Source organism: Pseudomonas sp. PA-1-3F (assembly GCF_021609665.1).
In the GTDB taxonomy this organism is placed as follows: domain Bacteria; phylum Pseudomonadota; class Gammaproteobacteria; order Pseudomonadales; family Pseudomonadaceae; genus Aquipseudomonas; species Aquipseudomonas paracarnis.
The window spans coordinates 56,699-114,369 of the sequence record NZ_WJZD01000012.1 but is presented as its reverse complement, the minus strand read 5'-3'; the positions used below and the strand labels follow the sequence as shown (position 1 = coordinate 114,369).

Genomic DNA, 57,671 nt, shown 5'->3' with positions numbered 1-57,671 from the left:
AAACGTCGGGACGGTTGGTTGCGGCGATGACGATAATGCCGTCATTCATCTCGAAACCATCCATTTCTACCAGCAATTGGTTGAGGGTCTGCTCACGCTCATCGTGACCGCCACCCATGCCAGCGCCACGATGGCGACCAACGGCATCGATTTCGTCGATGAAGATGATGCATGGCGCGTGCTTCTTGGCCTGCTCGAACATATCGCGAACACGGCTGGCGCCAACGCCGACAAACATTTCGACAAAGTCAGAACCGGAAATCGTGAAGAAAGGCACCTTGGCTTCGCCGGCAATCGCCTTGGCCAGCAAGGTTTTACCGGTACCCGGTGGGCCCACCATCAGCACACCGCGAGGAATACGGCCACCCAGGCGCTGGAACTTGCCCGGATCACGCAGAAACTCGACCAACTCACCGACTTCTTCCTTGGCTTCGTCGCAACCCGCAACGTCAGCCAGGGTGGTCTTCACCTGGTCTTCAGAGAGCAGGCGCGCCTTGCTCTTGCCGAAGCTCATCGGCCCGCCCTTGCCTCCCGCACCACCTTGCATCTGGCGCATGAAGAACATGAACACGGCGATAATCACCAGGATCGGGAAGCTGGCCACCAGGAGCTGGGTCCAGATGCTTTGCTGTTCAGGCTGCTTGCCTTCAACAATGACTTTGTTATCCACCAGGTCACCGATGAGACCGTTGTCCTGAATGGCAGGACGAATGGTCTTGAAGCTGTCGCCATCGTTGCGCTTACCGGTAATCACGTAGCCATCAACCGCTACGCGCTCGACCTTGCCATCCTTAACTTGCTGGATGAAGTCGGAATAGTTGAGGGTCTGCGGCTCGTTAGGGCTGGAGAAGTTGTTCATCACCGTCACCAGGACAGCCGCGATGATCAACCACAGGATCAGATTCTTTGCCATATCGTTCAATTAACTACCCTCTGAAGCAAGCTCCGCTACTGGCGCGCGCTTCGCATGATATTCACCGGCCTAACTTACTACATTACCTACAACTCTGGCAGGCGCCGTCTGTAACCCTTTGTGAAACTTTGACTACACAATATTCGTAAAGCTTCGTGACGAAAGCGATATAAAAAAACCTATCGCCCCCCTCGAATTTCTCAAAAACGCTCTTCACTTGCCGCGCCTTCGACGCCGCGGTAGCCACGGCACAGCAGATACTGCTCCCTGGACCGGTCACGGGATGAGTCCGGCTTGCGGGTTTGTACCTTGTCGAACAACTTGCGAATGTTCTTGTGGTACTCGTCGAAACCTTCGCCCTGGAAGACCTTCACCAGGAAATCGCCACCCGGACGCAACACCCGACCCGCCAAATCCAGCGCCAGTTCACACAGGAACATGGCACGCGGCATATCAACAGCCGGTAATCCACTCATATTGGGGGCCATGTCGGAAATCACAAGGTCTACCTGCGAATTTCCCACAGCCTCCAGGATCTCGGCCAATACTTTGTCTTCGGTGAAGTCGCCGTGAACAAAGGTCACGTCCGGGATGCTGTCCATCTCGAGGATGTCCGAAGCGATCAATCGGCCTTGCCCACCAATCAGACGACTGGTCACCTGGGACCAGCCACCGGGGGCCGCGCCGAGATCAATAACGCTCATGCCTGGACGAATCAATTTGTCCTTATCCTGGATCTCCAGCAGCTTGTAGCTGGCCCGGGAACGATAGCCGTCCTTTTGCGCCTTTTTGACGTAAGGATCATTGAAATGTTCTTGTAGCCACTTAAGGCTGGTTTTGGAACGGGCCACGGGCCACCTCGAAAAAATAAAACGGGTCGTGATTAACTGGGCGGTCCCGGACTCGCTCGGGTAAACTGGCCGCCGTTTTTTACAAGATCAGACGCAGGGGTCAGATTATGCCGCTCACTCAAGAGCAGAAGAAACAGTACAAATCCATTGGCCACCATCTGAAACCAGTTCTGATTGTGGCAGACAACGGTTTGACTGAGGGTGTGCTAGCCGAATTCGAGCGCGCACTGAACGATCACGAACTGATCAAGATCAAGGTCAACATCCTTGATCGCGAAGCGCGCCTGGCCGCCGTTGCAGAACTGTGCAAGGTCGGCAAAGCGGACCTGGTTCAGGTCATCGGCAAGATGGCGCTGCTGTATCGCAAGAACTTCAGCGTCAACAAGCAACTGTCGAACGTTCATCGCTTCAAATGATGAAAAGGGTCAAGGGCGTGCTTCGCGCGCCCCGCCACTCCATCCCGGCGCAGGCTGCGTAACCAGCACCAAGCCAGAGAACCCTAGCACAAGATAGCTGAACAACTGCCAGCGCAACGCTTGCGGCAGCCACACATGCACCATACAAAACATTGCGCATGCATACAGCGCCATCAACAGCAGTTGCCCGCGAATATCCCGCCACAAACTCTTCAAGCCTTCGGCCGTGATCAGCACCAACGCTTGAAGCATCACGCACGCCGCCGCAAAACCCACCAGCAGCGCACTCAGCAATCCGTCGATCTCATCGATCAGCAGCGGCGCCAAGCCAATCAGGCCCAACGCCGGCAACACGCCAATATGTAACAGCCATAGGCCGCCCACCCAAAGCATCTGAGAGAGCTGCCAAAGCATGGCGCCCGCACGCAGCGGGCGCCGTCTTTCAGATGTGACGAACTTCGACAATCTCGTACTCAATGACGCCGCTCGGCGTTTTCACGGCAACCACGTCGCCTTCTTCCTTGGCAATCAAGGCGCGAGCAATCGGCGAGCCGACAGAGATCTTGCCTTGCTTGAAGTCAGCCTCATCCTCACCCACGATCTGGTAAGTCACGCTTTCGTCGGTCTCGACGTTGGCGATTTCCACGGTCGTGCCGAAAATTACCTTGCCGGTATGCGGGATGGTGGTGACATCGATGATCACCGCATTCTGCATACGGCCTTCGATGTCACGAATCCGCGCCTCGACCATACCCTGCTGCTCGCGAGCAGCGTGGTATTCGGCGTTTTCCTTCAAGTCACCCAGCTCGCGGGCCGTACCGATGTCCTGGCTCAGCTTTGGACGTACGACCTTGGTCAGATGGGCGTGCTCCTCTTCCAGGGCGCGAGCGCCCTGAACGGTCATCGGGTATTTGGTTATGCTCATGCCTTCAATCCTGCGTGTAGATCCTGCAAGCGACGCACGGTCTTTTCCGGACCGAACTTCAGCGCTTCACAGATAGCTTCGCCAGCAGCAATGGTAGTGGTGCAGTAAATCTTGTGCTGCAAGGCATTACGACGAATGGAGTAGGAGTCCGCGATCGACTGGCGACCTTCGGTGGTGTTGATGATCAGAGTGACTTCGTCATTCTTGATCATGTCGACCACATGCGGACGGCCTTCCGTCACCTTGTTCACGCGACGTACTTTCAGGCCGGCAGCTTCGATCAGCTTGGCGGTCCCGGCGGTAGCCACGACTTCAAAGCCCAAGTTGATCAGATCGCGGGCGACCCCTGCAACCAGTGGCTTGTCGTCATCACGTACGCTGATAAACGCAGTACCGCCGGTCGGCAGCACTTCGCTGGCACCCATCTGGGCCTTGGCGAACGCTTCACCGAAGGTATCGCCCACACCCATCACTTCACCGGTGGACTTCATCTCTGGGCCCAGGATCGGGTCCACACCAGGGAATTTGGCGAACGGGAACACCGCCTCTTTCACACTGTAGAAGTTCGGAATGATTTCCTTGGTAAAGCCGATTTCCTTCAGGGTCTTACCAGCCATCACACGCGCAGCGATCATGGCCAGGGACACACCGATGCACTTGGACACGAACGGTACGGTACGCGAAGCACGCGGGTTGACTTCAATGACGTAGATGTCTTCGCCTTGCAGCGCCAACTGTACGTTCATCAGGCCGACCACACCCAGTTCCAGGGCCATCTTCTTGACCTGTTCGCGCATCTCGTCCTGGATGTGCGCCGGCAGCGAGTACGGCGGCAGGGAGCACGCGGAGTCACCGGAGTGAACGCCGGCCTGCTCGATGTGCTGCATGATGGCGCCGATCACTACGTCAGTACCGTCGCAGACCGCGTCCACGTCCATTTCGATGGCGCAGTTGAGGAAGTGGTCCAGCAGCACCGGGCTGTCGTTGGAGACTTTCACTGCATCACGCAGGTAGCGCTTGAGTTCTTCTTCTTCGTAGACAATTTCCATCGCCCGGCCGCCCAGTACGTAGGACGGACGCACCACCAGCGGGTAGCCGATCTTGCTGGCCGCGCGGATGGCTTCGTCTTCGCTGCGCACGGTGGCGTTCGGCGGCTGACGCAGGTTCAGGCGCTCAACCATCTGCTGGAAGCGCTCACGGTCTTCGGCACGGTCGATAGCGTCCGGGCTGGTACCGATGATCGGCACGCCGGCAGCTTCCAGGGCACGCGCCAGTTTCAACGGGGTCTGGCCGCCGTACTGGACGATCACGCCTTTAGGCTTCTCGACGCGGCAGATTTCCAATACGTCTTCCAGCGTTACCGGCTCGAAGTACAAGCGGTCGGAAGTGTCGTAGTCAGTGGAAACCGTTTCCGGGTTGCAGTTGACCATAATGGTCTCGTACCCGTCTTCGCGCAGGGCGAGGGCGGCGTGTACGCAGCAGTAGTCGAACTCGATGCCCTGGCCGATACGGTTCGGACCGCCACCCAGGATGATGATCTTGTCGCGGCCTGTCGGCGCGGCTTCGCACTCTTCCTCGTAGGTGGAGTACATGTAGGCAGTGTCGGTGGCGAATTCTGCGGCGCAGGTATCAACGCGCTTGTAGACCGGGAAGATATCCAGCTTGTGGCGATGAGTGCGCAGGTTCTTCTCGGTCACACCCAGCAGCTTGGCCAGACGCTGGTCGGAGAAACCTTTGCGCTTGAGGCGGAACATCAGGTCGCGGTCGATAGACGACAGACCCAGCGTCTTGACCTTCTCTTCTTCCTTGATCAGATCTTCGATCTGCACCAGGAACCACGGGTCGATCATGTTCATGCCGAAGATATCTTCGACGCTCAGGCCGGCACGGAAGGCGTCAGCCACGTACCAGATACGCTCGGCGCCCGGCACGGTCAGCTCGCGCTTGAGGATGCTCATGCTTTCCGGGTTGCTCAGGTCGAGCTTCTCGTCCAGGCCGCAAACACCAACCTCCAGACCGCGCAGAGCTTTCTGCAGGGATTCCTGGAACGTGCGACCGATGGCCATGACTTCACCGACAGACTTCATCTGGGTAGTCAGGCGCGCATCCGCCTTGGCGAACTTCTCGAAGGCAAAGCGCGGCAGCTTGGTCACAACGTAGTCGATAGACGGCTCGAAAGACGCCGGCATAGCGCCGCCGGTGATTTCGTTTTGCAGCTCGTCCAAGGTGTAGCCGATAGCCAGCTTGGCGGCGATACGCGCAATCGGGAAGCCGGTCGCTTTCGAGGCCAGCGCCGAAGAACGCGATACACGTGGGTTCATCTCGATCACGACCATGCGGCCGGTGTCCGGGCAGATGCCGAACTGGACGTTGGAACCGCCGGTTTCAACGCCGATCTCGCGCAATACCGCCAGGGAGGCGTTACGCAGGATCTGGTATTCCTTGTCGGTCAGGGTCTGTGCTGGCGCCACGGTGATCGAGTCACCAGTGTGCACGCCCATCGGGTCGAAGTTTTCGATGGAGCAGACGATGATGCAGTTGTCCTTCTTATCGCGGACAACCTCCATCTCATATTCTTTCCAGCCGATCAGCGATTCGTCGATCAGCAGCTCTTTGGTCGGCGACAGGTCGAGGCCACGGGCGCAGATTTCTTCGAACTCTTCACGGTTGTAAGCAATACCACCGCCGGTGCCGCCCATGGTGAAGGACGGACGGATAATGCACGGGAAGCCCAGGGTCTCGAGGACCGCATTGGCTTCTTCCATGCTGTGGGCGATACCGGAACGTGGGCACGCCAGGCCGATGGACTTCATGGCCTTGTCGAAACGCGAACGGTCTTCAGCCTTGTCGATGGTGTCGGCATTGGCACCGATCATCTCTACGCCGAACTTTTCCAGGACGCCTTCGCGCTCCAGGTCCAGGGCGCAGTTCAGAGCGGTCTGGCCACCCATGGTTGGCAGCAGCGCGTCCGGGCGCTCTTTTTCGATGATCTTGGCAACGGTCTGCCACTTGATCGGCTCGATGTAGGTGGCGTCGGCCATGGCCGGGTCGGTCATGATGGTGGCCGGGTTGGAGTTCACCAGGATGACGCGGTAGCCCTCCTCGCGCAGGGCTTTACAGGCCTGGGCGCCGGAGTAGTCGAATTCGCAGGCCTGGCCGATCACGATCGGGCCAGCGCCGAGAATCAGGATGCTTTTTATGTCTGTACGTTTTGGCATGGGTTTGTCACTCAAATCCGCAGGTCAGTCGGCAAGCCGTCTTGAACAATCTTTGAAGAGCCTGCGGGGGCCACCGCAATCCGGGGCCGCCCGCAGGCCACTCAGTCAGCGTCGCTTGGCCATCTCATTGATGAAACGGTCGAACAGCGGCGCTACGTCGTTCGGGCCCGGGCTGGCTTCAGGGTGGCCCTGGAAGCTGAACGCGCTCTTGTCGGTGCGCTCGATGCCTTGCAGGGAACCGTCGAACAGCGACTTGTGAATGGCGCGCACATTGCTCGGCAGGGAGGCTTCATCCACCGCAAAACCGTGGTTCTGGCTGGTGATCATCACAACGCCAGTGTCCAGGTCTTGTACCGGGTGGTTGGCACCGTGGTGGCCGTGGCCCATTTTCAGGGTCTTGGCGCCGGAGGCCAAAGCCAGCAACTGGTGGCCAAGGCAGATGCCGAACACCGGAATCTCGGTCTCCAGCACGTCCTTGATGGCCTGGATAGCGTAGTCGCATGGCTCAGGGTCACCCGGGCCGTTGGACAAGAACACACCGTCCGGCTGCATCGCGAGCACATCGCTGGCAGGGGTTTGCGCGGGCACCACGGTCACACGGCAACCGCGCTCGACCAGCATGCGCAGGATGTTGTACTTGACGCCGTAGTCATAGGCGACCACGTGGTAAGGCAGATCGGCAGCCTCGATAGTCGCGTGGCTGTCGGTCTTCAGATCCCACACAGTGGAACGCCACTCGTACTTCTCTTTGACGCTGACGACTTTCGCCAGGTCCATGCCCTTCAGGCCAGGGAAACCTTGCGCCGCGGCAATCGCCGCCTCTTCGGAGATATTGTCACCGACCATGATGCAGCCGTTCTGCGAGCCTTTTTCACGCAGGATGCGCGTGAGGCGGCGCGTATCGATACCGGCGATCGCCACAACGTTGTTGGCTTTCAGGTAATCGGACAGCGACATCGTGTTACGCCAGTTGCTCGCAACCAGTGGCAGGTCACGAATCACCAGGCCCGCCGACCAGACACGATCAGACTCGACATCTTCCGGCGTAGTGCCGGTGTTGCCGATGTGCGGATAGGTCAGGGTAACGATCTGTTGGGCGTAGGAAGGATCGGTAAGGATTTCCTGATAGCCGGTCATGGCAGTGTTAAACACCACCTCTCCAACGGTCTGACCGTCGGCTCCAATGGCTTCGCCGCGAAAAATGCTGCCATCAGCAAGGGCGAGTATGGCTGGCTTAGTCAAGAAGACCTCCCGTAAATAAAGCCTGAAAGGGCGATCGCAGGTTGTAAAAAAGCGGAGTGACGTATGGACACGTCACCCCGCTTCTTCACTGAATTATTCTGCGCGCTTTTAGTGGACACACTAAAGCTGTAGCTTACAGAAAAAGGCTTTTTTGGTCCACCGCTAATGAGCCTTAAAGGCAGGGGAATGCGACAGGACGTCGCCTAGCGGGTAAAAACGGGGCCACAGGATAATCCTGAGCCCCCGTTTTAGCTACTGGTTAGTGCAAATCCAGCACGTCACGCATGTCGTACAGGCCCGGCTCGCGGCCGTCCAACCAAAGCGCAGCACGCACCGCGCCCTTGGCGAAAGTCATGCGGCTGGAGGCTTTGTGCGTGATCTCCAGGCGCTCGCCTTCGGTGGCGAACAGCACGGTGTGATCGCCAACCACATCACCACCGCGCACGGTTGCAAAACCGATGGTGTCGCGTGCGCGCTCACCGGTGTGGCCTTCACGCCCGTATACCGCCACTTTCGACAAATCGCGGCCCAGCGCATCGGCAATAGCTTCACCCATGCGCAACGCAGTGCCCGACGGAGCGTCGATCTTGTGACGGTGATGAGTCTCGATAATCTCGATATCAGCCTCGTCACCTAGCACGCGCGCCGCCAGGTCCAACAACTTCAGCGACAGGTTCACGCCCACACTGAAGTTGGCGGCGAAGACGATCGGAATATCCTTGCCCGCCTCCACTAGCAACTGTTTCTGCTCGGCACTCAAACCGGTGGTACCAATCACCATGGCCTTGCCCGCCTTACGGCAGAAGGCCAGATTTTTCAGCATCACTTCCGGCAAGGTGAAGTCGATCAGCACGTCGAATTCGTCCGCCACCTGCTCGAGGTTGCCAGACAACGAAACACCGATGCGACCCAACGAGGCCAACTCACCTGCGTCCGCGCCGATCAACGTACTGCCTGGGCGAACAATCGCCGCCGTCAGCCCGGAGGCCGGCGAGCGTTGCTGCACCGCCTCGACCAGCGTCTTGCCCATGCGCCCGGCAGCGCCCATTACGGCTATACGTCGCATATTCAGATCCTTACAGGTCGCCGAAGAAGCGTTTTACACCGTCGAAGAAGCCCGTAGTCTTCGGCGAGTGCGAGTCATCGCCTTCCAGCGAGCTGCGGAACTCTTCCAGCAGTTCACGCTGACGACGATTCAGGTTCACCGGGGTTTCAACCGCCACACGGCACATCAGGTCGCCAGCACCGCCACCGCGCACGGGCGCAACGCCCTTGCCACGAATGCGGAACTGCTTGCCGGTCTGAGTCCCCTCGGGAATCTTGAGCTTGACCCGACCATCCAGCGTCGGAATCTCCAGCTCGCCACCCAGGGCCGCATCAACAAAGCTGATCGGCACTTCGCAGAACAAGTGCTTGCCGTCACGCTGGAAGATCGAGTGCTCGCGCACATTGATCACCACGTACAGGTCGCCCGTAGGGCCGCCCTGGGCACCCGCCTCGCCTTCGCCCGACAGGCGAATACGATCACCGGTATCCACACCCGCCGGTACCTTCACCGACAGCGTCTTGTACTCTTCGACGCGGCCTTCGCCGTGGCAGGAATCGCACGGATCGGAAATGATCTTGCCCTGGCCATGGCAACGCGGGCAGGTTTGCTGCACCGAGAAGAAGCCCTGCTGCATGCGCACCTGCCCGATACCGCCGCAGGTCGGGCAAGTGATCGGCGAGGAGCCTTTCTTCGCACCCGAGCCGTCGCACGGCTTGCAGTTGACCAGCGTCGGCACACGGATATTGACGCTGGTGCCGCGCACGGCTTCTTCCAGGTTCAGCTCCAGGGTGTAACGCAAGTCACTGCCGCGCTGAGGGCCGCCACGCTGGCCGCCCCGGCCGCCGCCGAAGAAGTCGCTGAATACGTCGCCGAAAATATCGGAGAAGTTCTGGCCACCAAAACCGGCACCGCCGCCGCCCATGCTCGGGTCGACGCCAGCATGGCCATATTGGTCGTAAGCCGCACGCTTATTGGGATCACACAGGCATTCGTAGGCCTCGTTGGCCTCTTTGAACATCTCTTCGGATTCTTTGTTATCCGGATTACGGTCCGGGTGGTGTTTCATCGCCAGGCGACGGTAGGCCTTCTTCAGGTCCGCCTCGCTGGCGCCACGCTCCACACCCAATACTTCGTAATAGTCACGCTTTGCCATAAGTCTTTGCACTCTTAAGGACGTTCGACCTGGCCCTCCTGAACCCTGCCAAACTCGTTGAGCCCCAATACAGGCCCGGACCCAACTCACGTCAATTCAACGATCCTGGTCATTACTGCTTTTAGCCAGGGAGCCGGCCAAAAACGCGGTGACTGTCATTCGGAAAGCAGGAGCATTCCCGTTCACACCGCCAGCATCCGAGCGTTGTCGCATGCTGTAAAAATTCGCATACCCCAGACACGCCAACGCGGGAGCAAGCTCCCGCGCGGCGACATCCTACCAGTCACCGCTTGTGCGCGGTCAACCGGGCGACAACTTACTTGTTGTCTTTAACTTCTTCGAACTCGGCATCGACAACATCGTCGTGCTTGGCTTCAGGCTCTGCTTGTTGCGCAGCGCCGTCAGCCGGCTGGCCTTGCTCGGCGTACATTTTCTGAGCAACTGGCGCGGAGACTTTCGACAGTTCCTCAACCTTGGCTTCGATGGCAGCCTTGTCGTCGCCTTTAATAGCGGCTTCCAGGGCAACCACTGCTGCTTCGATTGCAGTTTTCTCTTCGTCGGTCACTTTGTCGCCAGCATCAGCGATCATTTTGCGAGTCGAGTGAACCAGCGCGTCACCCTGGTTACGGGCGCCTGCCAACTCTTCGAACTTCTTGTCGGCTTCAGCATTGGTTTCAGCATCACGGATCATCTGTTGAATTTCTTCATCAGACAGGCCGGAGTTGGCCTTGATGGTGATCTTCTGCTCTTTGCCGGTGGCCTTGTCTTTCGCGCCGACGTGCAGGATGCCGTTGGCGTCGATGTCGAAGGTCACTTCGATTTGTGGCACGCCACGTGGTGCTGGTGGGATCTCAGCCAGGTCGAACTTGCCCAGGGACTTGTTCTGTGCGGCTTGCTTACGCTCGCCCTGCAGCACGTGGATAGTCACGGCGCCCTGGTTGTCATCGGCAGTCGAGAACACCTGGGATTTCTTGGTAGGAATCGTGGTGTTTTTCTCGATCAGCGCAGTCATCACGCCACCCATGGTTTCGATACCCAGAGTCAGCGGGCTTACGTCCAGCAGCAGCACATCTTTCACGTCACCGGCCAGTACGGCACCCTGGATGGCAGCACCCATGGCAACGGCTTCGTCCGGGTTCACGTCTTTACGGGCTTCTTTGCCGAAGAACTCGGTGACCAGCTTCTGAACCAGTGGCATACGGGTCTGACCGCCCACCAGGATCACGTCGTTGATCGAGCCAACGTCGATACCGGAGTCTTTCAACGCGATGCGGCAAGGCTCGATGGTGCGCTGAACCAGGTCTTCAACCAGTGCTTCGAGCTTGGAACGCGAGATCTTCACGTTCAAGTGCTTAGGACCGGTAGCGTCTGCAGTGATGTACGGCAGGTTCACGTCAGTCGACTGAGCGGAAGACAGTTCGATCTTGGCTTTTTCAGCGGCTTCTTTCAGGCGCTGCATGGCCAGCGGGTCGCCCTTGAGGTTCATGCCGCTTTCTTTCTTGAATTCGTCAACGAGGTAGTCGATCAGACGAATGTCAAAGTCTTCACCACCCAGGAAGGTGTCACCGTTGGTGGCCAACACTTCGAACTGGTGCTCGCCGTCAACTTCTGCGATCTCGATCACGGAGACGTCGAACGTACCGCCACCCAGGTCGTAAACGATCACGGTGTGGTCGCCCTTGGCCTTGTCCATACCGTAAGCCAGCGCGGCTGCGGTTGGTTCGTTGATGATACGTTTTACATCCAGGCCCGCGATGCGGCCGGCGTCTTTGGTGGCCTGACGCTGGCTGTCGTTGAAGTAGGCAGGAACGGTGATCACCGCTTCAGTCACTGCTTCACCGAGGTAGTCTTCGGCGGTCTTCTTCATCTTTTTCAAGATTTCAGCCGAGATTTGCGGCGGCGACATTTTCTGGCCGTTCACTTCAACCCAGGCGTCACCGTTGTCGGCCTTGGCGATTTTGTAAGGCACCATCTTGATGTCTTTCTGTACGACTTCTTCGTCGAACTTACGACCGATCAGACGCTTTACCGCGTACAGGGTGTTATGCGGGTTGGTCACCGCCTGACGCTTGGCCGATTGACCGACGAGGATTTCACCGTCGTTGGCGTAAGCGATGATCGACGGAGTGGTACGTGCGCCTTCGGCGTTTTCAATAACTTTTGCAACGCCGTTTTCCAGCACGGAGACGCAGGAGTTGGTGGTCCCCAGGTCGATACCGATAATTTTGCCCATGATTTACTCTCCCGAAACTTGAATTTGGTTGCCGCAGCAGTTTTGGCTAACTGCGGTAGCACTTAAACGCTTGACTTATAGATGGGGGCCTTGCGGCGGATTTCAAGCCTGCTCATCAATAGAAGGTGCAACGGGTGAAGGAGCCTTGCTCACCACCACCATTGCCGGACGCATCAGGCGACCGTTGAGCTGGTAGCCCTTCTGGAACACCTTGATGACGCTATTGGGTTCCAGGTCATGGCTTTCCTGCATGGCCATGGCTTGGTGATGTTCAGCATTGAACGGCTCGCCGGCTTGCGGATCGATCGCTTCCAACTGATAACGCTTCAGGGTGTCCTGGAACATTTTCAGGGTCAGCTCGATGCCTTCGCGCATTGGGCGGATGTTTTCATCGTCCGGGTTGGACAACTCAAGACCACGCTCCAGGCTGTCGATGATCGGCAGCAGGTCACCGGCGAATTTTTCCAGCGCGAACTTGTGAGCCTTCTCTACATCCTGCTCGGCACGGCGGCGGACGTTCTGCAGATCGGCGGCAACACGCAACGATTGATCCTGCGCAGCGGCCAATTGCTCTTCGAGCACTTGCACACGAGTCGCCAGTTCATCACCGGCAGCCGAATTGGCGTCTGGAGTTTGCGTATCCTGCGTCTGTTCGTCAGCCATAGATTTCTCCTTTCAAAATCATGCGCGAACTCAACTCGCGCTTCTGCTCCGGTATATGGGGCCACAATTTTCAGGTTCAAGGGCGCAGGCGTTACCAAAAGTCTTTCGATTGACCTGGATCATTTCCTTCTCCCTCATTCCACATCGCGCTAAAAAAATACGAGACTCAAGCAAATCGAGCTAAGCGTCAGGATTGTCAGGCCTGAACAAAACACTGTATAAATAACCAGACCTAAAGCCTGGGAGCGGCCGTCATGCTCGTGCACCTGTCTGTACATAACTACGCCATCGTTGAACATCTGGATCTTGAACTGGATCGCGGGATGAGCGTAATCACAGGCGAAACCGGCGCCGGCAAGTCGATCATGCTCGACGCCCTCGGCCTGACGCTTGGCGACCGCGCCGACAGTGGCGTGGTACGCCCTGGCTCCGACAAGGCCGACATCCTGGCCACCTTCGACCTGGCGGACATCCCCGAAGCCGAAGCATGGCTGGCCGAGCGCGACCTTAATAATGAAGGCCCCTGCATTCTGCGCCGGGTGATCACCGCCGAGGGGCGCTCCCGCGGCTATATCAACGGCACGCCTTGCCCACTGGGCGACCTGAAAGCCCTGGGCGAATTGCTGATCGATATCCACAGCCAGCACGAACACCAATCCCTGCTGAAAACCGATACCCACCGTCGCCTGCTCGATGAGTACGCCGGCGCCACCGATCTTTCCCGGCAAGTTCAATTGGCCGCCCAACGCTGGCGCCAGACACGCCAGGAACTGGAACGCCTCTCCAACTCCGGCGACGAACAACGCGCCCGCCACCAGCTGCTCAGCTACCAATTGGAAGAGCTCGAAAGCCTTGGCCTGGGTGAGACAGAGCTGGAGCAACTTGAGCAGGAACACAAGAACCTGACCAACGCCGAAACCCTGCTGGGGATCTGCCGCCAAGTGGTCGAGCAATGCAGCGAGAGCGACTCCGGCAATGTGCTCAACGCACTGACCGCCAGCCTCAACCGCCTGTCCAGTGTGAACAATGCTTCCGGCTCACTGAGCGAAGCGACCACCCTGCTGACCAGCGCACAGATCCAGGTCGAGGAAGCCGTGGGCGAACTCAATCGTTTCCTGGACCATTTCGACGCCGACCCGGCTCGCCTGCAGGAAATAGAAGAACGCCTGGATACTATTTATACCCTGGCTCGCAAGCATCGAATCCAGCCGACCGAAGTCGCAACCATGCAGCAGAAACTGCTGGATGAAATCGAAACACTCAACGCGAACGACGAATCCATCGAACGACTGGGCGAGGAGCTCGCATCGTTTGCCCGTCATTACCAGGAAAAGGCCCGGGAGCTGAGCGCACTGCGCCAGCAGGCAGCTACTAGCCTGGCAAGCGCCGTTGAGCTGGAAATCCAACGCCTGGGCATGCCAGGCGGGCGCTTCACCATCGAGTTGCACCCCAACGCCACTCAAGAATTGCAGCCCCATGGGCTGGAGCACGTCGAACTGCTGGTGAGTGCCAACCCCGGGCAACCGCTCAAGGCCCTGGCCAAAGTGGCCTCCGGCGGCGAACTCTCGCGCATCAGCCTGGCGATCCAAGTGATTACCGCCCAGACCTCACGCGTACCCACCCTGGTATTCGATGAAGTGGATGTGGGCATTGGCGGGCCAACCGCAGAAATTGTTGGCCAATTGCTGCGTCGCCTGGGGGATCGCGGCCAGGTGCTTACGGTGACCCACTTGCCGCAAGTGGCAGCCCAAGGGCATCAGCACCTGTTTGTGCATAAGGTTCGAGGTAGCGACGCGACACACACCGCCGTCTCCAAGCTGAACAAGTCGGAACGGGTGGAAGAAGTGGCGCGAATGCTCGGCGGTATCGACTTGACCAAGGAGTCCTTGGCTCACGCGAAAAAAATGGTGGTGGCCGCGAAGGCTTGAAGCGACATTTTCCACTCTATAGAAAGCACGAAGGCGACCCGAGGGTCGCCTTCAATCGTTTCGCAAAGCAAAACTGCGTCGATTTTTACTTTTTCTTACGGATGTACAGCACGAGATTATGGTCGACCAAATCGAACCCGTGCTCCTCAGCAATCTTGTGCTGCAGCGCTTCGATTTCAGGGCTGGTGAACTCGATAACCTCATTGGTATCCAGGTCAACCATGTGGTCATGGTGACCACCGTCAGCCAATTCAAACACCGCATGACCGCCGTCGAAATTATGACGAACCACCAGCCCTGCGGCTTCAAACTGGGTCAGTACACGGTAGACCGTGGCCAGACCGACGTCCTCGTTAGACTCCATCAGCGCCTTGTAAACATCTTCGGCACTCATGTGGCGCTGCTCAGCAGAATCGAGCATTTGTAGAATCTTGACTCGTGGCAGAGTCACTTTGAGACCGGCTTTGCGTAGTTCGCTATTTTCAACCATGGTTAGCTTTCTCGCGGATGCTGCTTCGCAGCTTCTCTTAATACGGGTATGATCGGCGTTTACGTTGTCCCAGCCAAGATAGTGGAAGTCGCCCACCGATGCAAAACACCAAGCTCTTGCTAACCAGTTTCACCTTTGTGGGACTGCTCGCACTCGCCGGTTGTTCATTCCCCGGGGTTTACAAAATCGACATCCAGCAGGGCAATGTCGTCACGCAGGACATGATAGACCAGTTACGCCCGGGAATGACCCGACGGCAAGTACGGTTTATCATGGGTAATCCCCTGCTGACCGACACTTTCCATGCCGATCGCTGGGATTATCTCTACAGCCTGCAGCCGGGTGGCGGTGAACGCCAGCAGGAGCGCGTCAGTGTCATCTTCAATGGCAATGACCAGCTCGTGAGCCTGTCCGGTGACTTCATGCCCGGCGTAAGCCGCGATGAAGCCTTGCTGGGCAAGGACAGCGGCACCAACGTGACCGCACCTGCGCAAGAAGCCGAAAAACCGAAATCCGAGGTACCGGCCAAGCCAGGTTCGTTGCTGGACACCATCCAGAAAGACATCGACAACGTGGAAACCGTGCCCGTCCCGACGCCTCAGCCTCTGGACACCAGCCCGCAATAATTTTGCGCTCGACAAAAAGCCCGGCATGCCGGGCTTTTTGTTGCCTGCCATTTACATAGGCATCTACATAACCTTGGTGCGACGTGAACCTGTGGGAGCTGGCTTGCCTGCGAGCGATCTGACAGTCGACCAGGATCCTGGATCAGATCGAGTACATATCCGTTATCGGGACCGCCCCCTTCCACATTTGGATCGTGGGCATCAGGTAGATATGCGCCGGCTATCAGGGCGTCATCGCAGGCAAGCCAGCTCCCACAGTTGGATCGCGGCGATAGCTAGACTGCCATTTGGCAAGCTCAAGAATTCGTTTGCCTGGCCAATGCCGCCTTGGCCGCGCGCAACCTGCGCACCTCTTTAGGGTCGGCCAGCAAAGGCCGGTAGATCTCAATACGGTCGCCCGCTTGTACGCAACGCGCCCTGGTATCCACGACAACCTTGCCAAATATACCCAGCGGGCAATCAGCCAGATCAACGTCAGGAAAATGCGCCGCTATTCCCGACGCCCGCACCGCCTCGCGCAAACTAGTGCCTTCAGCCACCTTTACCCCCAGCAACACCTGGCGATCCTCAGCGGCGAACACCACCTCAATCTCAACCATGCAGTTGCTTGGCGCGCTGACAGAACGCGTCCACCAGGGTATTGGCTGCCTGATTGAACAAAGGCCCTAACGTCGCACGAACAATCGGCCCGGCATAATCAAACGAAAGATCCAGGCTGATCTTGCAGGCCTTGTCCGTCAGCGCCTTGAACACCCACACACCGTGCAGTTGGGTGAACGGCCCTTCCTGCAGGTTCATTTCGATGGATTGGCCCGGCACCAGCACATTGCGCGTCACAAAATGCTGGCTGAGGCCGCCTTTGGCCACCCCCACACTGGCAACCATGTGCTCGTCACTGCTCTCCAGAACCTCGGCCGTCGAGCACCAAGGCAGAAACTCCGGGTAACGCGCCACGTCGTTGACCAGGTCATAGAGCGCCTGCGCCGGATAGGGCAACAGGGCCGAACGTTGAATATGCGTCGTCATGTGAGCGTTACTTCCACTGCTTAAGGCAAACATCGCGAAAGAACAGCCCAATCCGCGAGAGAAAAAAACCAAAGAACTGCCCGCATTGTCCGGGATTCGTCCAACTCGCTCAAGCACACAGGTTGACCGTAGCCGACACGCTCGCAACTCCCTATAATGCCGCCCCTATGGCTAAACAAAAGAAACACCCCACAGGGACCATCGCGCAAAATAAAAAAGCGCGACACGATTACTTCATCGAACATCGGTTCGAGGCTGGTCTGGTCCTGGCCGGCTGGGAAGTAAAAAGTCTGCGTGCCAGCAAACTGCAGCTGGTCGACAGTTATGTGCTGCTCAAGGATGGCGAGGCATGGCTGCTTGGCAGTCATATCACTCCGCTGACCACCGCGAGCACCCACGTGATTGCCGACCCAGTGCGTACGCGCAAGTTGTTGCTCAATGCCCGCGAGCTCGAAAAACTCGCCGCAGCCGTGCAGCAAAAAGGCTACGCGTGCGTCTGCTTGTCCTGGTACTGGAGCAAGCACCTGGTCAAATGCGAGATCGCATTGGGCAAGGGCAAGAAGGAATACGACAAGCGCGACACCGAACGCGAGCGCGATTCCAATCGCGAGCTGCATCGCGCCGTGCGCAACAAAGGCAAGGAAGAGTAATCCTTGCGACGGTGTAGCCCAGGCGGGCTACATCCCTTTGCGTCGCTCGGCCCGAGCCACCCGCTGAACCTCCTGACGCACCTCCTCCAACACCTCCTGCACATACAGCAAATGCCGTGTCGAGACCTCACGCGCCTGCTCGGCCCGACCCTCGATGATGGCCAGGTACAAGTCCCGATGCTGATTGATCAGCATGTCGCGGGTCTCGGTACGCTGCTGGTACATGCCACCAATATTCGTCACCACGTTACGCTTTAGTAGGTCGAACAGCCCGCGAATGGTGTGCAGCAACACGGCGTTATGACTGGCCTCGGCAATCGCCAAGTGAAACCTTGCATCCGCAGCACCTTCCTCCACTCGGCTCACCTCGTCGGCGCGCGCGTAGCAATCCTGCAACGCTTCAAACGCTGCGGTCAGCCGTTCACGGTCAACCTCCGTGGCGCGTAACGCCGCGTAGTAGGCACACGAAGCCTCAAGGGTCTGGCGAAACTCCAGCAGATCGCGCTGCGCTTCGGGATTGCTTTCCAACAAGTGCAGCAGCGGATCGCTGAAGGTCGAACCCAGGGAGTCCACCACATAGTTGCCACCTCCCTGACGACTGACCAGCAACCCCTTGGCCGCCAGTTTCTGAATCGCCTCACGCAACGACGGGCGCGACACACCAAAGCGCTCAGCCAACGCGCGCTCGGCCGGCAAGCGTTCGCCCGACTTCAGCGTGCCCTCGAGAATCATCCCCTCAAGCTGCTCGACAATATCGTCAGACAAACGGCGCTGACGCACCTGATCAAACCCCATAACTCACTCTCCGCCATCCCGACCACTCGCCGGGGCCCCTATTCTGGCCTATCGACGTGCCGGCAGCACCTATCAGAACACCTTCAATTTCGCCGATCAGAACACCCCGCCTCCCGACCTACGACCAAAGTTTCGCAGGCGGCAAATTGACACACCCCTGCCCAGGCTCTTAATCTAGCCCACAGCGATTGTAAATTGGTATTACCAATTACCCAAGCTCACCAAACAACAACAATCAGGGGCCACCCCATATGCAAACCTGGCAACAGCTTTACAGCCCACTCGGCAGCCTCGGCCTGTCCGCACTGGCCGCCGTCATTCCCATCGTATTCTTCTTCCTGGCGCTGGCCGTGTTCCGCCTCAAAGGCCATGTGGCCGGCAGCATCACCTTGGCCCTGTCGATCCTGGTCGCCATTTTCGCCTTCCAGATGCCGGTAGACATGGCGCTGGCTGCGGCCGGTTACGGTTTTGCCTACGGCCTGTGGCCCATCGCCTGGATCATCGTCGCGGCGGTATTCCTGTACAAATTGACGGTCAAGAGCGGCCAGTTCGAAATCATCCGCAGCTCCGTTCTGTCGATCACCGACGACCAGCGCTTGCAGGTGTTGTTGATCGGTTTTTGCTTTGGCGCCTTCCTCGAAGGCGCGGCCGGTTTCGGCGCGCCCGTGGCAATCACCGCCGCGCTGCTGGTGGGCCTGGGCTTCAACCCGCTGTACGCCGCCGGCCTGTGCCTGATCGCCAATACCGCGCCTGTGGCCTTCGGCGCATTGGGCATTCCGATCATCGTCGCCGGCCAGGTCACCGGTATTGACGCGTTCAAGATTGGCGCCATGACCGGCCGCCAACTGCCGCTGCTGTCGCTCTTCGTGCCGTTCTGGCTGGTGTTCATGATGGACGGCCTGCGCGGCGTTCGCGAAACCTGGCCGGCAGCCTTGGTGGCGGGCTTGAGCTTTGCCGTCACCCAATATTTCACCTCGAACTTCATTGGCCCAGAGCTGCCGGACATCACCTCGGCACTCGCCAGCCTGATTGCCCTGACGCTGTTCCTGAAAGTCTGGCAACCCAAGCGCACCGCAGGCGCACAAATTGCCGGCGCCACCTCCAGCGTAGCGGTCACTTACAGCGCCGGCGGCTTCGGCTTGCCACGCAACACCGTGGTTTCGCCCTACAGCCTGGGGCAAATTTTCAAGGCGTGGTCGCCGTTCCTGATCCTCACCGTACTGGTGACCATCTGGACTCTCAAACCCTTCAAGGCCCTGTTCGCCGCGGGCGGCTCGATGTACGGCTGGGTGTTCAATTTCGCGATCCCGCACCTGGATCAACTGGTGGTTAAAGTCGCGCCCATCGTGACCAACCCCACCGCCATCCCGGCCGTCTTCAAGCTGGACCCGATATCAGCCACCGGCACTGCAATCTTCTTCTCGGCACTGGTCTCCATGCTGGTGTTGAAAATCGACGTCAAAACTGGTCTTACTACTTTAAAGGAGACCTTCTTTGAGCTGCGCTGGCCTATCCTGTCCATCGGCATGGTGCTGGCGTTCGCCTTCGTCACCAACTACTCCGGCATGTCCTCGACCATGGCCCTGGTTCTGGCCGGCACCGGCGCCGCCTTCCCGTTCTTCTCGCCATTCCTCGGCTGGCTGGGAGTTTTCCTGACAGGCTCCGATACCTCCTCCAACGCCCTGTTCAGCTCACTGCAAGCCACTACCGCGCACCAGATCGGCGTCAACGACACCCTACTGGTCGCCGCGAACACCAGCGGTGGCGTGACCGGCAAAATGATCTCGCCGCAATCGATCGCCGTGGCCTGCGCCGCCACCGGCCTGGTGGGCAAGGAATCCGACCTGTTCCGCTTTACCCTCAAGCACAGCCTGTTTTTTGCCACCATCGTCGGGCTGATCACCTTGGCGCAGGCGTACTGGTTCACCGGTATGCTGGTGCACTGAGACCTGCACGTAATAGGGTAAGAATCGACGCCGGGGCACCCTTCCGGCGTCTGCTATTTCTGGAGGACCGATGAGCCTGCCTGCTGCTTTCCTGAGCGACGTCGCACAACTGATCCCGCAAGATCGCCGCTTCGACGATCCACTTTCCACCCTCGCCTTCGGCACCGACGCCAGCTTCTACCGACTGATCCCACAGCTGGTGATCCGCGTGGAGTCAGAAGACGAAGTGGTAACTCTGCTGCAACTGGCCCAGCGCGACCGCGTGCCGGTGACCTTCCGTGCCGCAGGCACCAGCCTCTCGGGCCAGGCCATCAGCGACTCGGTGCTGATCGTGCTGGGTGATAACTGGAACCACCGCGAAATTCGCGGGCAAGGCACCCAAATACGCCTGCAACCCGGCGTCATCGGCGCCCAGGCCAACGCCTGGCTCGCACCGTTCGGGCGCAAGATCGGCCCGGACCCTGCCTCCATCAATGCTTGCAAGATCGGCGGTATCGTCGCCAACAACGCCAGTGGCATGTGCTGCGGCACGGCGCAAAACACCTACCACACCCTGGCGGGCATCCGTCTGGTGCTGGCCGATGGCAGCCGCCTGGACACCGAAGATGCCGCCAGCGTGCAAGCCTTCCGCCAGTCACATAGCGCACTGCTTGAACGCCTGGCCCTGTTGGGTCGCGAAACACGGGCAAATACTGAGCTGGCGGCAAAGATCCGCCACAAATACCGCCTGAAAAATACCACCGGCCTGTCACTCAATGCCTTGGTGGATTTCGATGACCCGCTGGACATCCTCAGCCACCTGCTGGTCGGCTCCGAGGGCACCCTGGGATTTATCAGTGCGGTCACCTACGACACCGTGATCGATCACCCAAACAAAGCCTCGGCGCTGATCGTCTTCCCGGACGTCGAAACCTGCTGCAACGCAGTCACCGTGCTGAAAACCCAGCCAGTCTCCGCCGTTGAACTGCTGGACCGACGCAGCATGCGCTCGGTGCAGGACAAACCAGGCATGCCTGCTTTCGTACAGCACCTATCGGAAAACGCCTGCGCACTATTGATCGAATCCCGCGCCGCTTCGCCATCGCTGCTGCACGAACAACTGACGCGCATCATGGCGTCCCTGGCGGCGTTGCCCGTGGAGCAACAAGTCGACTTCACCGAAGACCCACTGGAAAACGCACGCCTGTGGGCCATCCGCAAGGACACCTTCCCGGCCGTGGGTGCGGTGCGCAAAACCGGCACCACCGTGATCATCGAAGACGTGACCTTCCCGGTCGAACAACTGGCGATTGGCGTGAATCGCTTGATCGCACTGTTCGACAAACATCACTACGACGAAGCCATCCTTTTCGGACATGCCCTGGAAGGCAATCTGCACTTTGTGTTCACCCAAGGCTTCAACAGCAGCGAAGAAGTCGCACGCTATCAAGCGTTCATGGACGACGTCGCGCAACTGGTGGCCGTGGAGTTCGGTGGCTCGCTGAAGGCCGAACACGGCACCGGCCGCAATATGGCGCCGTTCGTTGAACTGGAATGGGGCAGCGACGCCTATCAATTGATGTGGCAACTCAAGCGCCTGCTCGACCCTAACGGCATCCTCAACCCGGATGTGGTGCTCAGCGAAGACCCGCAAATCCACCTCAAACACCTCAAGCCCCTGCCCGCCGCCGATGAGCTTGTGGATAAGTGCATCGAATGCGGGTTCTGCGAACCGGTGTGCCCTTCAAAAGGCCTGACCCTGAGCCCGCGCCAGCGCATCGTGATCTGGCGCGACATCCAGGCCAAAAAACGCGCAGGCGTGGACACCACCGAACTGGAAGCGGCCTACCACTACCAGGGCATCGACACCTGCGCCGCCACCGGCTTATGCGCGCAACGTTGCCCTGTAGGCATCAATACCGGCGACCTGGTGAAAAAACTGCGCAGCCGCGAAGCCGACCGTACGAAAACCGCCGACTGGCTCGCCAGCCATTTCGCCACCGCGCTGCAAGGTGCGCGCTTCACCCTGCACGTCGCCAACGGTGCGCGCATGCTGCTGGGGGCTCCACGGCTGGCCAAGCTCTCGAGCACACTGACCAAGCTGTCCAAGGGGCAAATTCCGCAGTGGACCAACGCCATGCCACAGCCCGAAAAGGCCATCCGCTTCAGCCCCGCGGTGACGGACGTGCGCCCGCGCGTGGTCTACCTGGCCGCCTGTGTCTCCCGCGCCATGGGCCCGGCAGCCGGTGATAAAGAGCAAATGTCGCTGTACGACAAAACCCGCCAACTGCTGGAAAAAGCCGGTTACCAGGTGGTCTTCCCCGACAACCAGGACAGCCTCTGCTGCGGCCAACCCTTCGCCTCCAAAGGCTACGCCGAGCAGGCCGAACACAAGCGCCAGGAACTGATCGGCGCCCTGCTCCACGCCAGCCGCGGCGGCCTCGACCCCATCTACTGCGACACCAGCCCCTGCACCCTGCGCCTAGTGCAAGAATTGGGAGAAACGCGCCTGGACCTCTACGACCCCGTCCGCTTTATCCGCACCCACCTGATGGACCGCCTCGACTTCACACCCCAGGAAGCGCCCATCGCCGTGCACGTCACCTGCAGCACCCAGCACCTGGGCGAAAGCCAGGCACTGATCGAACTGGCGCGACGCTGCGCAAAAACCGTGGTGATCCCCGAAGGCATTCATTGCTGCGGCTTTGCCGGCGACAAAGGCTTCACCACCCCGGAACTCAACGCCCACTCCCTGCGCTCACTCAAGGACGCCGTGCAACATTGCAGCGAAGGCATCTCCACCAGCCGCACCTGCGAGATCGGCCTGAGCCAGCATGGCGGCATCGACTACCACGGCCTGGTCTACCTGGTAGACCGCGTCACCCGCGCCCGCGCCCACTGACCCGGCAAAAAAACCGAACCCTGGCGCACCGGCGCAGTCATCTGCATAGGCCTCGACAAACGAGGCCCATCAGTGATGTCGCTGGCAGCGGTTGCACGCCAGCAGCGTCGAGCCCTTTTGCGCAAGGAGACACCCTATGAAGCGTTCCGCTCTTGCTGGCTTGTTCATGACCGCTGCGATGCTCGCCTCCCCCGCTTTCGCCGCCAGTGACAAAGACCTGTGCCAGATCAACCTGGACAAAATCAACAACGGCAAAGCCCTGCTCGCCACCGACACCAGCGGTAAAAGTGGCGAAATAGACACCGCCGTCTTCCAGGCCAAGGCCGCCCACGCCGCAGGTGACGAGAAGAAGTGCATCGAAATCACCTCCAAGGCCCTGCAAGACCTGCAGAACAGCGAGAAAGGCGGCCAGTAAGCGAGAGGGCCAACCTTCGGGTTGGCCTTCGCTGACGTTTTGGCGTACACTGCACAGGCTTGTCACTCACTAAGAAACAACGAGTTACAAGCACGGGGCCGTTTAGGATTCGACGCCGGTCGCGAAACTTTAGGTGCATGCCGAGTTGGTAACAGAACTCGTAAATCCACTGTTGCAACTTCTTATAGTTGCCAATGACGAAAACTACGGCCAGGAATTCGCTCTCGCTGCGTAAGCAGCCTTAGCCCTGAGCTTCTGGTACCTTCGGGTCCAGCAATCACCAGGGGATGTCTGTAAACCCAAAGTGATTGTCATATAGAACAGAATCGCCGTGCAGTACGTTGTGGACGAAGCGGCTAAAACTTACACAACTCGCCCAAAGCACCCTGCCCTTCGGGTCGCTGAGGGTTAACTTAATAGAAACGGCTACGCATGTAGTACCGACAGCGGAGTACTGGCGGACGGGGGTTCAAATCCCCCCGGCTCCACCATTTCGTCATCTAAAGACGTCCTAGGGCGTCTTTTTTTGTGCCCGAAACCCAGAAAATACGGGGCTTTTTTGGTTCAATGGGGTCCGAGGGCATCTGAGCTCATTCTAAAAATCGCGTATTCCACGTGTTACTCCGAGCCCACGGCTTGGAGTAACACGCAGTATCGGAGATCACTATAGGTGCTCAAGCCACGCAGCGTTCAGACGTCAAAGTCAAAGCCGCCTTCGGCGGCAGCCAAAGAAATATGGGTGTGACATATCGTGCTCGATCTTTACAAAGGTTCCAGCTAGAATACCTGCTGCTAAGAGGACCTCCCCCCAATGATTGATGCAGTTGACCTTTTCTGTGGTGCTGGTGGCCTCACCGCTGGCATGCGTAATACCGGCATTACAGTGCATGCTGGATACGACATCGAAGGCCAATGTGCGTACGCCTACCAGGAGAACAACCAGGCTGCCTTCGTCAAAAAAGACGTGACGGAAGTGACAGCCGAAGAGTTGCTGGCCTGGTATCGCCCTGGTCAATACAGGTTGCTTGCCGGTTGCGCCCCTTGCCAGCCGTTCTCAACCTACAATCAAGGCAAAGACACCCGCAACGATCGCAAGTGGCCGCTGCTCTATCACTTCAGCCGCCTCATCAAGGAAACTGAGCCTCACTTGGTAACCATGGAAAACGTTCCTGACGTCACCAAGCACGAGGTATACCACGACTTCGTACAAAGCCTCAGGGACCAGGGTTACGAGATCTGGGACGGACGCGTGGCTTGCGTCGAATACGGCTTGCCACAGCAGCGACGCCGCCATGTTCTGCTCGCCTCTAAACTGGGAATGCCCATAAGCATCATCCCTCCCACGCATCTGAACACCCCGATCAATGTCGAGGACGTAATCGGCGCACTGCCTCGTCTAGCGGCCGGAGAATGTGACCCGAACGACCCACTTCACCGGGCAGCAACACTCACCCCGATCAACATGCGACGCATCATTCACTCCAGGCCGGGCGGAACCTGGAAGGATTGGCCGCCAGAGCTAGTCGCTGAATGCCATCGCAAAGCGAGCGGAAAAACCTATCCGAGCGTGTACGGGCGTATGCGAGCAGATCGCCCAAGCCCGACAATGACCACCCTCTGCTACGGCTTCGGGAACGGCCGTTTCGGTCACCCTGATCAGGCTCGCGCTCTATCACTGCGTGAAGCAGCTATCCTACAGTCCTTTCCAAGAAACTACGTGTTCATGGAGCCAGAGCGGATCACCTTCAAAGCCGTCGGCCGTATGATCGGCAACGCAGTTCCGGTGCGATTGGGAGAAGTGATCGGAGAAAGCCTGATGCAACACATCAGGGACTACGAATCGATTCGCCAAGCGGAAGGTCGAATTCAAGCCTGAGGCGAGCCTCCAGTGCCTCAAAACTCTTCGTTTCACACTCCCACATCACCACTACACGCCAGCCCAGGTCTCGCAACTGAGCTTCCTTCCGCGCATCACGCCCTACATTCGCTTCGAACTTTGGTAGCCAATACTCTTGTCTACTCTTAGGAGTAGTCGCGTAGCGGCAGTCGGGATGGCGGTGCCAGAAACATCCATGCACGAAAACCACCGTTCGGAATTTCGGCAGGACTATGTCCGGCGAACCGGGGAGATCTCGGCGATGCAGACGAAACCTGAGCCCTAAAGCATGCAGTGCTTGGCGAACGACAATTTCTGGCGCTGTATGAGCGCGTTTCACCGCTCGCATGATGTCACTTCGCGACATTCACCCCTCTCCCACAAGAACATCACGCGACAGGCACGATCACCCCAGTTACCGCCAACGCCTCAAGGTGCCGATGAAGCTGATCGGGCAATGGAGCTCCAGAGATCAAGACTCCGGCCTCCATGTTCTGATCCATTGCGTACCCGGTGAGGTTGGCACTAGTTATGAAACAGTGCGAGCCATCGGCCACCGCGACCTTCGCATGCACGCTGCCATTCGAGAAGATCGCACCCTTGTCCTTCCAGATGTAGAACCGCGCGCTAGGAACGACTTTGCGCAGGTTATCGATAGGGTCGATGCTGACCTTGCCACCGCTGGCTGTCGAAAGCTCCATCAGGAAGTTGATCGCCACACCGCGCTCTGCCGCTGACCTCAGAGCCTTAGTGATCGACTCAATGTCGTAAGCAACGTAACTCGTTATGAACAACCTCTGCTTTGCAGCATCAATTACCTGGATCAGAGCCTGCTCGGTTCGACGCGCCGGAACAATGTCCGTAGTGGGGCCGGTCCACACCAAATCGACTACCTGCTTTGCCTCTGCCTGACGATAAGCATGGTCAGCGGCCAGCAGCATGGCTGCTAAGGTTTCACCTGTGACAGGGTTAGACTTCCATGCCGCGACCATAGCCTTGAATGAGTCACCAGCTTTGGCAGACAACACGGAAGCATTATTCAATTTCCCCGCATTCTCAGCACCAATGAACCTGACCGCTGCCGCCAAAGCGGCGGTACGGTCAGGAGAAACAATAGCCACCAATGCCGACACTGCCTCCAGCAGAACTTTCATCTCAAACGTCCTTGAAGAATGCGGCCTTGTCGTTCTCAAACGTGGGAACCACCATCGCACGATCGAGATAGCGGTTACCGCGCTCGCAAGAGGTCTCAGCGACGAATGAACATGCATGGCAAGCGGCCGCATGCAGACTTCGATCCTTCTGCGGGTCATGCTCGGCGCAAAGCGGATCAGACGAGCATATGCGAGAACGCCGCAAAGCCTGCACAAGCAAACGCTCAAGGTTCTCTGGCTTACCCAGCTCGACCAAACCACCCAGGGTCCCATCGGAATCGGCAGCCGCCGTGTAAATAATAAAGCCCGCTTGGCAGCCCTCTGCATTCACGTCCGCATAAATACGCTCGCGGATGCTGGCCGCGTTGTACCCGCACTCCAACGCCAGCTCACGAATTAACATATGCGCCAAGGTATGAAGCAGCACATAGCGAGCGCCTGGATAGCCTTCTTCCGGAGGACTTAAATGCCGAGAGTTTCGCCAGCCCTTATGACCGCCACGTAAGCGCTCATCAACGCTTTGGACGTCTTCAAGTTGCTCCCACTCAGCGATAGCCTGCTCATCGAATTGGATGAAAATGCCTTCGCCATGCACCTGATTCGCAGGAACCCAATCGGGTTTACCCCGTGACAGCGGAGCCTTAGTAGGACCGGCTGCCATCTCAGCTGAATCGTCAGGAGCTTCCACTCGTGTAAAGCCGAGCAGCGCATTAACCTCACGCAAGCGCTTCAATAACAGCACCCTCGAGATCTTGCTCTTGAAACGCCCAGGAACATTGACTATTTCTGAGGTGAAATGTGGATAGTCATTCACTGGTGACGGATCAATCAGCACGCGCCACTCAGGCCCCTTGATGTCCGACTCAGTGACATTCGCATCACCACCACTACGACGTTGCTCGATTGCAGCCCAGATCAGCTCGGCGGAATATTGGTCAATCCCCGGTAACGCACCGGTTTTTTTTAACATTTTTACCGTCAACGGCACCTCTTCTACGCCATCAAGATCGTGGAAGAAATCCCAACCATCGTCGATAAGTTGACCCAGCGAATCTTTAGCCTGTGGAATGGCCAACGCAGAAATAGAGATAGGAAACCAACTATTGGTCGCCCCCAGCAGAACCACGCGCGGCTCCGCATCACAATCAGGCTCGAAGTGATCCAGATGAGGGTGCCGACCGCGGCACCCCGGAAGGTTTTCTTTACCTAGCTGCCCGAAAGCATGAGCCATATTACGGGCCACACCACAGGAGTCACACTTCACCCAAAGGTTCTCGGTTTGCAGAGACGCGCCGCTTTCAAAGAATCGCAGCGTACCCTTGCAACCACTAAGACCACTGTGGACGTACCAGTTCCACGGAAAGTCATCCAGATGCCCATTCTTGCAAGCCAGCAAGAAACGCGCAGGCACAGCATCGGCATCCTTCGCAGGCTGATCTCCTTTTGACCCCGTGCAACCCTTATGAACGAAGCAAGTCGCCTCCGGCCGAAAACGATTTTCCTTCAGATCGAACAACCCACTGTCATAAGGCGAAAGCATTCCGCACTTAACGCAACGCAACCAGCGAGGAAAGGGCCGCACAGGAACCCCTACATAAGCTTCAGCCGAGTACGGATCAACCGCGTCGCTAGTCGTGAACGGAGGCATACGTAGCGATTCAACCTGCGGCCCGAGTACTTTTTGCACGGCAGCCAGCAGGCGACTTTCTACCACCGGCCGACAGCGATCCTTCTCCCAAAAGTTTATCCCTAGCGTCACGACCGACAGGTTTGGCAAATCAATCAGCGCACCAGGACCATAGGTCCAGAGCAGCTGGCTCGGCCGGACTGAACCAACGGGAGTTTTTTCGTTAGCCATTTTCATTCGTCCTTATCAGCCGTTGCAGGGCGAGGCTTCCATTGAATATCGTCATTTATACGCGCTGAGTTCATCACTAAACGCACACCCGGCTCGACCTCTCGCATCGACATTGGCACTGTCCAGTTGTTCCAAGTTTGCGGACCAGGCGCATTAATCAATGCAGCGGTTCTGTCCTTATCCGGTCCTCGTTTCTCGTAAGCCAAGAGACGGTTACCCTGCATCACTTCCTTCACCCACTCATCCGCGCGCTGCTTGAGCATGCTTCCAGCGAGCTTCTGCGCCGGCTCTTCCGCAACGTTATCGGCGCGAGCTTCGAGCACCTTCATGGCATCCAACATCTCAGGCTGGTTCGGCTGCTTGAGACTCTCCGCCCCATTGTTCGCAGCAAAGTCCGCATGTTTTGCCCGCAGTAATGACAGCATCGCGCCAGTCAGCCCTCGATCCATCGCCCGCGGTGAAAATGGCGTGACCGACTGAGCCTCGACATGTTTGTAAAAGGTGGCGTGATAATGCTCAAAGGTCTCGTAATGCGAGAGGTCGCGAGGCCTTGCCCAAGTCAGAACGGTGCAGACCAGACCTGGCGACTGGCGCCCTACCCGGCTAGTCGCCTGAATGTATTCCGCGGTCCCTTTAGGCTGACCATTGACAGCCATGATTCCCAGACGACTCACATCGACCCCGACCGACAACATATTGGTCGCCAACACAACGTCGATGGCCCGCGAGTCCCCATCAACCCAGCGAGTCACGTGCTTGAGCTTTTCAGGGTCCCATTCGGACTTGAACATTACCTCAAGCTGATCTAGGTACTTAGGGATGTCTTGGTTGGACACTCGCGAGGTCAACTCACGAATATTCATGACACTGCGCTGAGCCAACCCAGGGCGCTGGACCATGCTCATTTGCACGCGATAAGCACGAGTCTGCACATCGTCCTCAGCCAAACGCTTCATGCCCCCCAGCTCACGTAGCGAGTTGAAGTACCCCACCATGGTCATGTACGGATCAGCGACCTTACCGAAGCGGTCGAATAACGCCTGCGCACCCGTCAACGCCGCGGTGTAGACCCGAATCAGCATCGCCGGACGCGAACTACCAGGCGAGCAAATGCCCAAATAACGTCGCCCCGGCTTCTGCTCAATCGGCCGCTGTACCGAGAAGAAGTTGTCCTCAACATCCAGACCATGCGGCGGAAACACTGCTACCTGGCGCATAAACACGTTGTTGACCTGCTGCTGCGCCTTGCGCACGGTAGCCGTGGAGGCAATCACCTTTGGACGAATTGAGTGATCACCCAAACGCCAACTACACAGCTCATCGACGGCGCTTTCATAGAGGCCCACCATAGTTCCCAGCGGGCCACTGATCAGGTGAAATTCGTCCTGAATAATCAGGTCTGGCGGTCGAATTGGACGAATTGCCTTGACGGTCGCGGCAGGTTTGCCAGCAGCTGCCCTATGCCCGGTATTACATTTAGAGCCAGGCCAAAGGAGACCATGACGGGTGCATTCCTGAGAAACGTTACCAAACAAATTTCGCACTTGTCCGCGCCAGGCCATCATCGCGAATTTGTCGACGGTGGCGATCATCATCGTTGGTGGCCGGTGATACATCTCCTCATCCACCACCATCACTGGTAGGCCAGGATGATCTTGTTTACTTGAGCGGCCACGCGAGAAATCGCACTCACTCTTCTTGTCGCCACAGTAGATCGACGTACGCCCTGCAACTTTGTCGACGACAATATCTTGGCCGGGAAGAATTTCTGAGCCACACCAAGGACAGCCCGTCAGCTGCGCCGGTGAGGCCATACCAGCAGTATTCTTCCCTGGGGTACGAACGGCTTCAATAAACTTGTGACTATCCTCAGTTTTACCTGGTGTCACGGTGTTGCCGACCCACAGGCCAATGGTGAAGGCATTCTCACCCAGGGACTTGTCCCCCGCAGCCAGTGCCTCGCGCCGTATATGCTCCATTGCGCAGATCAATGCGGTGGCCCGCTGAAACTGTTGCAATGTCAGCAGACGCAAGGTGTAGCGCATGATGACGGCCAGGCCACGTGATGAGTCGTAGTCGCCCAAATTTCCTTGTGAGCGACGAATCGCCATGGTGAACGCCGCAACTCCCAAGTACGCCTCAGTCTTGCCACCACCCGTGGGAAACCAAATTAGATCGGCATAAGCCTGCAATGGCTGGGTTCGGTCGGTATGGGCCGGATTGGCCAGCGCCGGCACGGACAACAACAGAAAGGCAAGCTGGAAGGGTCGCCAAGTACGGTTCTTAGTCACTGCGAAGTCAGCCACTTCAACTTCCTGCTTACGCCGCCGCGCTAGTGCATACGCGCTACGCACACGTTGAATGGCCATTGCGCGGTTAGCGAAGCGAAACGCAGCCAGCGCTTTGTCATCGACAGCCAACAAATCGACGCCAGCAAGGAGTCGCGCTTGAATCAATTCGCAGCGCTCCAGCGCTTCTTTGGCCTGCTGGTCGTAACCAATTACATCGCTACCGACCCGGCCACGCTGATCCTCAATCCACGCGGCATAGTCTTGCGTCAACACACCGAGTGCCGCGATGAGCGCATCTTTATCAAGGTCTGCCAGCGTCTGCATGTCCAGCAAGCCATCGGCAGTCATTTTGCGCATCGCGGGCCGATCTTGCGGATCTAAGCCTGGCGTTTCAGTGACAGCGACTTCGTATTGCGGCATGACCACCGTACGCAGCTCAAGTGCCCTAACTGGAACGCTGCCAGTTGTTGCATGCACCGCAACACCATGGCCCACGGAAAACTCAACGCGATCGCGGTAAATCATCTCTAGCGCCAAGCGCTCTCGCAGATCCTCATCGTCTTCAGCGCCAGCATCCGCATCCAGTGCCGGACGGCGTCGGAAAATATCGGCTACTTCGCTGCCAGCTTTCGCTCGCACAATGATTTCAGGCTGAAACACCCACGCGGTATCGCGATTCTCATCTGGCTCCACTTGCCCGTTAACCAGAAACAGAGTGACCAAGCGATCGCCCTTGTCATTGGGCAATCTGACAGTGCCCTGAATGCGCACCTCAGGGCTGCTTGCATCTGGCGCGATAGGAGAAACAACTCCCGGTGTCATCGCAAGCGCAAACACCCCGCCAGAAGGAGCTCGTTTCCAAACTTTAGCCTTAACGAGCTTGTCCTTTATAAGCTTGGTATGGTCGTGATCGTCGCTGGCTACACGTTCATAGCGCCCCCAACTCACCACTACTTCAAGACATTCAATGTTGCCATCGACACAAAAGGTGAAGCCCAAACTAGAGGGTGCGAGCGATTGATTCGACGCGGCATCCACCTCTTCATCTGCATCGAAGTCACCGCTGCCATAGATCAAGGGCGAGTCAACTTTTTTACGTTGCGCCTTTGGCTCTAAATCGGAAGGCTCATCTTCATCACCTTTTTCAGCAGGCACCCAGTCTTCGCCACGCTCAGCGTTGTCCATCGGCGCCAACTTGCCTACTAGATAACGATCTCGCACGCTCATATCGACGATGAACTCTTCAGGGCCACCGGCAGGCCCTAACAGATCATCCATGATGGCGAACTGCAGCAACTCGCGTACGTAAGCCTCATTCTTGATCAAAGAAACGTCGGCAACCGTCAGATCAAGCGCTTTGGGCAGCGCCTCAGCGAACTCGGTCCACTGCACGCGAGAAATACGACCAGTTGGCGGAACGAGCCCCGTTTTTGCAAACGGCACTGGCGATTCAACAGCCAATACTTTGTCGAAGAATAGCGACGTAGTCTCGCTGTCGGAGCGAAGGCGCATGACACGTCCCACTCGAGTGATGTCACCAGAGGTGTTCAAGATCAGAACCCAGTCATCTTCAGCGATGGCGTGATAAAGCGCGCGCTCGCCTTTCAAGACCAGTATGTAAGGTATCAGCGCTGGATCAGTGGCAAGGCCATGATCGATAGCGATCCATGCATTAGCAGTTTGTTTCACAGCGCTTTGCTCCATGAGCACCTCTAAATTTTGAATTCATTTTTTAGCAAGGCTTCGACTCTGCCTTCCGTGTTGAAGCCGTTCTTGATCAGAATTTCGGCAATATCTCGCCCCGAAATAAAAACAATCGGATGACGATCCTCGCGCACTTCTTGATAGGCCTGACGAGCAACTATTGAGGTCGTAACCAACACGCCAAATTGTCTATGACGTATACGAGAAATCAGTCGAGACACCTGTTTTAGGTCCACCGTACTCGGCGTATCACGGCCAAGTGTTGGTCGATAGCACTTGGCCTTGAGCGAGAGTTCGGCATTTCCGCCTAATCGTCAAAACATGCTTACGGGCTCGACTCTTTCATCAAACAGGCCGCAAACCCATCTAAAAAATCGCCCTGGGGGTCGCCCTGTGGGTTCGAGCTGGGACGGTCAGCAGAGATCACGGTCATGCGTTCTCTCCAGCGAATAGATCACCCAAAATCACTGACGAAGCGTTGCCTTTGTCATTTTTCCTACGTTTCGCGCCACCTTGAGTTTTCGCGCTCGTTTGACCAATTCGAACAGCATCTTTTTCATAGCGCGCGTGATTTAGCTCCAGAAGTCGGTCAAGAACCTCAATGCGAGCGGCTTCAGATATTGTGTATCGAATACCTTGGCTGGTTTCATGGAATCCATGCTCCAATTCCAACTCACCCCACCCGTAAGCATTCAGAACAGCCTTATCTAACTCCAAAGCCAACTTGCGCAGCTCTAGAATTCCTGGCTCATCTTCATTTGGATTATGAATGCGGTTGTAAATCTTGGTTAAGCCTTCTTTAAGCCTCGCCATAACACCTTGCCTGACAGAATAGTAACGTTCACCAATGACAGACAAAGCTTCAAAATTCACCGGAACTGGAAATGTCTCAAAACAGTCAGACGGACTATATTGCGGGCGATTTTCAAGTTTGTTTCCGTATTGCAACGCCCATTTCCAGTGAAGCTCAGATTGAACGACGGCATAAAACCCCCAACTCTCACTAAGCAACACAACAGTCATATGGCTAAATACTATCCCTGGCTCATAGGCAACAAGAGAATGGTGTTTGCTTGTAAAGGGATGAACAAAGAAACGATTCAGTCCGGAAATGGCTTGATATAGTGCGGATTGTCTTTCGGCAAAACACCACCATTTATCACGGTAGGTTGCCCTTTTTAGTTTTGCGCGTTCCGGCCTAACCTTCTCTTCCACTATTGATAGTAAGTCCGGATAGTCAGCCGCCACTGGGCCAGGGTAGTTGTGGGGTACAACCCCTGTCTTCAGCCAGCTAATTCGCTCGACCTCCGATGCGGAATCCCAACTCCCATCTAAACTTCGATTTAGTGGCCAGTTTTGAAAGTTAATGACCCACCTACTTGGCGAGTGATCAACGCGGCTATTTATGTCATCACCATTAAGGTACGGAAAGAGGCAGTTGGCGTTGCTAGGAGCTTTATTAATCAGCGCCTCAGCTTGCTCTTGGGTCAAAATAAACCCCATTCCAATTACAACAGAGCCGACGTACGACTTACCTGCGTTTTCAGAAAGCTTAAGGGGTTTCCCTTGGGTATTTCCTGGCACTGTGAGGTACGGATTGATTCCTGAGACTGGTTCATTATTTAGAACATATTTTCCCTTCCAGCCACCCTTTCGGATCCATACGTGGGCAATTTCAAGAGCAGCAGCACCCGGCCACGGCTGGCTTGAGTTCGCCTTAGGGAATACATAACCTTTGGCTGCAAGTTGGTCCAATCCAACCTGACGTGTTCCACCCTGAGAAATAGTATTGGTTGCCAGTAAACCTGCCATCCCATTAACGTTCAGCAATTGTGCCGCGCGCAGAAAAAAATATGCACTCAAATCGGCATTGCCTTTTTTTCCTTCGGCGATAGTTTCAACTAGAAAGTTTCGATAGATCGTTCCAAGTGCGCCGGTTATTCGCCATCCACCTAGAAAGGGGGGGTTCCCCACAATGGCGTGAAAACCACCTCCTTGCTCAAAAACCTCAGGGAATGCTAACGGCCAATGCAACGGCCTTCTTGACTCTCTGCTTACTGGCAACTCAATAGAAAGCCCCTCCATTGATTCTTTTCGAAGCGTATCAATAGCACTTTTGTCACCTTCAACGAACTGATCAGCTTTGTCCGCGAGTTTAAGCATGACCTGTATGAGATTCCGTGCATTGCCGCTGTTGCGAAATACTTCACTTATCAACGCATCGGCAATTTGTTCTGGCAATTCTAGACGTACTTGAGCATGGCAATTTAGGTTTGCCATTCGCTCGACATCGTGAATGTCTCGAATCGAAGTTTTGCGTAATTGCTGACGTAGTTCAATTGCCTCTTGAACTGCTTTTCCGATACTCCTGCCAAAGAGGCCCTGCTGCCTTTTACCATCGGGAGTCATGCTGAGTTCGGTAAGCTGATCCAGCCGGTGAATGCCGAGCAAGCTGTCACCACAACGCAAGCTGTGGTCGAGAAAGCCGAATGGACGGCCTTTGGATAGCGTCACCAGCCAGATTGAGAGCTTGGCCAGTTCAACTGCCAACGGATTCAAATCTACCCCGTATAGACAACGCTCGGCGATGAGGCGGCGCGCAATCACTGTGCGAGCTTCGCTATCGCGGGGTAGAAGTTCCCTGGCATCTCCCGCGTCCATAACTTCACCATCCTCACTCACGGTTTTGCCCAAGGTTTCAACCTGTGACCATGACTCAACGAGGCGATCAGACAGCCAACGGCAGGCTTGCACCAGGAAGGCACCCGATCCCATGGCCGGATCACAAATCTTGAGGTCAAGCAGTTCAGCGGGGGGCTTGAGAGCCCACTGCTCGCGCTGCGCACCTTCCGCAGGACCAACATAGACCACCGGTGTGAGGGTCTCGGCGACGATCGCTTCAGTCAGCGACTTCGGGGTGTAGTGGGTACCGGTTTCACGCCGGTCAGAACCGGTGGTGACGATAAAGGCACCTTTTGCATACACCAATGGGTAACCCCATGGGTCGGTTCGCAACAGATTAGCGATGGGCAATAGTCGATCACGCAACGCCTCATCGCCATGACAAACCGTCAGCAGATGATTGGTCAGAGCGGCGTCCACAACACGTACCAAATCTTTTCGGATGGCACTTTCACTTCGCTTCAGCGCATCCGAACTAGCCAGATGGCGAGTGAACTCATCCTCGTCACGCCCTCGTAAAGCTTCCAGTTCACTCAAGGCATGAATAGTTTTTTTTGCGCCCTTGCCGCCGACCAGTTCTAATGTCACTACATCTGTGCGTTTAACCGTACGTTCGAGCAAGCCTTCATAGACGTAGCCGATCTGCTCTACATCGAGCGCACGGTAAGACAGGGTACGTCCTTGGTATTGCTGGATTGCCTCCAGCAATAGCAGCACGGTGCGATTGTCGATCGGCAAGGGCCGGGCATCGTCCGTGCGCCAGCTTGAACCCGCTGGACGGCCCTCGAGAAAGGGGAAGCGATCCGGATCGAACAGCGAGCCGCCCAGCGCCGGTAAACGCAGAGTCTCATGCTCAATGCCGCCATACACGGCGCGGAAGGTCGCCAGCAAACGCGCCCAAGCGTCATGCCGACGCTCCAGCACCTCGTCCGATTCTTTGCGTAGCTGCATGCGCAAGGTGGAGATGGCGTAGTTGGCCTCGTAAGCTTCATCGCCCATCAACAACAGCCCGCGCTCTTCGGCCGACAACAAGAAGACCAGACGCATCATGATGGTCAGGCCAGCTTCGTACAGCTGGGTAGGCGCCACATCCTGCAGCAACGTCCGGGCGCTATTCAGGTCTTCTTTGTCGAGCGACTGAATCAGCACTTCGACAGCGCGACGTACCTGCTCACCCAATGCATCGGTGACCTCTTCCTGGTGTTGCAGAGATTCATCGAAGAGTGCAGGTAGCTGCTCACTGGTCTCCACGAAAAAACGGCGAATACCTAACAGCGTGAGGAAGGCCTGCAGGGTTAATGGCTCTTGCCCCCACAAACGCGCATACCAACTGGCGTAGGTAACGACCGAGCCGACAGGCGCATCAATCATCAGCCAACGTTCGCCATTAGTAATCAAACCCAAACGACAGCCAGTAGTACGACAGAGTTGCACCATCCGCTCGGCAGGCGTGGCCACCCAACCTTGCTGGCTGATTGCTGCATCCAAGTCAGTATTCGCAGGGTAGGTTTGGATCAGCAGCAGTGCTTTCTGACCATTGACCAGCGCGTAATCCGGGCTTAGCGTGACGCCATGTTCTGGCAGCGCGACGTGCAAGGTCGCCGGTATAGCCTCGCCTCGCTTGAGCAACGCGCCCGAATCTTTCTCATCGTATTCAAGGCCGCGTGCCAGCACTTCGCGAATCCAGGCGCGGTGTAATTCTTCGAGTTGCGGGTCGTCATTGTCACGCGCCTCGCACCACTCATCATAGGCTTGACGCAGGTACTTGCGTACGCGGCCATCGACAGCCTCCAGACCTTGTGGAAAGGCTTTTTTTAATACAGGTACAGCGAGGAACGGGCCTGAAATCTCGATCAGTGACAGCCATTCGTCGTGGTTGTTGTCCTGGCTCATACACGGCCTCCCTGTGCGAACGATGCGGGAACAATAAAGATGACAGCGACGGGAAAGGTGCGATCCTGCGGCGCGGCACAGCGCGCTTCAATAGCGCTGATTTCTTGCTCTCGCTCAACTGGAATGCGTGCTAGGCGCGCCTCCAGCGCTGAGTTGTCACGACGCAGCTGGGTGCGCTCATCCTCACTGAACAGAGTCAATTGCTCGGGGTCCTCTGCCTTGCCTAGCTCCGCACCAATCGCTCGCTCTAACTCACTCAATACGGCGCTAATATCTTTCAACTCTGAGTTTTTTCTGGCTTCTAGAGTGTTACCCAGAGACTCAAGGCGGTTGCGCGAGCGTGCTTTAAGAGTTTGCTGAATAGACTCTTCGGCAGCGCCGAAACGTGCTCGCAGGGTGTCGAACGCAACGGCATCCAACCGGGACGGTTGTCCCTCATCTAGCAAAGCTTGCACCCGGGTAACGCCCTCCTCGCGCTTGAAACCTTGCTCACGAAGGTAGCCACCAGCCACCGTTAGCTCTTCATGCAGGCGATGGTGGTTACCACCAGTAATGACCAATCGCGACACAACGACTACGGCAGGTGTATCAAGGCGGTCGTCAGGTAGCACGCGAACGGTTACTCGATTGAGTTTTTTATTGTCCTCCTGAGCCCAGACCTCAGCACGTAACAAACGCAGACACATCTGCACCAACCGATGGTTGAGATGAACCAATACCAGATCATCGCGGCCCTTCGCGACTTCGTGATCGAAGGTCACGGGCCGAATCTTGCCGGTGAATGGGTGTTCTAGCCCCTCTCGGCAACGCTCCCAAGCGCCACCCAGCGGCGGTAACTCAAATATGGCACCTGACTCGAAGCCGGCCAATTGCAACGGTTGCAGCGCGGGTTTTTCAGCCAACGCCAGAGCGGTCTTGACCGCCATCAGGATGTGTTCTGGCGACAGGTGCAAGCCTTCCTTCGTCTCAATTAGGCGCTCATGCAGCTTGGCTACTCGAGAGTTAATTTCTTTATCCGTACGAACAAAGCGACGGGCCCGCTCAATCTTTGCCTCCGCCATGCGAGTGTCGAGGTCACGCAAAGAGCCCTCAATCAGCCCCGACATTTGTGGTGCAATGACCGGGTTAACACTGCCCATATCTGCACGCATTGCATCTAACTTACGCAGTGCACGCAGGATATCGTTTTTATGCCCACCAACAGATTCGCCACCTTCTTTGGCATCAACCGGGTGCCAAATAAGCACCTCTTTTGCCCGCTGACCGTGACGATCGATACGACCGTTGCGTTGCTCCATGACGTTGGGGTTGTAGGGGATTTCTAGATGGATGAGATAGTTACAGTGGTTCTGCAGGTCAATACCTTCGGAAGCCGCATCGGTCGCCAGCAAGATGCGCACTGGCGAAACATCCGGAGCTGCCTGGAAAGCTGCTTTGACGATCTCTCGGTCGTCGTGATCCATGCCACCGTGCAAAGTCATTAGCCGGTCGCCACCCAAATTATGGGTTGCCAGAACTCGCTGCAACCAATCTAGCGTCGTGCGGTACTCGGTGAAGAGAATTACGCGCTTACCGTTCCAGTCACCATTGGTTTTTAGATAGTTATCAATCCAGGCGAGAACGGCTTTAGCCTTCGAATCGGTCTGGTGCATCGCCTGCTGCGACCACTGACGTAGCTCGTCCAACAAAACACGTTCTACGTCATTTAAAGGCCGAGAATGACGGGTCGCCTCTTCGACTGCCTCTTGCTGCGCAGTCTCGACATCAGCGTCGTTGGCGTAATCCTCTTCAGCACGCTGAATGGCCTTGAGCAAGATGCGATCAGACAACCCGCCGCGATCCTTGCGAACTGCGCCGCTTTCTAATGTGGCGATATGTTTTGCCAAGGTTGAAGCGAATGCGGCCGGTGACGAGAACAGGCGCTTTTTCAGCAGCTGATTGATAAAGGACACGCCCGTCACACCACCTAGTTCAGCATCTGCAACTTCTCGACTGGCACAGAAAGCTTGCAGCTTGTGGTGGATTTCGCGCTCTTTTGCGGTGTAGTCGACGCCCAGGGCCTCAAGCTTGCGTGGGGCGTAGATCAGTTGCCCATCCTTGTCGGTGATTTCACTTTTCAGTCGGCGAATCATTACCTGAGCGAGCTGTTTCTCATCCGGCATGATGTTGCGGGAAAAACGCTGGTCATCAAGCAGTTCCAGCAGCGAGGTGAACGACTCGGTGTAACCGTTGTGCGGCGTTGCAGTCAGAAACAGATGATGCTGAAAGTGCGGCGCGATGGTGCGAATCAAGCGGGTTCGCTGACTCTCAAGCGCATACCGAGCGCCGGCAGCCGGCGCCACATTGTGAGCTTCATCCACAACCAATAGGTCGAACTTACGCGGATAATTAGCATATGCCGGCAAAATATCGCGAAATGCCCGCAACCCTTCGCCAGCTTTAGCCCAGTCCATTGAGGTGATCAGCCGCGGGAACGAGTTCCACGGATTGGCGTGAATACCACGCTCGCGACGCATCTCTTTGATGTAGGTGCTATCGACGATGCGAAACTCGAGCCCGAACTTCTCCGCCATTTCAAGGCGCCATTTCTCTTGTAGCGATGCAGGGCAAACGATCAGCACGGTGCGTGCTCGATGGCGAAGCAACATTTCCTGGATGACCAAGCCGGCCTCAATGGTCTTACCCAAACCAACATCGTCAGCGATCAGCAGATTCACGCGCGCCATATCGATGGCGCGTACAAGCGGATCAAGCTGAAAGTCTTCCAGCGTCACACCACTACGAAAGGGCGCCTGCAGAAAGCCACGATCAGCATTAGTGGCTGCACCCCAGCGCACGGCATCAAGGAAGGCCTCAAGCGTGTCGGAGTCGTCCTGTCCGGTGATCGCCGGCAAACCAGCGCGCTCAATGACGTGCGCCCCCGGCTCGATCTCCCAAATCACCTGAAGCTCTTCACCCAAGGCATCTTCGTCGATCGAAGCCAGCGTGACAGCATGCTGCTGCACGCTGCCTAGCTTGGAAGCATCCACTTCGGCAACCACCCATTGGCGACGTCTAACTTCGACGAGCTGGCCGGGCTCAGGAATATTGCGGTAGCTGATGTCTTCCGCTGTTGCAGTCATTCTTAACTCCTTAACACCGTAAGCATCCACCTGATGGTTACGGATGAGCGAAAAGCCTATGTCCGGCGCATCGTAACTGCGCAAAGCACAAATTCACGTAGGTACAGGTGAGGAATTCAAGGGCTGGAGCTACAGCGTTCGTGCTCACAACAAACGCTGTAAATTGATCATCCCTGGGATACCACGGCGTGCCATGAAGCAATGGTCGTCACCTTATCCACTGCCAGGGCATGGGTAAAGCTATGCCCTGTGCTTTTTGCCACCATGGCAAGTGAGTGGGCACATTCGCCGGAGATCTATGTCAGTACTACGTCACTAAACGAGTACGTTCAGGTCCGAATGGACCTGAGTCCATGCCCGACTTGAACGCACCTTTTGGGTTTTCACCAAGCAGGGGGTTGGTGTTGTCGATCAGTTCCATATGAAGGAATCCCTCTATGCGAGTTGAGGGAATTATCATGGATTACTAGCCGGCAAATTGCCACGCAGGTGGAATTACAGCAGAGCTCGACTGCATGAAACAATGACGGCATCAGCCACGAGCTTGAATGGTGACACGCACAACCATAGTGGGGGGACAGAAATATAACCCATCATAAAACCCAGAAAAACAAGGTAAAAACTCAAGAGTAACGTCGCCCACAAGCCGAGCGAACGTAAGGTTTAAATGGCGAGAACAGGATGGAATACAGACGCACCACTGGCGCGTAAAGGGATAGCTGCTTTGATCGCCCCCCTCGGATCAGGTGGAATCTCATAGGCCTGCCTGATCACACTTCAGAGCCTTGCAAATGGACTTTGTATACCAAAGAGTAATCCAATAAAAAACTAAACCGAATTAAATCTATAAAAAACAAAAGTTTATGCATTTATCTCAGATTACCCCGGCTTAACGAAAAGAGACATCCATGGACGTCTTTTTTGTACCTGGCATTCCATCAACCACAATGCTAGTGTCGCCCCATGACTACCTATCGCCTCACCTCGACAACCACCACCACGACCGCATCAAGCGGAGCGTGCGAGGTGTCGTGAGCCAGTAACAAACGAACACTTCAAAGGCCCGCCAGCGATGGACAGGGCCTTTTTTATGCCTTGTGTCGCTGGTCCACACGCAAGGAGATGCACCCATGTACGCCCTGTTGATACTGGATATCCAAGTCGGACTCATCCACGGTCCGGAAAAAATCTGGCGCTGCGACGAGCTGTTGAAAACCCTGAATACCCTTATGGACAAGGCCCGCAGCGCAGGCGTGCCGATTTTTCTCGCGCGTCACATCGGCCCCGCTGGCTCGCCAATCGAATCGGGCAGCCCGCTTACGCTGGTTGCCGAGGAACTGAAGTTGCAGGGAGGGGAAGTGGTGTTCGAAAAGCATCGGCCTAACGCTTTTGCAATGACTGACCTGGCGGACAATCTGCGCTCCAGCGGCGCCACCGGCGTGGTGGTCACCGGAATGAAAACGCAATACTGCGTCGACAGCACCTGCCGTGCCGCGCGTGATCTTGGCTTCGATGCGGTACTTATCGCCGACGGTCATACCTGTTCTGACACGCCATTGATGAAAGCCGAGGCCATCGTGGCTCATCACAATGCCACGCTCAACGGGCCGTTCTGCCAGTTAGTTCAGGCTGAGGACTGGAGCTTTTAGCAGAGGTTTCCGGCTGGAAAGAATGCTGGCGCTGGCGACCTGAATCCCGGAGGACAGAAAGTCGCCAGGCAGCGCTTCGGAATTTTCCCGCAACATGCCGCGCTGTTGGTGAACTGGTCAAACTCACCTGTCGCGAATAACCTGCGACTGTTGCCGCAATCGCAGCGCCAGACTCGACGATAGCCCATCTCGTCCTTGACACTCGGGCAGCGACTGAACAAAACCCTCTACCAGCTCAGTACAGCGCGCAGGCAATTGTTAGAACCTGCCCAGCAGTCCTGAGCTTTTTTTCGCCTGGCAAAAACACACCAGTAATAATCATGAATCCAGGCTTGAACCCCGCAGGGCCGAGCTTCGGAATTTTCCCGCGAGTTGCCGCGCTGTTGGTGAACTGGCGCAGCCCCCTTCACAACGCTAACTTCTTTGCGTCGCTGATGATCAGCGTCCGGCTTTGACAGGCCGAAAAGTGTAACCTTTCACACCCCGTGATAAGGCGGCATGCTTACGCATTCCGCTCCGTTCATGGCGGCTGTGCGTGGGGCATCTTCGGGTGCGCCGGGTTCCTACACTTCCGGTCTGTCAACCCGCGTACAGCTGCCACCCAATCCTGTTTGACAGCAGGGGGAGGCAGCTCCTTAAACAGTGTAGGAGCTTCATCGTGAAAAAGATCACCCCCAATCCCCCAACCACCCTCTTCACCCTCGCCGAAAACATCCACCCCGAAACCCTGCTAATCCAAGCCAGCGAAACCCTCGCCTCCCTCAACGCCATGACCACCGACCTGGCTTTCGAACTTGAAGGCGCGCACCGCCACAAGTTGCTGGCCGCCCAACAATTGATCGTTCTGGGTGAGCTACTGGTAGAACGAGTCTTGAACACCCAACCATTCACCAGCCAGACGCCACAGCCCTAAAACACGCAAACGGGCGAGCTGCCTCACCGCATCTCGCCCGCTGGCATCCCCTCACACTTCCCATTACCCTGACGGCCTTTATCAGACAACCGGAAGTCAGATACCCGTGCTCAAGCCCTTCGCCGTCATCGCCCTCGCCGTCATCCCTTCACTCGCCACCGCTGCCGAGTTGGCCGGGGTTTGGCAAGGTACTTTGGGCAAGTCCGCTATCACCGTCTGTTTCAACGGCGCCGACGGGGAGCATGGCAGTTATTACTACCAGCGCATCCGTACGCCGATTCAGCTGACCCAGGCCAACGACAACGCGCCTTGGGTGGAGGAAGGCAACACCGGTTTCTGGGCCCTGCAAAAACCTCAGGGCGATACCCTTTCTGGTGCTTGGAGCAAAACCGATGGCGGTGCGCCGCTGCCACTGGCCCTGCGCCGCATTGGCACGGACGGCTGCGGCAGCGATGCCTATAACGCGCCCATGGAAGCTGCGCCGCTGCCGATCAAGACTGAGAAGAAGACTTTCCACAACCATCCCTACCAGCTCAAGACCCAAGGCCCCCGCGTCACGCTCAAGCTGGAGGGCGATGGCCCGGGGGTGCAGAAGATCAATCAGCAACTCGCCGCCCTGGCCGTCAATGACGAAGATCTAACCGACTATTTTTATGAACGGCGTGAATACCTGGGTCGAAACGGCTCGGTCTATACCAGTGAGATCGAGGTTGAGCCTGCCTATTGGTCATCGCAATTTCTCACCGTGCGGTTCTACCGCTGGGCCGCAGGCCAAGGCGCCATGGGCATCAGTTGGGGCCTGCACTCCTGGAACCTGCAAACCGGCGAGAGTGTGGACCCATGGACCTGGCTCGGCGGCCATCAGCAATGGCATGACGCCTACTCCGGCCATTTGAAGCTGCCGGCCGCCTTCAGCACTTGGCTGGCCAAGCAAACCACCACCGACGAGGGCTGCCCCGCGATTACCGATTACTCCAATTTTCACCTGAGCTTCAACACCCAGGGCCTGCAACTCTCGACACCGGCCAATGGTGACGGTTGCGACAACGACTTGGCCTTCACCTGGGAGCAATTGGAGCCGGTGCTGACCGCACAAGGCAAAGCGGCAGTGCCCAGCTTGAAACTGCCTTGATCCGCCGGAGAAAAACCCCACGGCCGTTCACCAAAGGTTAAGAATCGCACTCGTATACTCCCTGACTACCCATGACCGGTCGCCCGATCGGTCTCATGCCTCGGTAGCCAGACTCCATGACGCGCCCCGCTCCCCTGCTGCTCTTGCTTGCTGCTCTGTTGTTCTTCTTCGCCCTCGGCAACCACGAGCTGCAAGGCTCTACCGAAGCCCGGGTGTCCGGGATCGCCATGGCGATGCACCTGGACAATGACTGGGTGGTGCCGCGCCTGTTTCGTGAACCCTTCCTGGAAAAACCACCCCTGAGCCTGTGGCTGGACGCGGGTGCGATTCGCCTGTTTGGCGCCAGCACCGGGGCGGTGCGCCTGGCGTCGGCGTTTGCCGGGTTGTTCAGTGTGATGCTGTTGTACGGGATGTTGCGTCGGTTCGGGCGGCCGCAGACGCTGGCGTTCAGCGCTGCGCTGATCCTGGCGACCATGGCCAGTTATTGGGGCAATGTGCGGGGGGTGGGTGAGGATTCGTTGCTCAGCCTCGGTGTCACCGCGGCCCTGCTGGGGTTTTACCAGGCGGTACGGCCCGATCGTGAAGGTTCAAGTACTTGGGCCTGGGCGTTGTTTACCGCCGGGATGGTCATCGCTACGTTGAGCAAGGGTGTGTTGGGCCTGGCGATGCCGGGCATTGTGATTTTCGTGTACCTGTTCAGCACCAGCCTGATGGATAAACGCCTGCGGCTGGGCGATTGGCTCAAGCCGGCGCTGTTCACGCTGTTGGCGTTGGTGCCGCTGCTGATCTGGCTGGGGTTTCTGTTTCAGCGCGGTGGGATGCAGGCGGTGGGTGAGGTGTTATGGACCAATAGCGTCGGGCGCTTCAGTGGTTCGTTCGTCGAGGCCGGGCATTACGAACCTTTCTACTATTACCTCGCGAAACTGCCCGAGGCCTTCCTGCCCTGGAACATCCTGGTGTACTTGGGCCTGTGGCACTTCCGCAAAAGCCTGGTACGCAACCGCTACCGCCTGTTTTTCAGTGTGTGGCTGGTGGCGCAGTTCACCCTGCTGACCCTGGCTTCCAGTAAACGCACCGTGTATTTGATGGCGCTGACGCCAGCCGCGGCTGTACTGGCTGCCGAATATGCGCGGGTGCTGCTGGAGTGGGCCAAAGACCATAAGCCGGGGCTGTACCGCTATCACCGGCAGATCATCGGCGGGGTTTTCAGCCTGGCCATCGCCTGCTACCTGAGCGCGGCGTTCTGGTTTGCACCCAAAGCCGATGTGCGCCATTCATTCGTGCCGGTGATCAGCCAGATCCAGACCCTGCAAGACGAAGGCAGGACGGTGGCCATGTACCAACCCAACGAGCGCATCGACGGCGCCAGCGTGTTCTACCTGCAGGCCTACTTGCCGATCCTGAACACCGAAGCCGAACTGCGCGCCTTCCTCAGCGCCAAGCCCGGCAACGTTGCGCTGACGGACCACACTGACCGGCTAAAAGAGCCGGTTACGGTGATCAAGCAAATGGCAGTCAACCGCCAGCCTTATTACTTCGTGGAGCAGTAAGGCCAGCGCGGGGTATCAATGCTTGGTGAGTTTGTCCAGGTAGCCCATGGCGAACGCCGAGACCACGAAGGTCATGTGGATGATCACGTACCACATCAGGTGCTGTGGATCGACGTTCTTGGCGTCCATGAAGATGCGCAGCAGGTGGATGGAGGAAATCGCCACGATGGAGGCCGCAACTTTCATCTTCAGCGACGACGAGTCCATGGTACCCAGCCAGTTGAGCTTTTCCTTGTTTTCGTCGATATCCAGCTGCGACACGAAGTTCTCGTAACCGGAAATCATCACCATCACCAGCAAGCCGCCCACCAGGGCCATGTCGATCAACGACAGCAGCAGCAGGATCACTTCGGCTTCCAACATGGTGAAGATGTTGGGAATCACGTGAATGATTTCCTGGAAGAATTTCAACGCCAGGACCAGCAGGCCCAAGGACAGCCCCAGGTAGATCGGCGCCAGCAGCCAACGCGAGGCGTACATTGTATTTTCGATAAAGCGTTCCATTGAATCTCACACAGCTTGGCTAAAAATGGCGCCGAGTATACCAGCCGCTACCCGGCCCCTGTCACCGCGAGAAAACTGACCCAAGTGGCATCTGTAAGAGAATTTTTCTGCTAGTGTCGAGGCCATTCACTCGGCTCGATGATGTCGGACAGGAAAACTCAGATGATGGATGTGCGATCCCCTTTGGCCACTTTCGGCCTGTGCGCGGCGTTGCTGATGGCCAGCGGCTGCTCCCCCAAAGAAGAGCAGAAGCAGGCGACCCTCGAAGAGAAAACCACAAAGTTCGAACAGTCTCTGGACAGCATCCAGGATCCCAAGCTGCGCGATGCCATCGCCGACCTGGGCGGCTCGCTGCTGTTGCTGGAGCGCGCGCGCGTCAAGCTCGCCAGCAAGCCCATCGAAGCCGAATACGGCGAAGACAGCCTGGCCCTGCTCAAGCATTACCCTACGCCCCAAGCGCTGGTGGACAGCTACATCAATGGCCTGTTCGTGCTGCGCAAAACCTCGCACTCCGACTACCTGACGGATTTGCAGCCGGTCTTCCCGTTCAACTTCAACGCGCCGGACCAGTTCCCCTTCCCCCATGGCCTGGAATGGCAGTCGGTCACCCTGAGCAACAATAAAGTCATTCCCTTCCAACCGGAATGGTCAGAAACCGACCCCGGCATTCAACTGAGCCCCAGCAGCTCCAACCTGACCAACCCCGACGACCTGACGGTGACCTACCCGTTTATCGAAGGCATCGAGACGGAAAACAAGAGCCAGCCACAACCCATCAGCCTCAAGGGCGCGGTGGAGGTGGTCACCCCGGGCAAGGTGCTGACGTTCGACCTGACCAAACAAGACGTGGGCCATAAACGCACCGACGGCAACATCACCCTCAACCTGCTGACGCTGGAAAAGAACTACGCCGAGATCGAATTGACCAACAGCCAGCCCCTGGCCGCCGAAGTGGGCGATGCGTCACCCAATCCGCTGCTGGTGCAGGCACGGGACAGCACCGGGCAGTTTCTGACCCGCTCAGGCTCGATCAACGAGAGTGCCGCGCAAGTGGCGTTCTATGAAAAACAACTGGCCGAGATGCAAAAACAGACCGCGTGGTCCGATGCCTTCGATAAACAGCTCACCGACGCGCAAAAAGCCTTCGAGCGCCAGCAGACCAGCCATTACGCCAAGGTGTATTTCAACGGGCTGATCGATAACCTGCAGGTGAATGTGCTGGATTTCTCCAAGGCCACGGTCACCCGTAAAGACCTGGACCTGCCGGTGATGCGCTTTGACAGGAACAGCCTGCAAAACACCGTGCAGCCCCTGCCAATGCCGGTCACGGTGTATGACGACGGCGCCGCCAGTTGGCTCAAAGATGCCTCGATGACGGAGGACCAACTGAAAAACAGCGTCACCATCAGCCAATCGACCGAAGACGCCAGCGCCGCAAAAATCGTGTTCGACCACCCGTTCACCTTCAATGACGACCTGGTCGGTGCCGAGCGCAACAACAGTGACGCGCCTATCACCTTTTTCACCGCCGATGACAAGGGCGAGCGCGGCGAGCCTATCGAGCTGCCGACCGAGGCTTTCGAGCTGAACGCAGTCAGCGGCACGCTCACCTACGACCTCAACCTGTTCCCGGAAACCCCGGCGTTTGTGGTGGGCTCGGTACCGTTGTTTCTGGCCACCATCGAGAAGGCCACGATTGACGCAGCCAAGCTGCCCAAGGGCCTGTCGCTCAAGGACAACGCGCTGATCGTCGACCAGAAGGACTTCCCCGCCGACAGTTGGCGCTTCTATGCCAAGGATGCCAGCGGCAATTACCTCAAGGAGATTCTCGGTGTCAGCCACCGCGCCGAGGAATACGGCACGGCGATGTTTGACGTGCATTACTTCTACGGCCAGCCGACCACGCTGGAAAGTTACCAGCGCACCGACCTCAGCACCGTGCAGTACGGCTTTGAGGTGAAGCTGGACAAGCCTGAGAGCAAATAGCCCTGGGTGGACGCGGAGCGTCCGGGGCGGCGTTACCACGCGGAGCGTGGGAACGATCCTCAGAGGGCTAGTCGCTCCTGGCCGCCATTGAGTTGGCGCAGATGAGCCTGCAGGTGCAGGCACCATATCTGCGGCTCGTCCATTTGCTCGTAGCCGTGCAAGGTCAGGCTATCAACGATGGTGCCCAGCATGCGTTCTGCCACGAAGGGCCCATGGAACGGGCCCTGGGATTTGACAGTGGAAGGCTGCTCGCCCGACATGCCGGCGGCAAACAACAGCGTCCACATCCCGTTATCCCCGGCGAGAGGGCGAATGGAGCATTCGATACGGGTGACCAGGCCCAGGCACTGGCGAGTAAGGCAAAGGTTGCGCGACATGGCGGCGCCCCTCGGTAGATCGGTGTTCAGCCCCAGCGCAAGGCGAGGCTGTTTCTATCCTGCGACTCCTGTGGATATCCCTGACTCTGAGAATAGAATAAAAACGCGACAAACCAAGGTTGTAGGGACCAACGGGCGTTGGTCCCTGAGGGTGGAGTCAATTTTGTGGCACGCTAAACATTCCCAAAAACACCACGGACCACTGTGGGAGCTGGCTTGCCTGCGATGACAGACTCACAGCCAACCTCCCAGTTGACTGATACACCGCTATCGCAGGCAAGCCAGCTCCCACCTTGATCGAGTGATGACAGCAATCAGGTTGGCTTCGCTTCCGCCAACGCCTGCTGCGCCAGCTCTTTCTCCGCCTCCTTCAAATCCTCATCACTGATCATCTCGGCAATCGCCCGCAAGCGCTCCACCACCCGCGCATTCACGGTGCCTTCCGGGAACTGCCCCTCGGCGTCCGGCTCACCGGCATCCTCGCCCACCAGCAGGCTCAAGGCCTCATCCGCCTGGCGCACCGCATAGATATGGAATTGCCCGGCACGCACGGCCTGCAACACCTTCTCGTCGAGCATCAGCGTGGCCACGTTGGCCTGAGGGATGATCGCCCCCTGCTCACCGGTCAGCCCGCGAGCTTCGCAAAGGCGGAAGAAGCCTTCGATCTTCTCGTTGACCCCGCCCACCGCCTGCACTTCACCAAACTGGTTGATCGAGCCGGTAATGGCAAAACATTGCTTGAGCGGCGTCTTCGACAAGGCCGAGATCAAGGTGCACGCCTCGCCCAAGGACGCACTGTCGCCGTCCACATACCCGTAGGACTGCTCCAGGGCAATACTGGCGGAGATGGCCAACGGGAATTCCTGGGCATAGCGGCTGCCCAGGTAACCAGTGAGGATCATCACGCCCTTGGAGTGAATCGGCTGGCCGAGGTTAACTTCGCGTTCGATGTCGACAATACCGCTACCGCCCGGGTATACCGTGGCGGAAATCCGCGCCGGCACGCCGAATGCCGAGTCGCCGACCTCCAGCACCGTCAAGCCGTTGCACTTGCCCACAGCGGCACCGGCGGTATCGATCAGGATGACGCCGGCGAGCATGTCGTCGAGAATCCGCGCCGACACGCGGCCGGTGCGCGTGGCCTTGGCCTTGAGGGCGCGCTCGATATGCCCGGCATCGGTCATTTCGTCGCCGGCCAGGTGGCGAATAAAGTCCGCCTCGCTCACCAGCTGGAACAAATCACCAATACGCGCCGACAAACGCCCCTGATGTTCGGCCAGGCGTGCGCTGTAGGTCGCCAGGCGCGCCACCGCGTCCGAAGTCAGCGGCGCCATGCCTTCTTCCGAAGTACGGGTTTTGAGCAACTGGGCGAACTGCTCCAGGCTCTCGTCGACCATGGGGATGTCTTCGTCGAAGTCCACCAGTACGCGGAACATCTCCTGGAAGTCCGGGTCGGCGTCCTGCAAGGCGTAATACAACTGGCGCGAGCCGATGATGATCACCTTGACCTGCAAGGGAATCATCTGCGGGTTGAGTGTCACGGTGGCCAGGCGGCCGAGTTCGCCCAAAGGCGATTCCATCTTCAGCTTGCGCGATTGCAGGGAACGCTTGAGCGCATCCCACACAAACGGCTCGCTGAGCATTTTTTCGGCTTCCAGGATCAAAAAACCGCCGTTGGCGCGGTGCAACGCGCCGGGACGCAACTGGCGATAGGTGGTGTAGAGCGCGCCCTGGTCGGTGCTGTATTCGATACGGCCGAACAGGTTGTCGTAGGTCGGGTGCGGTTCAAACACCACCGGCGCGCCACCGTTGACCGAGTGGCCTACCACCAGGCTCGGGCAGTATTGCTCTTCGAGCAGCTTGCGCGCCTGGGCGTCGGTCTTGGCGTCGTCCACCAACTGCTCGACCACGGTTTTGAGCAGGTACACCTGCATGGCCTGCAGGTAGCCACAGACGCCGGCATTTTCTGCGTATTTTTCCGACAAGGGCGCCAGCAAAGGCTGCAGGGCCAGGGTGATGGTTTCTTCGTTGAACTGGCGCAGCTGGTTGTTGGACTCACGCTTCCACTGCGGCAGGCTGGCCAGTTCTTCGTTGAGGCGTTCTTCCAGCTCGGAGATATCGGTGTGGAAGCGCTCGCGATCGGCCTCCGGCAGTTGCGAAAACTCGGCTTCGTCCAGCGCCTTGCCGTCGAGCATCGGCGTAAAGGCGATATTGGAGCTGTCGCGGTACAGCGCCACGTCTTTTTCCAGGGCCAGGCGCTCGATCACGTCCAGCGCTTTGTCGTAGCGCTGGTTGAACGCCCGGTCGATGGCGCTTTTACGCTGTTGATAAGTCGGGTGCTCGAACACCGCCGGGAAGGTGGCGACCAGGTTATCGACCAGGCCGTTGATATCGGCAATAAACGCCGCGGCGGCGCCACCTGGCAATTCCAGGGCGCGGGGCTCGCGGGGCTCATCGAAATTATTCACATAAACCCAGTCCGCCGGGGTTTGCAGGCGCTTGCCTTCGGCTTTCAGGTAGCGTTTGACGAACGAAAAGCGGCCGGTGCCCGGCTCGCCCATGACAAACACGTTGTAACCGGGGCGTGGCATGGCCACGCCGAACTGCAAGGCTTCAACCGCACGTTCCTGGCCAAGCACACCGCGAAAGGGCTCCAAATCATTGGTGGTCGAGAAGCTGAACTGTTCAGCGGAGAAAGGACGAGTCAGCGCTTCGGGCGCTAGACGCAAGCTGGCAGCAACAGGATCAGGCATCGGGCTTCCTTACATCAGGCGGGGCAGATGGGGCATTCTGGCTCCCGGTTGAGCGCTCTGGCAAGGCGCGCTTTCGGGAAAGCATAGCCACCGCACGCGTCCTGCAAAAAAATCGCCCGCCACTGAATGTTTATAAAAAAACACGGAACCCTGGGAACGTGCCTAAACTCCAAACTGCGCGGGTTGGACTAATAACTGGCCCCTAGGGTGCGTTGAGCACCTGAACCCTTGTCCATTGGTTTGCACACAAAGAGAACAAAGCTATGAAACGGATCCTTCTTGGTACTCTCTTCACCGTCGTCTCCCTCAATGCAATGGCAGAAGCACCAGGTGGCCCGAACTGCGGTTGGGGCAACATGTTGTTCGAAGGCCAGCGCGGTACTCCGGCCCACTTCCTCGCCTCCACCACCAACGGTACTTCGGGTAACGCCACCTTCGGCATGACCTCGGGCACCAACGGTTGCAGCACCAACAGCGCCCTGACCTACGGCGGCAAGTCCTGGATTGCCATGAATGGCATGATGAACGAGCTGTCCGAAGACATGGCCAAAGGCAACGGCGAAGCGCTGACCACCTACGCGGTGGTACTGGGTGTTGCGCCGGAAGATCGCGATCACTTCGCGGCCGTAACCCACGAGCACTTCCAGCAGATCTTCAGCAAGGCTGACGTGACCGCTGACGACGTGCACAACAACACCATTGCTGTACTGAAAAGCGATGCCCGTCTGGCGAAATACGCAACCCAGGCTTAAGCTCGACCTGCCCGCGCCTTTCGAGGCGCGGGTTTTATTTTTTCGACCCGCCCACCTTGGGTCTTTTTTTCCGTCCGACTTAAGTAGCCTCCATGCTCAAACGCCTTGCTTGCCTGGCTCTCTTCGCCTGCGCCCCGCTGCATGCGGCACCGCACCTCGACGATCAACGTTTGCAGCAACTGGCCAATGATCCATTCTGGCTGTCGCTGGGGCACTACGAAGCCGGCAAGATCAGTGGCTGGCGCAGCTATGTCAGCGACAAGAAATTCTTCATCGCTCCCGATGGCGCGCACCATCCGGACGCCGAACTCAAGGCCACCGTTGATGCGCTGTATGCACCGGCCAGCCTGGGTGAAAAGCACGCCCAATGTGTGTACCCCGCACGTACCCGCTGGCTCAAGGCGCAGTTGCAACTGAACGACCTGCCCGCCCTGGAGTGCAAAGAGTTCACCCAGTGGTTCAAGGACGTCGCGCCCCATAGCGCAGTGATGATCTTCCCGGCGGCCTACCTCAACAGCCCGTCGTCGATGTTCGGCCACACCCTGCTGCGCATCGACCAGGCCGACGTGCAAAGCAACAACACCGCCCTGCTCAGCTATGCGATCAACTTCGGCGCCTATATCGAAGGCTCCGACAACAGCATCCTCTATGCCTGGAAGGGCCTGATGGGCGGCTATCCCGGCCTGTTCGCCCTGGTGCCCTATCAGGAGAAACTCTCGGAATACCGCAGCCTCGAAAACCGCGATTTGTGGGAATACCGCCTGAACCTCACCGAGGTCGAGACCAAGCGTATGGTCGAGCACGTGTGGGAGCTCAAGCAGATCCAGTTCGATTACTTCTTCTTCGACGAAAACTGCTCCTATCGCCTGCTCGAACTGCTGCAAGTGGCCCGCCCTGGCCTGCGTTTGACTGAGCAATTCCCACTCACCGCGATCCCTACCGATACCGTCAAGGCGGTAAAGGACGCAGGTCTGGTCGAAAAGATCGACTATCGCCCCTCGCGTGAACGCGAACTGCTCGAACGCGCCAAGCCGCTGGACGGCGATGAGCAGCAGTGGGTGTTGAAAGTCAGCGATGACCAGAAGCAACTGCAAGAGCCTGCATTCAAAGCACTGCCCCGCGAGCGCCAGGCACTGATCGTGGATGCTGCTTACCGCCTGGGCCGCTACCGCGCCAATGGCCTGGAGCGCGATGCGACACGCTCCCAGCGCAGCTTCGAACTGCTGCGTGCGATCAACCAGAACCCGGCGCCAGACCTGAAGATCACCCCGCCTGGCCTGCCGGAAAATGGCCATGAGTCGCGCACCTGGCAAGCCGGCATCGGCACCCGCGGCGACAAAGCCTTCGGTGAATATGGCCTGCGCATGGCCTATCACGACCTCAACGACAACGCCGAAGGCTTCCCCTTGGGCGCGCAGATCGAAATCCTGCAAATGAAACTGCGCCAGTACGAGGGCAATCACTGGCAGCTCCAGCAACTGGACCTTGCCACCATCCGCTCGCTGACGCCGCGCAATGCGCTGCTGCAACCCTGGTCGTGGCAAGTCACCGGCGGCCTGGAACGCGTACCGGGCAAACACGACGACGAAACCCTGGTGGCCCACGTCAACGGCGGCGCCGGTGGCACCTGGCAACTCTCCGACGACATGCTCGGCTTCGCCCTCGGCACCGTGCGCGTGGAGCACAACAACGACTTCAGCGAAGCCATCTCCCCGGCCGCCGGGTTCAACACCGGCGTGCTGTGGAAAAACCCGTTGGGCAACCTGAGCCTGGAAGCCAAGGGCGATTTCTTCACCAACGGCGAAGTGCGGCGCAGCATCAGCCTCAACCAGCAATGGGAACTGTCGCGCAACCTGGGCCTGCGCCTGAGTGCCCAGCGTGAGTACAGCCACCTGTCCACGCCAGTGAATGAAGTGATGCTTGAGCTGAAGTGGTACCACTACTGATTAATGAGTGCGGGCTTGCTCGCGATATACGGTATATCAGCCAAGGTTCAAGTGACTGACGCACCGCCATCGCAGGCAAGCCAGCTCCCACAGGTTTTATACTCGGCCCACAACTTTCTGACCTGCCTTTCACACCGCCCCAACAAATCCCCTTCTAGACTTCCCTTATCAGCCGTAAAACGGCCAGGGAGTACGCCATGTGGCGGTATGCGGTCATGCTGTGCGCGGTGGTGGGGTTGTCGGGTTGCCAGTCAACCCATCAGGAATTGCTGGCCAAAGGTTACCCACCCGCCTTCGCCGATGGCTTCGACGACGGTTGCAGCAGCGGTCGCCAGGCCGCTGGGGTGATTACCGGGGCGTTTCGCAAGAATGTGCCGCGCTACCTCAAAGACCGGCCATACGCCGAAGGTTGGGAAGATGGGTTTCGTCAGTGCAAGGCCATGCGCGAAAGCCAGGAAATGCGCGATTACGAGGAAAACCGCAGGGACGACCGCGAACACGATTGGCAGCAGGAAAAAGATCGTGACGCCGCCAAAGCCTATCGCTCACGCTGATCGTTCCCACGCTCCGCGTGGGAATGCCGCCCTGGACGCTCCGCGTCCGCTCGCGAGGTCGTGACGCGGAGCGTCACAGGATGCATTCCCACGCGGAGCGTGGGAACGATCAGCGCCGGTGGGAACGATCAGGCAGCGAACGTGGCCCAACCTTCATAGGAAGGAGAACGCCATGAGCCGAGCTTTTGTAAATGAAGATAACGCGGCGGCCCAGGCTGATCAGCCGGTGGAGCGTCAGGTCAGCGCGCAACCTAACCGCCTGACCGCGCAAGGGTTGGCGCAATTGCAGGCCAGGGTGGCACAGTTGCAAGGGGAGCACAGCGACGAAGCCGCCAAGGGTGAGCAGGCCGACAAGCAGCGCCAGGCGGACCTTGAGCGGGATCTGCGTTACTTCAACCAGCGGGTGCAGAGCGCCCAGGTAGTCGCGCCGGCCACGTCCACCGACAAGGTGCAGATCGGCAGTTGGGTCACGTTCGCCAACGAGCAGGACGAACAGCAGCGCATCCAGTTGGTCGGTGAAGACCAGGCCGATGCCAACGCAGGCTTGATCAACTGGGGCTCGCCCCTGGGCCGTGCCTTGTTGGGCGCCCAGGTGGGCGACGAGGTGCTGTGGCAGCGCCCCGTCGGCGATCAGTTGATCGAAGTGCTGCGCATCGAACCCGAGGCCTAGACGATACCCTGGGCCAGCATCGCGTCAGCCACTTTCACGAAGCCCGCGATGTTCGCGCCCTTGACGTAGTTGATGCGGCCGTTTTCTTCACCGTAATGCACGCAGGCATGGTGGATCGACTGCATGATGTTGTGCAGCTTGCTGTCCACTTCCCCGGCGGTCCACAGCAGGCGCATGGCGTTCTGCGACATTTCCAGACCGCTCACCGCCACCCCACCGGCATTGGACGCCTTGCCCGGCGCAAACAGAATGCCCGCGTCGATAAAGATATCCACAGCCTCCAACGTGGTCGGCATGTTCGCGCCTTCGGCCACGCAGAGGCAGCCGTTGCGCAGCAAGGTACGCGCAGCGTCGGCATCGAGTTCGTTCTGGGTGGCGCAAGGCAGCGCGATATCGCAGGCCAGTTCCCAAGGCGCCTGGCCTTTGCGGAACTCCAGGCCGAAACGTGTGGCCAGTTCACTGATACGCCCGCGCTGTACGTTTTTCAGTTCCAGCAGGGCCGACCATTGTTCTTCGGTCAACCCGCTTTCGGCGTACAGGGTGCCTTCGGAGTCCGACAGGGAAATCACCTTGCCGCCCAGGTCCATGACCTTGCGCGCCGCGTATTGCGCCACGTTACCGGAGCCGGACACGGCCACACGCTTGCCTTCGACGCGCTGGCCTTGGCGCTTGAGCATTTCCTCGGCGAAATACACACAGCCGAAACCGGTGGCTTCAGGGCGGATCAGGCTACCGCCATAGGTCATGCCCTTGCCGGTCAGCACTGAGGTGAATTGATTGCTCAGGCGTTTGTACTGGCCGAACAGGAAGCCGATTTCCCGTGCGCCCACGCCGATATCACCGGCCGGTACGTCCACGTCCGCACCGATATGGCGGTACAGCTCGCTCATGAACGCCTGGCAGAAGCGCATCACTTCGGCGTCGCTCTTGCCCTTGGGGTCGAAGTCCGAGCCGCCTTTGCCGCCGCCCATGGGCAACGAGGTCAGAGAGTTCTTGAAGGTCTGTTCGAAGGCGAGGAATTTCAGCACACCCAGGTTGACTGAGGGGTGAAAGCGCAAACCGCCTTTGTAGGGCCCAATGGCGCTGTTCATCTGGATACGGAAACCGCGATTGACCTGGACCTTGCCATGGTCATCCACCCACGACACTCGGAACGTGATCGCGCGTTCCGGCTCGCAGATGCGCTCCAGGATGCCCGAGGTCAGATAGTGCGGGTTGGCTTCAAGAAAGGGCCACAGGCTGCGTAGAACTTCTTCTACAGCCTGGTGGAATTCCGGTTGGTCCGGGTCGCGTTTCTTGAGGCGGGCAAGGAAGGAATCGACGGATTCGGTCATGAACAGTCTCGGCAAATTGATTGTTGTTAAACGGAGATTGAGCCGGACTTTATCAATTCGTTTCGCACCGCGACAGGGCAAAATGTCGCCTTTGTGAAATTAAATGGTGCAATAAGTATAAATAACTGCCTTTTTTTGCCCTTAAATGGGGATTTCACTCTGAGTTTTGCACCAACAGGTAGGCCGCCATCGCAGGCAAGCCAGTTCCCACATTTGATCGAGTACACCGGTCATGTGGGAGCTGGCTTGCCTGCGATAGCGGCGGTGCAGTTACAGATGCAGCGACTGACCCACCGCTTTCGCGAGCAAGCCCGCACAGCATTTGCCCACAGACTCGCGCAGGGCACTAGCGCGTGCCCGGCACCAGGTCGAGTATCTCGTCAATGCCCAGGCAACGTGACTCCAGTTCCAGCGTCCTGCCATTGGCGAGTATGCCGACGGCGGTATCGCGCATGGCCAGGTAGGCACTGCGCAACATGTGATTGGCATAAATCACCGCGTTGAAACCTGCTCGCTCCAGCACCTCGAACTTCAGGTGAACATAGCTGGTCGGCACGCAAATCAGCGGTACCCTGGGCCGCTGCAGGCGAAACTGCCGGGCGAATTCCAGGATTTCCAGGCCATCCTGCTTGCGGCTGTGGATCATGATGCCATCCGCCCCCGCCTCGACATACGCCAGGCACCGTGCCATCGCCTCTTCCATGCCGCGATTCAGAATCAAGCTTTCACACCGGGCAATCATCATCAGCCCTGAGCCGGTGCGACTCGTGCACCCGGCCTGGAGCTTGGCGCAAAAGGCCTCAATGGACTCCTGCGCCTGGTCGACCTCGATGCCCAAGAGTGAGTTCTTCTTCAAGCCGCATTTGTCTTCGATCACCACCGCCGAGACGCCCGCACGCTCCAGCATCTTGATATGAATCGCGAAATGTTCGGCCTTGCCGCCGGTATCGGCATCGAAGATCAGCGGCAGCGAGCAAACATCGAATATTTCGCGAATCCCCGGCAATCGGTTACTGGGCGAAAGAATTTCGATGTCGGGTAACCCGCGCTGGGTCGAGTCGGTCAGCGAACTCGACCAGATGGCGTCGTACCCCACCGTATGCCCGGGGCTGATCTCCAGCCTGGCGCGCTGCGCGAGCAACGCCGATATCGGGCTATGGGCTTCGAGTACACGCAGGCAACGGTTGCTATCCAATAGCGCCGACAAAGGGCGTCGGCGCGCTTCGGTATCCATCATAGGGTTCAGGCTCCTTATCAGCGGCATAACAAGGGTTATCGGACAGCCTCAATCCCAGGCGGGCTGTTCGCACTTGAGCACCGACGCCATCTTTTGCAGATGTTCGCAGGCCCTGGCCACGTACTCCCTGGAGAGCCGTGCGATACGCGCGTAATCCACGGCCTGCCCGGTGGCGCTGGCATACAGCCGCAACGCCTCAGCGGCATGCTTGAAGTGGCGTGCTTCCACGCTGCCGCAATGCACACTGAGAAAACTTGCGACGCGGCTGGCCTCACCGGCGCTATAGCCCCGTACATCGCGCAACCACTGTTTCCA

At 57.8% G+C, this 57,671-nt stretch carries 43 protein-coding genes, 1 other RNA gene and 1 pseudogene (2 of these 45 running past the window's edge); 18 read left to right on the top strand and 27 right to left on the bottom strand.

The genetic code is table 11. From position 1 onward, the window contains the following. Together ftsH and rlmE are read right to left on the bottom strand one after the other, a co-directional pair. Positions 1-913, bottom strand: partial view of an ATP-dependent zinc metalloprotease FtsH gene (gene ftsH, locus GIV26_RS10790; RefSeq protein ID WP_034127004.1) — the beginning only. It extends 998 nt beyond the left edge of the window; only the first 913 of its 1,911 coding nucleotides appear in the window; its start codon is at positions 911-913; its stop codon lies beyond the left edge, outside the window. Positions 914-1,113: 200 nt separating this feature from the next. Next, positions 1,114-1,764 carry a 23S rRNA (uridine(2552)-2'-O)-methyltransferase RlmE gene (rlmE, locus tag GIV26_RS10785; RefSeq protein WP_003194199.1) on the bottom strand — a complete coding sequence of 217 codons (651 nt, stop codon included), beginning with the start codon at positions 1,762-1,764 and terminating at the stop codon, positions 1,114-1,116. A 107-nt stretch (positions 1,765-1,871) separates the two neighbouring features. On the opposite strand from rlmE, the gene GIV26_RS10780 reads away from it, so the two are divergent. Next, positions 1,872-2,180: a YhbY family RNA-binding protein gene (locus GIV26_RS10780; protein WP_003176146.1), complete on the top strand. Its 309-nt coding sequence runs from the start codon at positions 1,872-1,874 to the stop codon at positions 2,178-2,180. Between the two features lie 9 nt (positions 2,181-2,189). On the opposite strand, the gene GIV26_RS10775 is transcribed toward GIV26_RS10780, so the two are convergent. The 8 genes from GIV26_RS10775 to grpE form a co-directional block, all read right to left on the bottom strand. Next, positions 2,190-2,594: a hypothetical protein gene (locus GIV26_RS10775; RefSeq protein WP_060764103.1), complete on the bottom strand. Its 405-nt coding sequence runs from the start codon at positions 2,592-2,594 to the stop codon at positions 2,190-2,192. 28 nt (positions 2,595-2,622) lie between these two features. Next, complete coding sequence (gene greA / locus GIV26_RS10770; RefSeq protein ID WP_032873232.1) at positions 2,623-3,099, bottom strand: transcription elongation factor GreA; 477 nt, start codon at positions 3,097-3,099, stop codon at positions 2,623-2,625. Positions 3,100-3,101: 2 nt separating this feature from the next. Continuing rightward, positions 3,102-6,323 carry a carbamoyl-phosphate synthase large subunit gene (carB, locus tag GIV26_RS10765; RefSeq protein WP_003194205.1) on the bottom strand — a complete coding sequence of 1,074 codons (3,222 nt, stop codon included), beginning with the start codon at positions 6,321-6,323 and terminating at the stop codon, positions 3,102-3,104. Positions 6,324-6,428: 105 nt separating this feature from the next. Next, complete coding sequence (gene carA / locus GIV26_RS10760) at positions 6,429-7,565, bottom strand: glutamine-hydrolyzing carbamoyl-phosphate synthase small subunit (protein WP_003194208.1); 1,137 nt, start codon at positions 7,563-7,565, stop codon at positions 6,429-6,431. 259 nt (positions 7,566-7,824) lie between these two features. Continuing rightward, positions 7,825-8,631 carry a 4-hydroxy-tetrahydrodipicolinate reductase gene (dapB, locus tag GIV26_RS10755; protein ID WP_014719957.1) on the bottom strand — a complete coding sequence of 269 codons (807 nt, stop codon included), beginning with the start codon at positions 8,629-8,631 and terminating at the stop codon, positions 7,825-7,827. 10 nt (positions 8,632-8,641) lie between these two features. After that, positions 8,642-9,766, bottom strand: a complete 1,125-nt coding sequence (gene dnaJ / locus GIV26_RS10750; RefSeq protein WP_054896114.1) for a molecular chaperone DnaJ — start codon at positions 9,764-9,766, stop codon at positions 8,642-8,644. A gap of 316 nt (positions 9,767-10,082) precedes the next feature. Next, positions 10,083-11,999 carry a molecular chaperone DnaK gene (gene dnaK / locus GIV26_RS10745; protein ID WP_014719959.1) on the bottom strand — a complete coding sequence of 639 codons (1,917 nt, stop codon included), beginning with the start codon at positions 11,997-11,999 and terminating at the stop codon, positions 10,083-10,085. A gap of 102 nt (positions 12,000-12,101) precedes the next feature. Next, a complete protein-coding gene (gene grpE, locus GIV26_RS10740; RefSeq protein WP_034126999.1) occupies positions 12,102-12,662 on the bottom strand; it encodes a nucleotide exchange factor GrpE in 561 nt (186 codons plus the stop codon). A gap of 254 nt (positions 12,663-12,916) precedes the next feature. Between grpE and recN the strand changes: the two genes are divergently transcribed. Then, positions 12,917-14,590, top strand: a complete 1,674-nt coding sequence (recN, locus tag GIV26_RS10735; protein ID WP_054896115.1) for a DNA repair protein RecN — start codon at positions 12,917-12,919, stop codon at positions 14,588-14,590. Positions 14,591-14,675: 85 nt separating this feature from the next. Here the strand turns inward: recN and fur are convergent, their stop codons facing one another. After that, on the bottom strand, positions 14,676-15,080 hold the full coding sequence (fur, locus tag GIV26_RS10730) for a ferric iron uptake transcriptional regulator (protein WP_003194220.1): 405 nt from the start codon (positions 15,078-15,080) through the stop codon (positions 14,676-14,678). 98 nt (positions 15,081-15,178) lie between these two features. Here fur and GIV26_RS10725 point away from each other — a divergent pair, with 98 nt between their 5' ends. Further along, positions 15,179-15,706 (top strand): outer membrane protein assembly factor BamE, encoded by a 528-nt coding sequence (locus GIV26_RS10725; protein WP_034126997.1) that lies wholly within the window; start codon positions 15,179-15,181, stop codon positions 15,704-15,706. 296 nt (positions 15,707-16,002) lie between these two features. Here GIV26_RS10725 and GIV26_RS10720 read toward each other — a convergent pair whose 3' ends face one another. Beyond that, a complete protein-coding gene (locus GIV26_RS10720; protein WP_236280447.1) occupies positions 16,003-16,305 on the bottom strand; it encodes an RnfH family protein in 303 nt (100 codons plus the stop codon). Continuing rightward, positions 16,298-16,732, bottom strand: coding sequence for a type II toxin-antitoxin system RatA family toxin (locus tag GIV26_RS10715; RefSeq protein WP_003194226.1), 435 nt, complete (start codon positions 16,730-16,732; stop codon positions 16,298-16,300). Before GIV26_RS10715 ends, GIV26_RS10720 begins: the two co-directional genes overlap by 8 nt. A 167-nt stretch (positions 16,733-16,899) precedes the next feature. On the opposite strand from GIV26_RS10715, the gene smpB reads away from it, so the two are divergent. Beyond that, positions 16,900-17,382, top strand: a complete 483-nt coding sequence (gene smpB, locus GIV26_RS10710; RefSeq protein WP_014719962.1) for an SsrA-binding protein SmpB — start codon at positions 16,900-16,902, stop codon at positions 17,380-17,382. A 27-nt stretch (positions 17,383-17,409) separates the two neighbouring features. Here smpB and GIV26_RS10705 read toward each other — a convergent pair whose 3' ends face one another. Next, a complete protein-coding gene (locus GIV26_RS10705) occupies positions 17,410-18,177 on the bottom strand; it encodes an FCD domain-containing protein (protein ID WP_014719963.1) in 768 nt (255 codons plus the stop codon). A 251-nt stretch (positions 18,178-18,428) separates the two neighbouring features. Between GIV26_RS10705 and GIV26_RS10700 the strand changes: the two genes are divergently transcribed. The 5 genes from GIV26_RS10700 (at position 18,429) to GIV26_RS10680 (ending at position 25,295) form a co-directional block, all read left to right on the top strand. Continuing rightward, positions 18,429-20,123: a lactate permease LctP family transporter gene (locus tag GIV26_RS10700; RefSeq protein WP_236280444.1), complete on the top strand. Its 1,695-nt coding sequence runs from the start codon at positions 18,429-18,431 to the stop codon at positions 20,121-20,123. Between the two features lie 70 nt (positions 20,124-20,193). Continuing rightward, positions 20,194-23,004 carry an FAD-binding and (Fe-S)-binding domain-containing protein gene (locus GIV26_RS10695; RefSeq protein WP_236280441.1) on the top strand — a complete coding sequence of 937 codons (2,811 nt, stop codon included), beginning with the start codon at positions 20,194-20,196 and terminating at the stop codon, positions 23,002-23,004. A 136-nt stretch (positions 23,005-23,140) separates the two neighbouring features. Beyond that, positions 23,141-23,419: a hypothetical protein gene (locus GIV26_RS10690; RefSeq protein ID WP_236280439.1), complete on the top strand. Its 279-nt coding sequence runs from the start codon at positions 23,141-23,143 to the stop codon at positions 23,417-23,419. A gap of 94 nt (positions 23,420-23,513) precedes the next feature. Then, positions 23,514-23,910, top strand: a transfer-messenger RNA (tmRNA) gene (gene ssrA, locus GIV26_RS10685). Between the two features lie 320 nt (positions 23,911-24,230). After that, the gene (locus GIV26_RS10680; protein ID WP_236280436.1) at positions 24,231-25,295 is read left to right on the top strand and encodes a DNA cytosine methyltransferase; all 1,065 of its coding nucleotides are present in this window, start codon (positions 24,231-24,233) and stop codon (positions 25,293-25,295) included. On the opposite strand, the gene GIV26_RS10675 is transcribed toward GIV26_RS10680, so the two are convergent. The 7 genes and pseudogenes from GIV26_RS10675 to drmD form a co-directional block, all read right to left on the bottom strand. Beyond that, complete coding sequence (locus GIV26_RS10675; RefSeq protein WP_236280433.1) at positions 25,246-25,662, bottom strand: very short patch repair endonuclease; 417 nt, start codon at positions 25,660-25,662, stop codon at positions 25,246-25,248. The two genes, GIV26_RS10680 and GIV26_RS10675, sit on opposite strands and share 50 nt — an antisense overlap. 22 nt (positions 25,663-25,684) lie before the next feature. Further along, positions 25,685-26,449 carry a DISARM system phospholipase D-like protein DrmC gene (gene drmC / locus GIV26_RS10670; RefSeq protein WP_236280430.1) on the bottom strand — a complete coding sequence of 255 codons (765 nt, stop codon included), beginning with the start codon at positions 26,447-26,449 and terminating at the stop codon, positions 25,685-25,687. Between the two features lies 1 nt (position 26,450). Continuing rightward, complete coding sequence (gene drmB, locus GIV26_RS10665; protein WP_236280427.1) at positions 26,451-28,307, bottom strand: DUF1998 domain-containing protein; 1,857 nt, start codon at positions 28,305-28,307, stop codon at positions 26,451-26,453. A 2-nt stretch (positions 28,308-28,309) separates the two neighbouring features. Continuing rightward, positions 28,310-32,287, bottom strand: coding sequence for a DISARM system helicase DrmA (gene drmA / locus GIV26_RS10660; protein WP_236280424.1), 3,978 nt, complete (start codon positions 32,285-32,287; stop codon positions 28,310-28,312). 23 nt (positions 32,288-32,310) lie between these two features. Beyond that, positions 32,311-32,583, bottom strand: a pseudogene (locus tag GIV26_RS10655) (restriction endonuclease); the annotation flags it as partial. A gap of 148 nt (positions 32,584-32,731) precedes the next feature. Then, positions 32,732-36,877 carry a BREX-1 system adenine-specific DNA-methyltransferase PglX gene (locus GIV26_RS10650; protein ID WP_236280417.1) on the bottom strand — a complete coding sequence of 1,382 codons (4,146 nt, stop codon included), beginning with the start codon at positions 36,875-36,877 and terminating at the stop codon, positions 32,732-32,734. Then, complete coding sequence (gene drmD, locus GIV26_RS10645; protein WP_236280412.1) at positions 36,874-39,999, bottom strand: DISARM system SNF2-like helicase DrmD; 3,126 nt, start codon at positions 39,997-39,999, stop codon at positions 36,874-36,876. The genes GIV26_RS10650 and drmD overlap by 4 nt, the downstream gene beginning before the upstream one ends. Before the next feature lie 1,130 nt (positions 40,000-41,129). Between drmD and GIV26_RS10640 the strand changes: the two genes are divergently transcribed. The 4 genes from GIV26_RS10640 to GIV26_RS10625 all read left to right on the top strand — a co-directional run bounded on the left by GIV26_RS10640 (position 41,130) and on the right by GIV26_RS10625 (position 45,243). Continuing rightward, positions 41,130-41,648, top strand: coding sequence for a cysteine hydrolase family protein (locus tag GIV26_RS10640; RefSeq protein WP_236280409.1), 519 nt, complete (start codon positions 41,130-41,132; stop codon positions 41,646-41,648). 658 nt (positions 41,649-42,306) lie between these two features. Then, a complete protein-coding gene (locus tag GIV26_RS10635) occupies positions 42,307-42,561 on the top strand; it encodes a DUF6124 family protein (protein WP_054896140.1) in 255 nt (84 codons plus the stop codon). 106 nt (positions 42,562-42,667) lie between these two features. Continuing rightward, positions 42,668-43,693 carry a hypothetical protein gene (locus GIV26_RS10630; protein ID WP_236280407.1) on the top strand — a complete coding sequence of 342 codons (1,026 nt, stop codon included), beginning with the start codon at positions 42,668-42,670 and terminating at the stop codon, positions 43,691-43,693. A 116-nt stretch (positions 43,694-43,809) separates the two neighbouring features. After that, complete coding sequence (locus GIV26_RS10625) at positions 43,810-45,243, top strand: ArnT family glycosyltransferase (RefSeq protein ID WP_057975511.1); 1,434 nt, start codon at positions 43,810-43,812, stop codon at positions 45,241-45,243. Positions 45,244-45,258: 15 nt separating this feature from the next. On the opposite strand, the gene GIV26_RS10620 is transcribed toward GIV26_RS10625, so the two are convergent. After that, on the bottom strand, positions 45,259-45,747 hold the full coding sequence (locus GIV26_RS10620) for a TIGR00645 family protein (protein ID WP_014719996.1): 489 nt from the start codon (positions 45,745-45,747) through the stop codon (positions 45,259-45,261). Between the two features lie 162 nt (positions 45,748-45,909). On the opposite strand from GIV26_RS10620, the gene GIV26_RS10615 reads away from it, so the two are divergent. Continuing rightward, positions 45,910-47,733, top strand: a complete 1,824-nt coding sequence (locus GIV26_RS10615; RefSeq protein ID WP_083544081.1) for a hypothetical protein — start codon at positions 45,910-45,912, stop codon at positions 47,731-47,733. Positions 47,734-47,792: 59 nt separating this feature from the next. Here GIV26_RS10615 and GIV26_RS10610 read toward each other — a convergent pair whose 3' ends face one another. Next, positions 47,793-48,110, bottom strand: coding sequence for a PA4575 family protein (locus GIV26_RS10610; RefSeq protein WP_003194269.1), 318 nt, complete (start codon positions 48,108-48,110; stop codon positions 47,793-47,795). Positions 48,111-48,424: 314 nt separating this feature from the next. After that, positions 48,425-50,863, bottom strand: coding sequence for a Lon protease family protein (locus GIV26_RS10605; protein WP_034126964.1), 2,439 nt, complete (start codon positions 50,861-50,863; stop codon positions 48,425-48,427). A 263-nt stretch (positions 50,864-51,126) separates the two neighbouring features. Between GIV26_RS10605 and GIV26_RS10600 the strand changes: the two genes are divergently transcribed. The 4 genes from GIV26_RS10600 (at position 51,127) to GIV26_RS10585 (ending at position 54,785) form a co-directional block, all read left to right on the top strand. Then, positions 51,127-51,615 (top strand): DUF3015 domain-containing protein, encoded by a 489-nt coding sequence (locus GIV26_RS10600; protein ID WP_003194274.1) that lies wholly within the window; start codon positions 51,127-51,129, stop codon positions 51,613-51,615. Positions 51,616-51,707: 92 nt separating this feature from the next. Further along, positions 51,708-53,561, top strand: a complete 1,854-nt coding sequence (locus GIV26_RS10595; protein ID WP_057975512.1) for an Lnb N-terminal periplasmic domain-containing protein — start codon at positions 51,708-51,710, stop codon at positions 53,559-53,561. A 197-nt stretch (positions 53,562-53,758) separates the two neighbouring features. Then, entirely contained in the window at positions 53,759-54,115 is a 357-nt protein-coding gene (locus GIV26_RS10590) for a hypothetical protein (protein ID WP_072448317.1), read from the top strand. 172 nt (positions 54,116-54,287) lie between these two features. Beyond that, complete coding sequence (locus GIV26_RS10585; RefSeq protein ID WP_060764087.1) at positions 54,288-54,785, top strand: GreA/GreB family elongation factor; 498 nt, start codon at positions 54,288-54,290, stop codon at positions 54,783-54,785. Here GIV26_RS10585 and gdhA read toward each other — a convergent pair. From gdhA to GIV26_RS10570, 3 genes are all read right to left on the bottom strand, one after another. Then, on the bottom strand, positions 54,782-56,119 hold the full coding sequence (gene gdhA / locus GIV26_RS10580) for an NADP-specific glutamate dehydrogenase (protein WP_034126961.1): 1,338 nt from the start codon (positions 56,117-56,119) through the stop codon (positions 54,782-54,784). The genes GIV26_RS10585 and gdhA overlap by 4 nt on opposite strands. Before the next feature lie 346 nt (positions 56,120-56,465). Continuing rightward, positions 56,466-57,356 carry a phosphoenolpyruvate mutase gene (gene aepX, locus GIV26_RS10575; protein ID WP_089042481.1) on the bottom strand — a complete coding sequence of 297 codons (891 nt, stop codon included), beginning with the start codon at positions 57,354-57,356 and terminating at the stop codon, positions 56,466-56,468. 48 nt (positions 57,357-57,404) lie between these two features. Further along, positions 57,405-57,671, bottom strand: the end of a protein-coding gene (locus GIV26_RS10570; protein ID WP_072448311.1) for a hypothetical protein. It continues 579 nt past the right edge of the window; 267 of the gene's 846 nt are visible here — the last part of the coding sequence; its start codon lies beyond the right edge, outside the window; its stop codon occupies positions 57,405-57,407.

Coding starts and splice junctions, on each gene's coding strand:
- GIV26_RS10780 (WP_003176146.1), top strand. CDS start 1,872: ATGCCGCTCACTCAAGAGCAGAAGAAACAGTACAAATCCATTGGCCAC.
- GIV26_RS10775 (WP_060764103.1), bottom strand. CDS start 2,594: ATGCTTTGGCAGCTCTCTCAGATGCTTTGGGTGGGCGGCCTATGGCTG.
- carB (WP_003194205.1), bottom strand. CDS start 6,323: ATGCCAAAACGTACAGACATAAAAAGCATCCTGATTCTCGGCGCTGGC.
- dapB (WP_014719957.1), bottom strand. CDS start 8,631: ATGCGACGTATAGCCGTAATGGGCGCTGCCGGGCGCATGGGCAAGACG.
- dnaJ (WP_054896114.1), bottom strand. CDS start 9,766: ATGGCAAAGCGTGACTATTACGAAGTATTGGGTGTGGAGCGTGGCGCC.
- dnaK (WP_014719959.1), bottom strand. CDS start 11,999: ATGGGCAAAATTATCGGTATCGACCTGGGGACCACCAACTCCTGCGTC.
- grpE (WP_034126999.1), bottom strand. CDS start 12,662: ATGGCTGACGAACAGACGCAGGATACGCAAACTCCAGACGCCAATTCG.
- recN (WP_054896115.1), top strand. CDS start 12,917: ATGCTCGTGCACCTGTCTGTACATAACTACGCCATCGTTGAACATCTG.
- fur (WP_003194220.1), bottom strand. CDS start 15,080: ATGGTTGAAAATAGCGAACTACGCAAAGCCGGTCTCAAAGTGACTCTG.
- GIV26_RS10725 (WP_034126997.1), top strand. CDS start 15,179: ATGCAAAACACCAAGCTCTTGCTAACCAGTTTCACCTTTGTGGGACTG.
- GIV26_RS10720 (WP_236280447.1), bottom strand. CDS start 16,305: ATGGTTGAGATTGAGGTGGTGTTCGCCGCTGAGGATCGCCAGGTGTTG.
- GIV26_RS10715 (WP_003194226.1), bottom strand. CDS start 16,732: ATGACGACGCATATTCAACGTTCGGCCCTGTTGCCCTATCCGGCGCAG.
- smpB (WP_014719962.1), top strand. CDS start 16,900: ATGGCTAAACAAAAGAAACACCCCACAGGGACCATCGCGCAAAATAAA.
- GIV26_RS10705 (WP_014719963.1), bottom strand. CDS start 18,177: ATGGGGTTTGATCAGGTGCGTCAGCGCCGTTTGTCTGACGATATTGTC.
- GIV26_RS10700 (WP_236280444.1), top strand. CDS start 18,429: ATGCAAACCTGGCAACAGCTTTACAGCCCACTCGGCAGCCTCGGCCTG.
- GIV26_RS10695 (WP_236280441.1), top strand. CDS start 20,194: ATGAGCCTGCCTGCTGCTTTCCTGAGCGACGTCGCACAACTGATCCCG.
- GIV26_RS10690 (WP_236280439.1), top strand. CDS start 23,141: ATGAAGCGTTCCGCTCTTGCTGGCTTGTTCATGACCGCTGCGATGCTC.
- GIV26_RS10680 (WP_236280436.1), top strand. CDS start 24,231: ATGATTGATGCAGTTGACCTTTTCTGTGGTGCTGGTGGCCTCACCGCT.
- GIV26_RS10675 (WP_236280433.1), bottom strand. CDS start 25,662: ATGTCGCGAAGTGACATCATGCGAGCGGTGAAACGCGCTCATACAGCG.
- drmC (WP_236280430.1), bottom strand. CDS start 26,449: ATGAAAGTTCTGCTGGAGGCAGTGTCGGCATTGGTGGCTATTGTTTCT.
- drmB (WP_236280427.1), bottom strand. CDS start 28,307: ATGGCTAACGAAAAAACTCCCGTTGGTTCAGTCCGGCCGAGCCAGCTG.
- GIV26_RS10650 (WP_236280417.1), bottom strand. CDS start 36,877: ATGAGCCAGGACAACAACCACGACGAATGGCTGTCACTGATCGAGATT.
- drmD (WP_236280412.1), bottom strand. CDS start 39,999: ATGACTGCAACAGCGGAAGACATCAGCTACCGCAATATTCCTGAGCCC.
- GIV26_RS10640 (WP_236280409.1), top strand. CDS start 41,130: ATGTACGCCCTGTTGATACTGGATATCCAAGTCGGACTCATCCACGGT.
- GIV26_RS10625 (WP_057975511.1), top strand. CDS start 43,810: ATGACGCGCCCCGCTCCCCTGCTGCTCTTGCTTGCTGCTCTGTTGTTC.
- GIV26_RS10620 (WP_014719996.1), bottom strand. CDS start 45,747: ATGGAACGCTTTATCGAAAATACAATGTACGCCTCGCGTTGGCTGCTG.
- GIV26_RS10615 (WP_083544081.1), top strand. CDS start 45,910: ATGATGGATGTGCGATCCCCTTTGGCCACTTTCGGCCTGTGCGCGGCG.
- GIV26_RS10610 (WP_003194269.1), bottom strand. CDS start 48,110: ATGTCGCGCAACCTTTGCCTTACTCGCCAGTGCCTGGGCCTGGTCACC.
- GIV26_RS10605 (WP_034126964.1), bottom strand. CDS start 50,863: ATGCCTGATCCTGTTGCTGCCAGCTTGCGTCTAGCGCCCGAAGCGCTG.
- GIV26_RS10600 (WP_003194274.1), top strand. CDS start 51,127: ATGAAACGGATCCTTCTTGGTACTCTCTTCACCGTCGTCTCCCTCAAT.
- GIV26_RS10595 (WP_057975512.1), top strand. CDS start 51,708: ATGCTCAAACGCCTTGCTTGCCTGGCTCTCTTCGCCTGCGCCCCGCTG.
- GIV26_RS10590 (WP_072448317.1), top strand. CDS start 53,759: ATGTGGCGGTATGCGGTCATGCTGTGCGCGGTGGTGGGGTTGTCGGGT.
- GIV26_RS10585 (WP_060764087.1), top strand. CDS start 54,288: ATGAGCCGAGCTTTTGTAAATGAAGATAACGCGGCGGCCCAGGCTGAT.
- gdhA (WP_034126961.1), bottom strand. CDS start 56,119: ATGACCGAATCCGTCGATTCCTTCCTTGCCCGCCTCAAGAAACGCGAC.
- aepX (WP_089042481.1), bottom strand. CDS start 57,356: ATGATGGATACCGAAGCGCGCCGACGCCCTTTGTCGGCGCTATTGGAT.